53 protein-coding genes, 2 tRNA genes and 3 pseudogenes (2 of these 58 only partly in view) are annotated in these 55,149 nt (G+C 55.8%); 27 read left to right on the top strand and 31 right to left on the bottom strand.

What is annotated here, in order from left to right; translation table 11 throughout:
- On the top strand, positions 1 to 557 hold the 3' portion of the coding sequence (locus tag AC0QKW_RS12195) for a L,D-transpeptidase (protein WP_473151349.1). The gene continues 19 nt to the left of window position 1, outside the view; only the last 557 of its 576 coding nucleotides appear in the window; its start codon lies beyond the left edge, outside the window; its stop codon occupies positions 555 to 557.
- 75 nt (positions 558 to 632) lie between these two features.
- Here AC0QKW_RS12195 and AC0QKW_RS12200 read toward each other — a convergent pair whose 3' ends face one another.
- The 3 genes from AC0QKW_RS12200 to AC0QKW_RS12210 form a co-directional block, all read right to left on the bottom strand.
- Positions 633 to 1,676 (bottom strand): Gfo/Idh/MocA family oxidoreductase, encoded by a 1,044-nt coding sequence (locus AC0QKW_RS12200; RefSeq protein WP_473151402.1) that lies wholly within the window; start codon positions 1,674 to 1,676, stop codon positions 633 to 635.
- 551 nt (positions 1,677 to 2,227) lie between these two features.
- Positions 2,228 to 3,673: a hemolysin family protein gene (locus tag AC0QKW_RS12205; protein WP_473151350.1), complete on the bottom strand. Its 1,446-nt coding sequence runs from the start codon at positions 3,671 to 3,673 to the stop codon at positions 2,228 to 2,230.
- 232 nt (positions 3,674 to 3,905) lie between these two features.
- Positions 3,906 to 4,154 (bottom strand): hypothetical protein, encoded by a 249-nt coding sequence (locus tag AC0QKW_RS12210; protein WP_473151351.1) that lies wholly within the window; start codon positions 4,152 to 4,154, stop codon positions 3,906 to 3,908.
- A 78-nt stretch (positions 4,155 to 4,232) separates the two neighbouring features.
- Here AC0QKW_RS12210 and AC0QKW_RS12215 point away from each other — a divergent pair.
- Positions 4,233 to 4,305, top strand: a tRNA-Ile gene (locus tag AC0QKW_RS12215).
- Positions 4,306 to 4,370: 65 nt separating this feature from the next.
- On the opposite strand, the gene AC0QKW_RS12220 is transcribed toward AC0QKW_RS12215, so the two are convergent.
- Positions 4,371 to 4,766 carry a hypothetical protein gene (locus AC0QKW_RS12220; protein WP_473151352.1) on the bottom strand — a complete coding sequence of 132 codons (396 nt, stop codon included), beginning with the start codon at positions 4,764 to 4,766 and terminating at the stop codon, positions 4,371 to 4,373.
- A 195-nt stretch (positions 4,767 to 4,961) separates the two neighbouring features.
- Between AC0QKW_RS12220 and pyrE the strand changes: the two genes are divergently transcribed.
- Positions 4,962 to 5,579, top strand: coding sequence for an orotate phosphoribosyltransferase (pyrE, locus tag AC0QKW_RS12225; protein WP_473151353.1), 618 nt, complete (start codon positions 4,962 to 4,964; stop codon positions 5,577 to 5,579).
- Positions 5,579 to 6,058, top strand: coding sequence for an SAM-dependent methyltransferase (locus tag AC0QKW_RS12230; RefSeq protein ID WP_473151354.1), 480 nt, complete (start codon positions 5,579 to 5,581; stop codon positions 6,056 to 6,058). The genes pyrE and AC0QKW_RS12230 overlap by 1 nt, the downstream gene beginning before the upstream one ends.
- Here AC0QKW_RS12230 and AC0QKW_RS12235 read toward each other — a convergent pair.
- From AC0QKW_RS12235 to pedR, 3 genes are all read right to left on the bottom strand, one after another.
- Complete coding sequence (locus AC0QKW_RS12235) at positions 6,055 to 6,951, bottom strand: ferritin-like domain-containing protein (RefSeq protein WP_473151355.1); 897 nt, start codon at positions 6,949 to 6,951, stop codon at positions 6,055 to 6,057. The two genes, AC0QKW_RS12230 and AC0QKW_RS12235, sit on opposite strands and share 4 nt — an antisense overlap.
- A gap of 220 nt (positions 6,952 to 7,171) precedes the next feature.
- On the bottom strand, positions 7,172 to 8,479 hold the full coding sequence (hisS, locus tag AC0QKW_RS12240) for a histidine--tRNA ligase (protein ID WP_473151356.1): 1,308 nt from the start codon (positions 8,477 to 8,479) through the stop codon (positions 7,172 to 7,174).
- 72 nt (positions 8,480 to 8,551) lie between these two features.
- Positions 8,552 to 8,839, bottom strand: a complete 288-nt coding sequence (gene pedR / locus AC0QKW_RS12245) for a photosynthetic electron transport-dependent transcriptional regulator PedR (protein ID WP_473151357.1) — start codon at positions 8,837 to 8,839, stop codon at positions 8,552 to 8,554.
- Positions 8,840 to 8,947: 108 nt separating this feature from the next.
- On the opposite strand from pedR, the gene AC0QKW_RS12250 reads away from it, so the two are divergent.
- Positions 8,948 to 9,430 carry a DUF4168 domain-containing protein gene (locus tag AC0QKW_RS12250; RefSeq protein WP_473151358.1) on the top strand — a complete coding sequence of 161 codons (483 nt, stop codon included), beginning with the start codon at positions 8,948 to 8,950 and terminating at the stop codon, positions 9,428 to 9,430.
- A gap of 134 nt (positions 9,431 to 9,564) precedes the next feature.
- On the opposite strand, the gene AC0QKW_RS12255 is transcribed toward AC0QKW_RS12250, so the two are convergent.
- Positions 9,565 to 11,484, bottom strand: coding sequence for a transglycosylase domain-containing protein (locus tag AC0QKW_RS12255; RefSeq protein ID WP_473151359.1), 1,920 nt, complete (start codon positions 11,482 to 11,484; stop codon positions 9,565 to 9,567).
- Between the two features lie 361 nt (positions 11,485 to 11,845).
- Between AC0QKW_RS12255 and tyrS the strand changes: the two genes are divergently transcribed.
- On the top strand, positions 11,846 to 13,090 hold the full coding sequence (gene tyrS / locus AC0QKW_RS12260; RefSeq protein WP_473151360.1) for a tyrosine--tRNA ligase: 1,245 nt from the start codon (positions 11,846 to 11,848) through the stop codon (positions 13,088 to 13,090).
- Between the two features lie 372 nt (positions 13,091 to 13,462).
- On the opposite strand, the gene AC0QKW_RS12265 is transcribed toward tyrS, so the two are convergent.
- The gene (locus AC0QKW_RS12265; protein WP_473151361.1) at positions 13,463 to 14,227 is read right to left on the bottom strand and encodes a phycobilisome rod-core linker polypeptide; all 765 of its coding nucleotides are present in this window, start codon (positions 14,225 to 14,227) and stop codon (positions 13,463 to 13,465) included.
- Between the two features lie 436 nt (positions 14,228 to 14,663).
- Positions 14,664 to 15,380, bottom strand: a complete 717-nt coding sequence (gene rph / locus AC0QKW_RS12270; protein ID WP_473151362.1) for a ribonuclease PH — start codon at positions 15,378 to 15,380, stop codon at positions 14,664 to 14,666.
- A gap of 293 nt (positions 15,381 to 15,673) precedes the next feature.
- Between rph and AC0QKW_RS12275 the strand changes: the two genes are divergently transcribed.
- Together AC0QKW_RS12275 and dcd are read left to right on the top strand one after the other, a co-directional pair.
- Entirely contained in the window at positions 15,674 to 16,228 is a 555-nt protein-coding gene (locus AC0QKW_RS12275) for a P-loop NTPase family protein (RefSeq protein WP_473151363.1), read from the top strand.
- 225 nt (positions 16,229 to 16,453) lie between these two features.
- A complete protein-coding gene (gene dcd / locus AC0QKW_RS12280) occupies positions 16,454 to 17,035 on the top strand; it encodes a dCTP deaminase (protein WP_473151403.1) in 582 nt (193 codons plus the stop codon).
- Positions 17,036 to 17,069: 34 nt separating this feature from the next.
- Here the strand turns inward: dcd and AC0QKW_RS12285 are convergent, their stop codons facing one another.
- Positions 17,070 to 17,813: a dCTP deaminase domain-containing protein gene (locus AC0QKW_RS12285; RefSeq protein WP_473151364.1), complete on the bottom strand. Its 744-nt coding sequence runs from the start codon at positions 17,811 to 17,813 to the stop codon at positions 17,070 to 17,072.
- Positions 17,814 to 18,448: 635 nt separating this feature from the next.
- Between AC0QKW_RS12285 and AC0QKW_RS12290 the strand changes: the two are divergent.
- A pseudogene (locus AC0QKW_RS12290) lies at positions 18,449 to 18,625 on the top strand (deoxycytidine triphosphate deaminase); the annotation flags it as partial.
- Between the two features lie 275 nt (positions 18,626 to 18,900).
- Here the strand turns inward: AC0QKW_RS12290 and AC0QKW_RS12295 are convergent.
- The 4 genes from AC0QKW_RS12295 to AC0QKW_RS12310 all read right to left on the bottom strand — a co-directional run bounded on the left by AC0QKW_RS12295 (position 18,901) and on the right by AC0QKW_RS12310 (position 22,636).
- A complete protein-coding gene (locus AC0QKW_RS12295) occupies positions 18,901 to 19,464 on the bottom strand; it encodes a dihydrofolate reductase family protein (protein ID WP_473151365.1) in 564 nt (187 codons plus the stop codon).
- 108 nt (positions 19,465 to 19,572) lie between these two features.
- Complete coding sequence (gene kaiC, locus AC0QKW_RS12300) at positions 19,573 to 21,129, bottom strand: circadian clock protein KaiC (RefSeq protein WP_473151366.1); 1,557 nt, start codon at positions 21,127 to 21,129, stop codon at positions 19,573 to 19,575.
- Between the two features lie 171 nt (positions 21,130 to 21,300).
- Positions 21,301 to 21,615, bottom strand: a complete 315-nt coding sequence (gene kaiB / locus AC0QKW_RS12305; protein WP_017301921.1) for a circadian clock protein KaiB — start codon at positions 21,613 to 21,615, stop codon at positions 21,301 to 21,303.
- Positions 21,616 to 21,772: 157 nt separating this feature from the next.
- The gene (locus tag AC0QKW_RS12310) at positions 21,773 to 22,636 is read right to left on the bottom strand and encodes a circadian clock protein KaiA (RefSeq protein ID WP_473151367.1); all 864 of its coding nucleotides are present in this window, start codon (positions 22,634 to 22,636) and stop codon (positions 21,773 to 21,775) included.
- A gap of 199 nt (positions 22,637 to 22,835) precedes the next feature.
- Here AC0QKW_RS12310 and AC0QKW_RS12315 point away from each other — a divergent pair, with 199 nt between their 5' ends.
- Positions 22,836 to 24,752: a sensor histidine kinase gene (locus AC0QKW_RS12315; protein ID WP_473151368.1), complete on the top strand. Its 1,917-nt coding sequence runs from the start codon at positions 22,836 to 22,838 to the stop codon at positions 24,750 to 24,752.
- Positions 24,753 to 25,167: 415 nt separating this feature from the next.
- Positions 25,168 to 28,548: an EAL domain-containing protein gene (locus tag AC0QKW_RS12320; protein WP_473151369.1), complete on the top strand. Its 3,381-nt coding sequence runs from the start codon at positions 25,168 to 25,170 to the stop codon at positions 28,546 to 28,548.
- Here the strand turns inward: AC0QKW_RS12320 and trpA are convergent.
- From trpA to AC0QKW_RS12365, 9 genes are all read right to left on the bottom strand, one after another.
- Positions 28,545 to 29,339, bottom strand: a complete 795-nt coding sequence (gene trpA / locus AC0QKW_RS12325; RefSeq protein WP_473151370.1) for a tryptophan synthase subunit alpha — start codon at positions 29,337 to 29,339, stop codon at positions 28,545 to 28,547. The two genes, AC0QKW_RS12320 and trpA, sit on opposite strands and share 4 nt — an antisense overlap.
- Before the next feature lie 114 nt (positions 29,340 to 29,453).
- Positions 29,454 to 29,771 carry a DUF3007 family protein gene (locus AC0QKW_RS12330; protein WP_473151371.1) on the bottom strand — a complete coding sequence of 106 codons (318 nt, stop codon included), beginning with the start codon at positions 29,769 to 29,771 and terminating at the stop codon, positions 29,454 to 29,456.
- A 6-nt stretch (positions 29,772 to 29,777) separates the two neighbouring features.
- Positions 29,778 to 30,017, bottom strand: coding sequence for an NAD(P)H-quinone oxidoreductase subunit L (ndhL, locus tag AC0QKW_RS12335; protein ID WP_473151372.1), 240 nt, complete (start codon positions 30,015 to 30,017; stop codon positions 29,778 to 29,780).
- Positions 30,018 to 30,130: 113 nt separating this feature from the next.
- Positions 30,131 to 30,619, bottom strand: coding sequence for an MOSC domain-containing protein (locus AC0QKW_RS12340; RefSeq protein WP_473151373.1), 489 nt, complete (start codon positions 30,617 to 30,619; stop codon positions 30,131 to 30,133).
- Between the two features lie 4 nt (positions 30,620 to 30,623).
- A complete protein-coding gene (locus AC0QKW_RS12345; protein ID WP_473151374.1) occupies positions 30,624 to 31,337 on the bottom strand; it encodes a pyroglutamyl-peptidase I family protein in 714 nt (237 codons plus the stop codon).
- A complete protein-coding gene (locus AC0QKW_RS12350) occupies positions 31,301 to 32,644 on the bottom strand; it encodes a TldD/PmbA family protein (RefSeq protein WP_473151375.1) in 1,344 nt (447 codons plus the stop codon). The genes AC0QKW_RS12345 and AC0QKW_RS12350 overlap by 37 nt, the downstream gene beginning before the upstream one ends.
- A gap of 36 nt (positions 32,645 to 32,680) precedes the next feature.
- Positions 32,681 to 32,941: a ParE family toxin-like protein gene (locus AC0QKW_RS12355; protein ID WP_473151376.1), complete on the bottom strand. Its 261-nt coding sequence runs from the start codon at positions 32,939 to 32,941 to the stop codon at positions 32,681 to 32,683.
- Entirely contained in the window at positions 32,941 to 33,141 is a 201-nt protein-coding gene (locus AC0QKW_RS12360; protein ID WP_473151404.1) for a hypothetical protein, read from the bottom strand. The genes AC0QKW_RS12355 and AC0QKW_RS12360 overlap by 1 nt, the downstream gene beginning before the upstream one ends.
- Positions 33,142 to 33,257: 116 nt before the next feature.
- Positions 33,258 to 34,742 (bottom strand): TldD/PmbA family protein, encoded by a 1,485-nt coding sequence (locus AC0QKW_RS12365; protein ID WP_473151377.1) that lies wholly within the window; start codon positions 34,740 to 34,742, stop codon positions 33,258 to 33,260.
- Positions 34,743 to 35,206: 464 nt separating this feature from the next.
- Between AC0QKW_RS12365 and AC0QKW_RS12370 the strand changes: the two genes are divergently transcribed.
- Positions 35,207 to 35,644: a response regulator gene (locus AC0QKW_RS12370; RefSeq protein WP_473151378.1), complete on the top strand. Its 438-nt coding sequence runs from the start codon at positions 35,207 to 35,209 to the stop codon at positions 35,642 to 35,644.
- Here AC0QKW_RS12370 and AC0QKW_RS12375 read toward each other — a convergent pair.
- Together AC0QKW_RS12375 and AC0QKW_RS12380 are read right to left on the bottom strand one after the other, a co-directional pair.
- Positions 35,631 to 36,029 carry a Na-translocating system protein MpsC family protein gene (locus AC0QKW_RS12375; protein ID WP_473151379.1) on the bottom strand — a complete coding sequence of 133 codons (399 nt, stop codon included), beginning with the start codon at positions 36,027 to 36,029 and terminating at the stop codon, positions 35,631 to 35,633. The two genes, AC0QKW_RS12370 and AC0QKW_RS12375, sit on opposite strands and share 14 nt — an antisense overlap.
- Positions 36,030 to 36,276: 247 nt before the next feature.
- Positions 36,277 to 36,993: a response regulator gene (locus AC0QKW_RS12380; RefSeq protein WP_473151380.1), complete on the bottom strand. Its 717-nt coding sequence runs from the start codon at positions 36,991 to 36,993 to the stop codon at positions 36,277 to 36,279.
- 341 nt (positions 36,994 to 37,334) lie between these two features.
- Here AC0QKW_RS12380 and AC0QKW_RS12385 point away from each other — a divergent pair, with 341 nt between their 5' ends.
- The 4 genes from AC0QKW_RS12385 to AC0QKW_RS12400 all read left to right on the top strand — a co-directional run bounded on the left by AC0QKW_RS12385 (position 37,335) and on the right by AC0QKW_RS12400 (position 42,102).
- Entirely contained in the window at positions 37,335 to 39,482 is a 2,148-nt protein-coding gene (locus AC0QKW_RS12385) for a sensor histidine kinase (RefSeq protein WP_473151381.1), read from the top strand.
- Between the two features lie 331 nt (positions 39,483 to 39,813).
- Complete coding sequence (locus tag AC0QKW_RS12390; protein ID WP_473151382.1) at positions 39,814 to 40,011, top strand: hypothetical protein; 198 nt, start codon at positions 39,814 to 39,816, stop codon at positions 40,009 to 40,011.
- Positions 39,995 to 40,339 carry a type II toxin-antitoxin system PemK/MazF family toxin gene (locus AC0QKW_RS12395; protein ID WP_473151383.1) on the top strand — a complete coding sequence of 115 codons (345 nt, stop codon included), beginning with the start codon at positions 39,995 to 39,997 and terminating at the stop codon, positions 40,337 to 40,339. The genes AC0QKW_RS12390 and AC0QKW_RS12395 overlap by 17 nt, the downstream gene beginning before the upstream one ends.
- A 134-nt stretch (positions 40,340 to 40,473) precedes the next feature.
- On the top strand, positions 40,474 to 42,102 hold the full coding sequence (locus AC0QKW_RS12400; RefSeq protein WP_473151384.1) for a pentapeptide repeat-containing protein: 1,629 nt from the start codon (positions 40,474 to 40,476) through the stop codon (positions 42,100 to 42,102).
- 124 nt (positions 42,103 to 42,226) lie between these two features.
- On the opposite strand, the gene AC0QKW_RS12405 is transcribed toward AC0QKW_RS12400, so the two are convergent.
- Together AC0QKW_RS12405 and AC0QKW_RS12410 are read right to left on the bottom strand one after the other, a co-directional pair.
- Entirely contained in the window at positions 42,227 to 42,916 is a 690-nt protein-coding gene (locus AC0QKW_RS12405; protein WP_473151385.1) for a response regulator transcription factor, read from the bottom strand.
- Entirely contained in the window at positions 42,913 to 44,385 is a 1,473-nt protein-coding gene (locus AC0QKW_RS12410) for a sensor histidine kinase (protein ID WP_473151386.1), read from the bottom strand. Before AC0QKW_RS12410 ends, AC0QKW_RS12405 begins: the two co-directional genes overlap by 4 nt.
- 402 nt (positions 44,386 to 44,787) lie before the next feature.
- Here AC0QKW_RS12410 and AC0QKW_RS12415 point away from each other — a divergent pair, with 402 nt between their 5' ends.
- The 6 genes and pseudogenes from AC0QKW_RS12415 (at position 44,788) to AC0QKW_RS12440 (ending at position 49,812) form a co-directional block, all read left to right on the top strand.
- The gene (locus tag AC0QKW_RS12415; RefSeq protein WP_473151387.1) at positions 44,788 to 46,419 is read left to right on the top strand and encodes an alpha-D-glucose phosphate-specific phosphoglucomutase; all 1,632 of its coding nucleotides are present in this window, start codon (positions 44,788 to 44,790) and stop codon (positions 46,417 to 46,419) included.
- Positions 46,420 to 46,741: 322 nt separating this feature from the next.
- A tRNA-Thr gene (locus AC0QKW_RS12420) sits at positions 46,742 to 46,813 on the top strand.
- 210 nt (positions 46,814 to 47,023) lie between these two features.
- A pseudogene (locus AC0QKW_RS12425) lies at positions 47,024 to 47,191 on the top strand (Arm DNA-binding domain-containing protein); the annotation flags it as partial.
- A gap of 210 nt (positions 47,192 to 47,401) precedes the next feature.
- Positions 47,402 to 48,121, top strand: a complete 720-nt coding sequence (locus AC0QKW_RS12430; protein WP_473151405.1) for a site-specific integrase — start codon at positions 47,402 to 47,404, stop codon at positions 48,119 to 48,121.
- A 798-nt stretch (positions 48,122 to 48,919) separates the two neighbouring features.
- A complete protein-coding gene (locus tag AC0QKW_RS12435) occupies positions 48,920 to 49,144 on the top strand; it encodes a hypothetical protein (protein WP_473151388.1) in 225 nt (74 codons plus the stop codon).
- Positions 49,141 to 49,812: a hypothetical protein gene (locus tag AC0QKW_RS12440; protein WP_473151389.1), complete on the top strand. Its 672-nt coding sequence runs from the start codon at positions 49,141 to 49,143 to the stop codon at positions 49,810 to 49,812. Before AC0QKW_RS12435 ends, AC0QKW_RS12440 begins: the two co-directional genes overlap by 4 nt.
- Positions 49,813 to 49,842: 30 nt before the next feature.
- Here AC0QKW_RS12440 and AC0QKW_RS12445 read toward each other — a convergent pair whose 3' ends face one another.
- Positions 49,843 to 51,030 (bottom strand): transposase, encoded by a 1,188-nt coding sequence (locus AC0QKW_RS12445; RefSeq protein ID WP_473151390.1) that lies wholly within the window; start codon positions 51,028 to 51,030, stop codon positions 49,843 to 49,845.
- 36 nt (positions 51,031 to 51,066) lie between these two features.
- Between AC0QKW_RS12445 and AC0QKW_RS12450 the strand changes: the two genes are divergently transcribed.
- Together AC0QKW_RS12450 and AC0QKW_RS12455 are read left to right on the top strand one after the other, a co-directional pair.
- On the top strand, positions 51,067 to 51,432 hold the full coding sequence (locus AC0QKW_RS12450) for a hypothetical protein (protein ID WP_473151391.1): 366 nt from the start codon (positions 51,067 to 51,069) through the stop codon (positions 51,430 to 51,432).
- Positions 51,433 to 51,483: 51 nt separating this feature from the next.
- Positions 51,484 to 51,795, top strand: a complete 312-nt coding sequence (locus AC0QKW_RS12455; RefSeq protein WP_473151392.1) for a hypothetical protein — start codon at positions 51,484 to 51,486, stop codon at positions 51,793 to 51,795.
- A 108-nt stretch (positions 51,796 to 51,903) separates the two neighbouring features.
- Here AC0QKW_RS12455 and AC0QKW_RS12460 read toward each other — a convergent pair whose 3' ends face one another.
- The gene (locus AC0QKW_RS12460) at positions 51,904 to 52,155 is read right to left on the bottom strand and encodes a hypothetical protein (protein ID WP_473151393.1); all 252 of its coding nucleotides are present in this window, start codon (positions 52,153 to 52,155) and stop codon (positions 51,904 to 51,906) included.
- A gap of 239 nt (positions 52,156 to 52,394) precedes the next feature.
- Here AC0QKW_RS12460 and AC0QKW_RS12465 point away from each other — a divergent pair, with 239 nt between their 5' ends.
- From AC0QKW_RS12465 to AC0QKW_RS12475, 3 genes and pseudogenes are all read left to right on the top strand, one after another.
- Positions 52,395 to 53,231: an alpha/beta fold hydrolase gene (locus AC0QKW_RS12465; RefSeq protein ID WP_473151394.1), complete on the top strand. Its 837-nt coding sequence runs from the start codon at positions 52,395 to 52,397 to the stop codon at positions 53,229 to 53,231.
- Between the two features lie 148 nt (positions 53,232 to 53,379).
- A pseudogene (locus AC0QKW_RS12470) lies at positions 53,380 to 53,684 on the top strand (SDR family oxidoreductase); the annotation flags it as partial.
- A gap of 49 nt (positions 53,685 to 53,733) precedes the next feature.
- On the top strand, positions 53,734 to 54,492 hold the full coding sequence (locus tag AC0QKW_RS12475) for a flavodoxin family protein (RefSeq protein WP_473151395.1): 759 nt from the start codon (positions 53,734 to 53,736) through the stop codon (positions 54,490 to 54,492).
- 108 nt (positions 54,493 to 54,600) lie between these two features.
- Here AC0QKW_RS12475 and AC0QKW_RS12480 read toward each other — a convergent pair whose 3' ends face one another.
- On the bottom strand, positions 54,601 to 55,149 hold the 3' portion of the coding sequence (locus tag AC0QKW_RS12480) for a DUF5996 family protein (RefSeq protein ID WP_473151396.1). Its footprint extends 471 nt past the window's final position; only the last 549 of its 1,020 coding nucleotides appear in the window; the start codon falls outside the window, past its right edge — the gene reads right to left on this strand; it ends in the stop codon at positions 54,601 to 54,603.

Consider the following 55,149-nt stretch of genomic DNA (forward strand, 5'->3'; position numbering starts at 1 on the left):
TAAAACGGTGCCTCATAGTGCTGTGCTACAGTGCCGCTGGCCTGTTGGCCGCTGGTGCTTGGCGCGATCAGGTGAGCGCTCGCTGGCAGTTCGAAACCCCCTTTGAGCGCATCCGCCTAACCCGGCTGGCCCCCAGGCTAACCCAGGCTCCCGAGACCCTGATGACCGCCAACACTCGCGTGGTGATCAGCCTCAGCCGTCGGCAGCTGACCCTATACCAAAATGACGCTGTTTGGAGCGAATTTCCGGTTGCTATCGGTCAAGATGAGTGGCAAACTCCAACGGGCGATTTCACCGTGCGAGACATGCGCACCGACCCCAAGTGGCAACACCCCATCACTAAAGAAGCCATCGGCCCTGGCCCCAGCAACCCCCTCGGCTCCCGCTGGATTGGCTTTTTGGTCATGGGTGACTACCACATCGGCATCCACGGCACCAACCAAGAGACCCTGATCGGCGAAGCCGTGTCCCACGGCTGTGTGCGCATGTTTGACCGAGATATTCAAACCCTATACAGCCACCTAAAGATTGGCACACCTGTCAAGGTAGTGCCTTGAGCAGCGTACCAACCTTTAGTAATCAACTTGAGTTGAGAGATTGCCAAAAAGCTGAAGATAACCAGACAAGGCAGCCTAAACAGCTACCGCCACCTCTGGCTCTACAGGAGTCAAGTCAAACCCATGCCAGGGTTTGCCGTCTAGGGCCATCTGCTCAATCAAGCTGGCCAGGCGCAGCGCTTTGAGCGCCTGCTCACCGCCGACGGAGGGCTCTTCACCGCCGCGCACACAGTTGATAAAGTGCTCTAGCTCGGCATGGAGGGGCTCAATATTGCTGGTGTAGACCTTCTCAATCAACCCATCTTGGCGGTAGAGCACCTGACCATAGTCGGTCGAGCAATCGGCGGTGGTCTGTCGGTGAATCAAGATTTCATTGTTGAGAAAGTCGGCATCGGTGAGGGAGTTTTTGCAGTGGGCCGTAATGCTGCGAATCTTCCGGTGGGTCACCTTGCTAGCGGTCAGGGTCGCCACAATACCGTTGCTAAAACCTAAAGTAGCGGTGACATAGTCGAGATAGCCCGAGTTGGCCGCACGACTGCCGCTGGCGGTGAGGGTCGCCACCGTAGACCCGGCCAGCTCTAGCAGCAGGTCGATGTCGTGAATCATCAGATCGAGCACCACCGACACATCGTTAGCCCGCTGAGAGTAGGGGCTCATACGCCGAGCCTCAAGGGCCAAGAGTTCTTCGGTTTTGAGCACCTTGTGCAGTTCTTGAAAGGCGGGGTTGAACCGCTCGATATGACCTACCTGAAGAATGCAGTTAGTGGCGGCTGCGGCATTGACCAGCGACTCAGCCTCAGCGATGCTGGCGGCAATGGGCTTTTCGATCAGCACATGCACCCCAGCTTGAAAACAGGCCATGCCTACCGTGTGGTGAAGCCGGGTTGGCACGGCCACACAGACCGCATCGACGTGCTTGAGCAGCTCGTGATAGTCCTCAAAGAACCGGACTCTGTACTTGCCAGCAGTATCTAGCCCCCGTTCTACGTTGACGTCTGACACGCCCACTAGCTCAACATCTTTGAAGCGGCTCAGAACACGCGTGTGGTGCTGGCCCATATTGCCGACACCAATAACGCCAACACGGATAGGTTCGGGCAAATTGCGGGATAGGTGCATATCTGAGGCAGATGACGAAATGTAGTTGTGCACGTCCGTTCTTTCCTTGGGGATATGAAAATGCGTCAGCAGCTAACACTTTTGAACTTTCAAAGCCAGTGGAGAAGCGAAACGGCCGGGTAAAATTACTCAGATAGTATCACAATGCTTCACACTGTAAAGAAACGCAAAATTTTCTAAGGGTGAGCAGCGCCAGAATTATAGTGCGACTTTGCCCAATTTAGGCGTTATGCCAAATTAGGCTTGAAATTTGGAGTTTTCCCACAGACAAGATTCTACGGCTGGCCTTGGGTTTGGTTTAATTAGGCGCTAAATTCACGCTGTTTTAGATACATGCAGGTGTTTTAGCGGGAGTGAGCCTGAGGGTGTAGCTGTAACAGTCACTGGCGTAGAGCCTCGGTTGTGGGCTATTCGCTGGCAGAAATGTGCCCCGGTCTGCTCTGTGAAGCCTGAGACTGGGGTTAGTACTCTATTGAATGTATCGATCGTAAGGGGCATCAAGGCGCAAGCTGTGGCAGTTTTAGAGGTGGCCGTGGGGTGAGCGCTCACGCTCAGCTCAAAAACGAACCGTCAGAGTCAGCTAAATCGTTGAGGGAGTGGACAGAGCCCTCAGGGGTCAGTGGTCGCTCGTCAACAGATCGCACCAAAATCTCCTTGAGGCGGGGGCCATCGGTGGAGAGCACAACCCACTCTCGCTCGGCAAAAACCAGGCGATCGCCCGCGTGGGGAATCTTTTGCATCTGATAGATCAAAAAGCCGCCGAGGGTTTGGTAGTCGTCGGCGTAGGGCAATTCTAGACTGAGGAGGCTGTTGACCTCTTCGAGATAAGTATGGGCTTTGATGCGGTACGACTGGTCGCTGAGTAACTGAATAAGCGGCTCTTCTTCGTCATCGGGCTCGTGAATATCGCCGATGATTTCTGTGATTAAATCTCGCAGGGTGACCAAGCCCGCCGTACCGCCAAACTCATCGACCACTATGACCAGCTCTTGTCCTGTTCGCTGCATAGTGGCCAGCAACTCGTGCAGCGGCGTGTATTCGGGTACAAAGCGGGCGGGCTTTACCCAAGGGTGAATGGGGGTTTCAGTGGCAATCTGCTGGCAAGCCAGGGGCTGCAAAAACTGCTTAATGTCTACCATGCCTTGAATGTCGTCAAGGGAGTCGCCCATAATTGGATATCGAGAATGATCGGTATCGGCAACTACCTCAATCAGTTCGGCAAAGGTTGCTGAGAGCGAAATAGCACTAATCTGGGTGCGCGGGATCATGATTTCGCCAGCGGTGACATCGCGAAACTCAAACACGTTGTTGAGCAATTCACGCTCTTCGGCGTCTAGGCCAGGGGTTTCAGTTGTGGTGCGAATGATCAGCTGGAGCTCTTCGGGGGTAAGGCGGCTGTAGCTGTACTGGTCGCTATAGCGAATATTGACAAGGCGCAGCAGCAGTCGCGTGGACTGATTTAAAACCCAGATAAAGGGGTTAAACAGCCGGGCTATGGTGAGGCTGGGGGGGCCAAGAAATCGAGCGACCTGCTCGGGGTAGAGAATGGCTACCGATTTGGGGCACAGTTCGCCTAGCACGATTTGTAGGTAGGCAACCAGACAAAACGCGAGGGGAATCGATACGGCGTGGGCCAGTGCCTGTCCCTGGGTCACCGATAGAGGGGTTTTTGTGATCCAAAAGGCGAGGATGACGGCCATGGTGCTCTCGCCAATCCAGCCCAGGGCTAGGCTGGAGAGGGTGATGCCAAACTGGGTGGTCGACAGCAGGCGATCGAGGCTGCGCTGGAGCTGCTGAACGGTTTTTGCCTGCACGTCGCCTTCAGAAACGAGCTGGCTAATGCGCGATCGCCGTACCGACACCATTGAAAATTCGGCGGCGACAAAAAAGGCGTTGATGCCGATCAGTAGCAGCACGGCCAGTAGCCGAGATGCGATCGCAGTGGCAGGCAGCGTCTCGGGGATAACGACGGTCAACAGATAATTGAAAATGCCCATAGCCCAGTGACTAAAAAACGCAGCCCCCCAACCGGTGCAAAAATGGCTGTGCAGCGTTGTTTTGCCGGTGCCGATACTCTACCAGGACAAGGGCTAGGGCCGCTACCGGCTCAACCGGCAGCAGCGCCCCCCAGCGCGACCGATACAATCATGGGCGTGATTATAAACGGCAGCAACAGTCAGGGTAGATTTGCCCAAAAATTCAGCGATCGCAGCTCGACCCCACCATCAGCTACTGGCCGCCACTGGTGCGGGCTTTAACCTGCTGCAATATCTCGGCTTCATTCACTAAAAGGAGAGTATTGTGACCTGTGCCGCCAGCATCTCGGCTGACCGGAGTGCCGCTGGTAGGCCGGGTTTCAGGCTGGCGCACACCAGTCAGAGCCTGGCGTCCCAGAGTAAACCCCCAAGAGGCGCTCACCACCCCAGAGCCAATCATCAGAGAAAGCAAAATCAGGGTAAAGGCGACAGCAGGATTCATGGCCAGCTCGTAAAAATAATTTTAGAGTCAAATCTAGGCTCAGGCCATAGAATAGTAAACATTCCAACAGGAATGATCCCAGGGTTGGCCGAGCGGATTAGGCAGCGAACTCATAATTCGCCCCAGGCAGGTTCAACTCCTGCACCCTGGATTCTAAATATCGAAACCCAGTTGTGAAGCTGTATCGACCTGAGGCTAAAACCTAAGCTGATGCAGCTAAAACGATTCGAAGATAAACTCTGAACCCACGGAGGGAACTCGACTAGAGGGCATGGTCAGCAGGGTGGTCGCATAGGGGCTAGCTAGGTCGGGCACCCGCAGGTTAGGGTCAGCGGCGTTTTGCAGCAACCAGAGGTCTTTCACCGCAGCTGTAGTGGCGTCAGAGTCCCAGTCTAGCTCTCGCTCAGGGAAGCTAAAGCCCACGATGCGCAATGCGCTACGGCTAATGCCCCGATTGCGAAAGTAGTCACCGGAGTAGGTGGTCACCAGCTCATCAAAGGCGTCAGGCACGGTCTGGGGTGCCTCTTGGGCGCGTCCAACCGGGGCAGCGATCGCAGCAGCAGCAACCAGTGCCAGCGTCAAGCCAGAAATATGATTTAATTGAATGCCCATGGCTAAGCCTCCTCAACTCGGTGAATTGGTGCGGTTTTAGCATTGCCCTGGCCTCTGAAGTGAGTCCACAGCCCTTGGCAAGGCCCAGCCTGCGCTCAGCTTTTTGCGCCATGCTTCGCTAAACCGATCACCCGGTGCATGTCCTTTATAGCGCGTTCACTAGAAAACGGAACATTTTTAAGGAATCCCCCCTCCATGGCCCAGCTTTTGCTCGATCTGCCCACCGCTGATCTCCTCCACCGCGAAACTGCTGATCTGCGATCGCCCCTGCTCGATCTGTTTTGCCAAGCGGCCTACCAGGAAGGCGACTTTGTGCTGACATCGGGGCAGCACAGCAGCTACTACATCAACGGCAAACTAGTCACCCTGCACCCCCAGGGGGCGCTGATGGTGGGTCGCCTGCTGCTCGATCTATTGCCCGCCGACACCGTCGCCGTCGCGGGGTTAACCCTAGGGGCTGACCCGTTAGTCACCGCCGTCAGCCTGGTGGGGGTTTACCAAAGCCGCGAGCTGTTTCCTCTGATCATTCGCAAAGAGGCCAAGGGCCACGGCACCCGCGCCTATATCGAAGGGCTGACCCTGCCGCCGGGTAGCCCGATCACCGTACTCGAAGACGTCGTTACCACCGGCCAGTCGGCTCTCAATGCCGTAGACCGACTTCAGCAGGCGGGCTACCACGTCAACCAAGTTCTCGCCCTCGTCGATCGCCAGCAGGGGGGAGCCGAGCTTTACCAAAGCCACCATCTGTCCTTTAAAACGCTGTTCACGATTGACGATATCCAAGCCCACTGGGCCACTCTCAACCCGGCCTAATGAGTCTTTTACCTCGCCCCGCCATTGGCTTTGTGCCTACCCCCGCCGATGCCATAGCCGCCATGACAGCGCTGGCCCAGCTAACTCCAGCTGACCTGGTCTACGACCTCGGCTGCGGCGATGGTCGCCTGCTAATTCAGGCCGCTGGTGACTACGGCGTGCAGGGCGTTGGCATTGATGTCGATGGGGCACTGCTCGATCGCGCCCGGCAAATGGCAGATCAGGCCGGAGTGGGCGATCGCCTGAGCTTCATCCAGGCCGACCTGTTTGAAACCGATCTTCGTGTCGCCACCGTCGTGTTTATCTACCTGCTGCCCCATTTAAATCTGCGGCTTCGACCCCGGCTACAACAGCAGTTGCAGCCGGGGAGCCGGGTGATCACCCACATGTTTGACATGGGCGATTGGCCTGCCGATCAAACCCTGCTTCTAGAGGGCTCAGAAGAAGACTCCATCCTCTATCTCTGGCGAATTGCCTAAGCCTCTTGGGGCTCGGCCACAGTCCGCTTCTGGATGCCCTGCAAAAACATGGGCACAAAGGTCTTCACAAAAGCCTCAGGATCGCGCTGCCAGGCCTTTTGGGCAGCGGTGACTCGGGTCTTTTGCACCTCGGGGGCCAGCAAGGTGGCGGGCAATCGCTCCATGAGATAGGCGGGGCGCTCCCATAGGGGCAGGGTGTTGGCAATATCGAGCAAACTGCTCAACCGGCGCAGTTCGGCCCCCAGGGTAATGTCCATGCCTGACTCAAAGGCGGTTTGCTCGATCGCCGCGTATTTACGCTTGGCCAGTTCTACCTTCTCACGGTGTGCCGGGCTCTGGCGGGCAATTTCTGCTAGGCGACGGGTGCCCCAGCGCACATGTCCGGCTTCTTCGGGCAAAATGCGCTCGATGGTTTCGCGAATCTGGATATTTTCTGGGGTTTGAGGCGCAGCCTTGAGGGCATGGATGTGGGCGGCAAAATATTCACAGCCCCGCTTCTCGGTGACGTTGATAGAGGCTAAGGCAGCGATAATACGATCTTCTAAATGCCCCTCGGTGCTAAAGCTGTCGCGATCGAGCAGGCGCTCAAACTCATCGATGTAGGAGAGGCCGGGGGGAGTGTCGATGGGGGCACCGATATCCACCAGCAGATCGGTCAACCACACCGCGTGACGAGCCTCGTCAGAGACGTGATGAGACAGATCTCGCACCAGGTCGGCAGGGCGACCGTTGAGGGTTTCGATCAGCTCAGTCAGATCTTTGCAGCTGCGCTGCTCGTTGTAGCGGTAGCGGTTGAGGGTGACGTAGTGAATTTCCTCATCTTTTACCACCTGCTGCATGACATCGCGAGCGCTGAGGGCATTGAGAAATTTGCGGGGATAGGTGACGGCCATCGTTTTGTTAAGGTTTTATAAGGCAATATACAGATCTTAACGCACCTTTTTTGCCAGGGGGTTGGGCACCCCAAAAATCTGCCAACAGAAAATTCTGCCGATCGCATCTGCTCTGGTCACCCCGACCTTGGCTCGGAGCGATGAGGACTATTGCGGCAAAGTTACCCTCCAGGGCGCAGGCCCTAACCCTGGGGGTCTCTTCTTCAGGAGTCTGCTTGCTTTAAACTGCCCTGATTTGCTCAAACAGCCCATTGACATCGCTCAGCAGGTCGGCCTGGGAGAGACTGGTTTGCTCGCCCGAGGCCAGCCACTTGAGCTGTACCGTGCCATGGGTGGCTTCGTCTTCGCCCAAAATCAGACAGGCGGCAGCACCGCTGCGGTCGGCCCGTTTAAACTGCTTGCCAAAGGCCGAGCCGCTGAGGTCTAGCTCAACCCCTAGACCTTTGTGGCGCAGCTTTTGGGCCAGCTGCAGGGCATTGGCCTCGGCCAGCTCGCCTCGGGACACCAGGTAAATATCGGGAGCCGCTGCGATCGCCGGTTGTACCGCTGCCAGTAGCAAGGTGAGCCGCTCTAGCCCGATAGCCCAGCCCACCGCCGGGGTGGCTGGGCCACCCAGTTCTTCTACCAGGCCGTCGTAGCGACCGCCGCCGCACACCGTCGCCTGGGCTCCCAGATCGCCCGACTGAATCTCGAAGGCGGTGTGGGTGTAGTAGTCAAGCCCCCTAACCAGTCGGGGGTTGAGTTCAAAGGCAATGCCCAGGGCGCTGAGCTGGGCCAGCACCTGATCAAAATGACGCTTTGAGTCAGGCCCCAGGTAATCCAAAATGCTGGGGGCATCGGCGGTAATGGCCTGGGTTTTTTCGTCTTTGCTATCGAGAATGCGCAGGGGATTGCGGCTGAGGCGATCGCGCGAATCGGCATCTAGATCTGCCGCGTAGGGGGTGAGATAGGCGACCAGGGCCTCGCGGTAGCGGATGCGATCGCCCCTGTCGCCCACGGAGTTGAGATTAAAGGTCAGATTTTTTAAACCCAGTGCCTGCAAAACATCGGTCGCCAGGGCAATCACCTCGACGTCGGCGCGGGGATCGGCACTGCCCAACACCTCTACGCCCACCTGGTGAAACTGGCGCTGACGACCTTTTTGGGGCCGCTCGTAGCGAAACATGGGGCCGGTGTACCACAGCCGCTGCACACCGCCCTGGGCGTAGAGGCTGTGCTGAACGTAGGCCCGCACCACCCCAGCGGTGCCCTCGGGGCGCAGAGTGCAGCTGCGATCGCCCCGATCGGTAAAGCTGTACATCTCCTTGCCCACCACATCAGTGGCCTCGCCAATGCCTCGCTCAAACAGCGCGGTTGACTCAAAGGTGGGCGTGCGAATTTCTCGGTAGGCTGCCCGGCCAAAGATATCTCGTGCGATCGCCTCTACCCGCTGCCAGATGTGAATATCAGCCACCTTGAGGTCTTGGCTCACATACTGCGCCACGGGCAGTATATCCTCGGTTCCGGGCAGAGACTGAATCGACTCCATAGCTGGGCTGTAGCTCTAGATGGGCAAAGCAGAATACCCATAATAGCTCGATCGGTGACGCTGCCCAGACGTCTAAACCTCCTGTTCCTTGGGTTTGACCTCGGGCAGTACACAACAGTTGACCTCGTCAATACAGACCTTGCCCGACTGCAGCGCCCAGCGAAACAAAGCGACCCGATTGCCGGTCGCCGTCTTCGTCAAAATATTGCTGATGTGGTTGTCAACGGTGCGCTTGCTAATCTCCAGTTTTTCAGAGATTTCCTGGTTGGTTAGCCCTGAGGCCACGAGCTCAACGATCTGGAGTTCTCGGTCGGAGAGGCTTCCTTGGCCAGGCACCGGAGCCGTTTCATCGCTTGCCATGGCGGTCTGTGTCCTTAGTCATTACGTATATATGCCTATGTCTACTATCACTATAGGCCATCTAGTTTCGGGTAGGCTGAGGGAAAGTACGTTCTGAGCGGTACGGTTATGGCCCATAGCTGGATAGTTGCAACCGTCAAGGCTGTACAGACGGGTCTACAGTGTCTCAGCCTGCGCCTGCGCCACCGGCTGCCGGGCGATCGCCTGGCCCTGCTGGCCCTGGTGGGCCTGATGATCATGGGTTTCCCCGGCCCAGCCCTCGCAGCCGCTGCTTCAGCAGAAAATCCTATTCCCGCAGCGGCCCCAGCCCAGCCCGACGCAAACGACATCCCCTCAGAAACGGTCAGCCGGTTTGTCAAAGCCTACATCGCCGTAGTCAAACTGATCGAGTCGCGGGAGCTCAGCCTTCAGCGGGCTGAGACTGACACCGAGTCACGCCAGATGCAGCAAGAGATCCAGGCTGCTGCCCTAGATTTGATCCAGGCTAACAACCTCACCCTATCGGCCTACTGGGAGCTACTAGGGTTGGCCAACAGCGACCCAGAGTTTCGCGATCGCGTGCTGGCCCAAATTGACGAAGCCAGCCCCTAGAGACTCTGAGGCGCTCTAGGGGCTGGCTTCAATTAGTCGCGTAGTCCCAAAAATCAAACGTTACAGCCTGTTGTCTGGGGTGGGCGGGGCAGGGCTTATCCCACAAGGGTTTTGGTTGTAATTGATGACCCGCCCTAGGGCTGCACAAAGTCCGAGGGGCGACGGAAATTTTCCACAGGTACGTTCACCAATGCCTGCTGCATGAAGTCTTTCCACACCGGAGCGGCGTAGGTGCCGCCGGTAGCCCCCGCTCGCATCGGCGTGTAGTTGTCGTTGCCGATCCATACAGCGGTCGACAGCTGGGGCACATAGCCCACAAACCACACATCCCGCTGAGAGTCAGTAGTGCCCGTTTTGCCCGCCGCCGGCCGCCCGATCTGAGCGGCTGTCCCCGTGCCCCGGGCAATTACCCCCTGCAGCACATCGGTGAGCGAGGCTGCGGCCCAAGGGTCGAGCACCAGCTGCGGTTTAGGAGTATTGTCGAGCAGCACGTTGCCGCTGCTGTCAGTCACCTGCACAATAAAGGTCGGCTCCGAGTGCCAGCCGTTGCTGGCAAAGGTGGCGTAGGCTCCAGCCATTTCCATCGGTGTCAGGTCTACAGCCCCCAGGGGCAAAGACGTCACCGGCTGCATGGGGCTGTTGATGCCCAGGGTGCGGCACAGCTCGATGATCTGGTTAACTCCCACCGCCTGGCCCAGCTTCACGGCGGGCACATTGCGCGACGTCTCCAGCGCCGTGCGAATGGGAATATTGCCCATAAAGCCGCCGTCATAGTTTCTGGGGCTGTAGTAGCGGTAGCCGTCGGGATAGCTGACGGGGGTATCGGCAATGGAGCTAGCCGGGGTGTAGCGCCCGGTGGCAAAGGCCGCGTAGTACACAAAGGGCTTAAAGGCTGACCCCGGCTGCCGATAGGCCTGAATTGCCCGGTTAAACTGGCTCTGCTGGTAATCCACGCCGCCCACCATGGCCTTGACAAAGTGAGTACGGGGGTCGATCGCCACCAGCGCCATCTGGTCGGCGATGTTGCGAATGCGAGCATTGTGCCGCTGGACAGTTTCCTGGGCCATATTCTGTATGGCCAGGTCAACGGTGGTCTGTACTCGCATGCCGCCCTTGACCACCGCCTCGTTGCCAAAGCGCTGCTTTAGCTCCTGCACGGCGGCCTCGGTCACATAGGGTGAAATACTGCTACGAAATGATTTGATCTCACCGACCAACAGCGGGGCATCACGAGCGACCACCTCTTCTTCAGGGGTGATCCAGCCCAGCTGGCGCATGCGATTTAGCACCACCGCCTGCCGCTGTTTGGTGAACTGATAGTTGTGGAAGGGGCTGTAGTTCTCGGGCGCTTGAATTAACCCGGCCATCATCGCCGCCTCAGGCAGGTTGAGGTCTTTGGCTGACTTATTAAAGTAGCTCTGGGCCGCCGTCTCTACCCCGTAGTTGTTGTGCCCCCAGTACACCTGGTTGAGATACATCTCCAGAATTTCGTCTTTGCTGAAGATTTGCTCTAGGCGCAGGGCCAGCACCGCCTCCGCTACCTTGCGGCTGATGGCTCGTTCTGGAGTCAAAAATAAATTTTTCACCAGCTGCATGGTGATGGTTGAGCCGCCCTCCACGGTTGACCCAGCCTCGGCGTTGGCCAGCAGAGCCCGACCTACGCTGCTGGGGTTAATGCCGTTGTGGGAATAAAAATAGCTGTCTTCTACCGCCAGCACAGCCCGCTTCAGGTGGGGAGAGATTTCGGTGGTGTCGACGACCTCTCGGTTGGCCTCGTCGTGCAGGCTGAAGAGCAGGGTGCCGTTGATATCGTAGATGTAGCTGGTCTCGCTGGGCACGTAGTTGCGCAGTACCCGCACATCGGGCAGGTTGCGAAAGCTAATGGCTAGACCCACCAGCCCCCCCGCCATCACCGAGCTAACAATCATCGTGGTGCCCAGCAGCGTCGCGGCAGTCACCTGGCCCACGTCCTGAACATATTTCAAGACATTGGGGCCTCGGCGTAGGGGCCGAGGCCGAGAGCGGCTAGTGTGGCGAAAGGTGTTAGTTGACACGTTGGCTACTACAGACTGCTAGAAACGACTTTGTAATGAGAATATGTAGAGCCGCTGAGAACGGCACTCTTTACAGACCGGCTCCCACAATTGAGAGGCAGTTAGGCCATTATAATGACCGTCTAGATAAGTGAGCCCAGTGATCGTGCCTCATCTGCCGCAAAACTAGACGACCCGTGGCCCAGGGAGAGCTTTACGAGCTGAGATCATTGCCTTCAAACTCACCGTAGATGACCCGCAAAGCGATCGCATATGGGCTAATCCTAGCCTTGCAGAGAGTTGTAAGGAGAAGCTAAGAGCCCCTGACGGCAAAGTTTTACACTGACGTCTTGTTTTCCACAGTCCCTAGTCCATACCCGCTATGACCCAGGCCAATTCATCCACTTCCGCCCGCCAATTTGAGGGTCAGTTTGACCGCATCTACCGGGGCACTAGCGAGGTCTTCCCTCACCAGCCTGAGTCTAGCGACCCGTCCCAAAATCTGGCACAGCGGCTGTTGCACAGCGATCGCCCCCTGCGCATCAAGCTCGGCATCGACCCCACCGGCAGCGAAATTCACCTGGGCCACAGCATTCCGGTGCGCAAGCTGCGGGCCTTTCAAGATGCGGGCCACACCGCCGTGCTGATCATTGGCGACTTTACCGCCCGCATTGGCGACCCCACCGGCAAGTCAGAGGTGCGCCGCCAGCTCACCGAGGCCGACGTCAAAGCCAACGCCGAAACTTACCTCGATCAGGTGCGTCCTATTCTCGACTTTGACACCCCAGGGCGACTGGAGGTGCGCTACAACTCGGAATGGCTGTCGAGCCTTGACCTGGGTAAAACCCTCGAGCTGCTCAGCACCATGACCGTGGGGCAGATGCTGGCCAAGGAAGGCTTTTCTGAGCGCTACGGCAAGGGCGACCCGGTCTTTCTCCACGAGTTTCTCTACCCCCTGATGCAGGGCTATGACTCGGTGGCCGTGCAGTCAGACGTAGAGCTGGGCGGTACCGACCAAAAGTTTAATATCGCCGTAGGCCGCGATCTACAGCGCCATTTTGGTCTCACCCCGCAGTTTGGCCTGCTGCTGCCGCTGCTGCTGGGCACCGATGGCAGCCAAAAAATGTCGAAATCCCTCAACAACTACGTAGGGCTGCAAGAAGACCCCTTGAGCATGTACTCCAAGCTCGAAAAAGTGCCCGATGCACTCATCGGTGACTACTTTGAGCTGCTCACCGCGATCGACCTAGACAGCCTGCCCGACAACCCGCGCGATCGCCAAAAACTTCTAGCCCTAGAGGTTACCCGCCAGTTTCACGGTGAAGCCGCCGCCCTTCAGGCGCAGCAGGCCGCCATCAGCCTAGTGCAGGGTACCGGCGACCCGGCCGATGGCGTACCAGAGTTTTCCCTGACCGGAGTTAACTTTCCCGCCAAGCTGTTTTACCTGGTGGGGGCCACCAATCTCTGCGCCAGCAGCAGCGAAGCCCGCCGCCAAATTCAGGGAGGCGCGGTCAAACTCGACGGCGAAAAGGTCATCGACCCCAACCAAGAGTTCACTAGCCCCGCAGAACTAATTGGCAATATAGTCCAGGTGGGCAAGAAGAAGTTTGTGCGCCTGGTGCCTTAAACTACGAGCGTCAGACGACTTTGGCAAAGCTCACAATTTTCGATCTGGGCGGTCGCTTGCCTCACCCTGAGTTGGGGTTAAGACAGGTTTCGAGTTAAGACAGTTTCTGCAAAAGCAAGCTAGCTGTCCCCGACCGGGAGGGGTAGGGGTGGGTTAGTCTGTGCCCGATAGGTAGCTGACCGCATCACGAGACTCGTACTTTGCCATAGACTTGACCCACCCCGCCCTTCGGGCACCCCTCCGCAGGAGGGGACGGCATTATCCCGAACTGAGGTTGCCTCAGATGAACTTCATCCAAGTCCAGAAATGGAGTCCTGCTTGGGGCCAAGCTATAGCCCCCGAGCTGGCTTTGATTCCAAGTTATCGGTATGGCTAGTGGGTGGGCTGCATCAGCAGGTGGCGCAGTTTGTCGCGCTCAGAGGCCGACAGGGTGGCAGCAAATTTTTCTAAATCTTGGGGTCCCATGGTGCTCAAGACCTGATGCAGCGCCTCTAACCCAGAGTTAGACGTCGTTTCCGACCGGGATGGCTCGGCCTGAGGCGAGGCTGAGGCAACCCCAGGCAGACTGCAACTGCCCCCGTCACAGTTCATTTGCAGGTCGTGCCAAATCATCGTAGGTACAATCCAGCCCCGTCGCCCATGCAGCTCGTGTAGCAGTACGTCAGTTTCCCAAAAGGTTCTAGGTGAGGGATAGCTATCTTCGGCCCAGGCATGGGGCACTGTGAAGCAACCAAAGTGCTTGATGTATTCTTCCGAATCTAGCAGAGCTGTGATCATGGCCTTCACCCCATTGCGCATCAAAATGTCGCAGTAGACGTGCATTTCCGCTTGATCCATCGGGGCACGACCCATGAAGTGCTTAAAGCACAGCTCAATAAATTTTGGGTTAGAAGAATTGTAGTAAAACTCATTTAAATACACTTCCGAGTGGCCTAACTCACGCAAAAAGCGCTTGACGCCAATTTTATTCCGTAGAAACTCGGTTTCAATTTTGGCTAACTGCTTACGCTCAAATCCGTAGGGCTGACGCTCTAAAACCTGGGCATAGATTTGATATAGGGCCGCCTGTCTTTCTTCTCCCGGAGACTGCCGGCTAACCGTGATTTCTTTCACCGAAAACTCACTTATAGGTGTCATGACAAACCTTCCTGAAAGAGAAAACACATCTCGGCCTAGGGCTTAGTTTCAGGCTGCCCAAAGGTCAATTTCAGTCGACGGTTTCGATGTTTTTCTTAATAAAGATCAGAGCGTTGTCGCTACAGGCTGTAACAATCAGCCTTCCTGGCGTTAGTCAGACTCAATCCTGCTCACCTACCCCCGATGCGGCAGGGCGCACCGCTGTGCGCCCTACAGGCTTGCCGGTTGGGGATCGGAGGTCTGGAATTCAGATTCGGGGTCAGACTCAGGCCCGGTTAGAGCATTCCTCCTAAATACCTATTCAGAATCTTGCTACAAGCGGTCTAGCGAGCCGCGCTCTGGCTAGGGATGGTTTTTTAAGTTGGGATACTCTCAAGTCTGTCAAGGGCTGAGCATTTCAGCCTTTGACACCAGTGCCTGGCTCTGAGCCCCTGCCCTACAGGAAAGCCTCTTGCTGAATCGCGAGCAGCTGTTTTACGCCTAACTCCCCCATGTCTAGAATGTCGTTCATTTGCTGACGGCTAAAGCTGCCTTCTTCAGCGGTACCCTGCACCTCGATGATCTTGAGGCTCTCGTTGAGCACAACGTTAAAGTCTACGCTGGCTGCTACATCTTCTTCGTACTGCAAATCTAAAAATGTATCGTTGTCGATCAACCCAACAGAGACTGCGGCAACACTGCTCACCAGGGGCGATCGCGCTAGCAACCCGCGATCGATTAAATCGCTGACCGCATCCTTAAGCGCCACATACCCACCGGTAATGGCAGCGGTGCGAGTGCCCGCATCTGCCTGCAAGACGTCGGCATCTACCTGTAGCGTGCGCTCACCTAAAAGCTCAAAGTCTAAGGTCGCTCGCAGGCTCCGCCCAATCAAACGCTGAATCTCCTGGGTGCGACCCGATAGCTTCATAAGTTCCCTCGGCTGGCGCTGGGGAGTTGCCCCCGGCAGCATTCGGTATTCTGCTGTCAGCCAGCCACGGCCAGTGCCCTGCAAAAACCGAGGCACCCCTTCTTCAATAGAGACCGTACATAGCACCTGCGTATGGCCACAGCGGGTCAGCACCGACCCCGCCGCAAATTTTGTAAACCGGCGCTCAAAGGTGACAGGCCGTAGTTGATCAGGTTGTCGACCGTCTGGACGTTGCCAAACCATAAAAGCTGCCCAAAATGTCTTCCTAAGAATACAGTAGGCCACGGGCATCGCCCAGGGTTTTCGCCTTGTCTGTAGATTGTGCGATCGCACCCTAAACCATAGATGAGTCCAATCGCCATAATGCAGGCGTACTATAGGCACATCTAGAGTGATGCTTCAGGAATCAAGAAAAATTTACGCTATATTTAGCCCAGCTATCGAGTTTGCCCTAGGCTATGGAGTTGCTATATGCTGCTCTTGACCTTGCTGCTGTCGAAGGCGATCGCTGCCAACTGCCCCTTTCGTGTCTCTCCATGGTCTCTCAGCTAAAGCCCGTTGTTCTTGCGCCACCGGCCTCCATTGTTCGCCACCCACTCCTGCAGACCGTAGAGGGTACGGTACAGGTTTTCACTGCGGTACACCGAGGTTTTTTTACCAATGTTATGGTTCAGGCACTGCGGATCGCCGATCAGGGCAAAGCGGTGCTGGTGGTGCAGTTTCTCAAGGGAGGCATCCATCAGGGGCCAGAGCAGCCTATGCAGCTAGGCCAAAACCTAGATTGGGTGCGCTGCGCCATGCCTCACTGTATCCATGGCCCCGAGGCCATTAGCCCTGACGAACAGCAGGCAGTTAAAGACCTTTGGGTACACACCAAAGCAGTAATTTCTCGGGGCCGCTACGGGCTAGTGGTGCTTGACGAGCTCAGTCTAGCTGTCAGCTATGGGTTGATTCCTACTCAAGATGTAGTCGATTTCCTCAACCAGCGTCCGCCCCAGGTCGATGTTATTCTCACTGGCCCCGACATGCCCGATGCCCTGCTAATGGCGGCAGATCAGGTGACCGAGTTTCGCCGTAATTTTTTGCCCTAGCTGCAAACCTCATGTGACTTGGCCAGCGAGAAAGATAAAGGCCACCTAAAGCCTATTTACACCATCAGATGTTTGGAAAAACTATCCTGACGCTTGTACAGGTGTTATTTACGACGATAGTGACTCTCTTTCGATAGGGAGACGTCCATAGATGAGGAGACATCGATAGACTTGGTGTTGTATTCTTAAAGCTTCAATACTCTTCTGGAGATTAGGAGCTAGATGATGCTCAAAAATGATAAGTGGATTCTTGAACAAGCTCAAAAGGGAATGATTGAGCCTTTCGAGCCAGAGTTGGTTCGTCATGTTGAGCAAAGAAAGGTTATTAGCTATGGCTTATCTAGCTATGGATATGATTTAAGGCTAGCACCAGAAGACTTTAGAGTTTTTAGGCACATACCTGGAACAGTTGTAAATCCCAAAAGATTTAATCCTGACAATTTAGAATCAGTTCCGCTACAGGCAGACGAGGATGGTTCTTTCTTTATTATTCCTGCCAACTCTTATGCCCTTGGTGTGTCATTTGAGCGCCTCAGAATACCATCTAATATTACAGTTATTTGTATTGGAAAATCCACGATGGCTCGTTGTGGAATTATTGCCAATATTACTCCGGCTGAAGCATCTTGGGAAGGCTACTTAACTCTTGAATTTAGCAACGCGTCAAGTGCTGACTGTCGCATCTATGCAAATGAAGGAGTTCTCCAATTACTATTTTTGGAGGGTGAACCTTGTCAGACAACTTACGCAGATCGTTTTGGAAAGTATCAAAATCAACCTCAATCTGTTACTCTTGCCAAGGTTTAAGCTTCTTCGACTCTGACCCAGATAAATAACAATCTCAGAGAGATTCTGACTGCCTTGGGGGGAGTTCATCCTTGTCGTTTAAATTTTTCATAGCTTCCGCCTGATTAAATTGTTCAACAAGAAGCATCACTGTTACTAAAGTCAAAATAATGGTTGCAAGGATATTCAGGCTTGAAAGCGTAGAATTATTGGCTTCCACAAAATCTGCCAATTTCCTGAAAAAGCCTCCCCCTCTAGAGCCTGGCATTCTTGGCCTATCTTTCCCTCTAGGTATAACACCTTCTTTTTTGATGTCTAGTATATAAAGTGTACAAAACGGATCCTTCTTTTTTAGGGAAATTTTTTTGGTCCCCAAGTTAAAAACCGTTATGAGGAGTCGCCCATCAAAACCAGGATCTACCTTAGAAGACGTATTAGAAATACCTTCCATTAGCAACTTGACTTTAGGTACAATATGGCCAAATCGAGATCGAGGAAACTGGACTTCCTCATACGTCTCTATTATTACCGCTGCTCCCGGAGAAAGGTATAAAATACCATCGTCAAGTAGATCAGTTTTCCCAAGCTCTCTATGATCTCTATATTCACCACCAACTCTTAAGTCATAGCTAGCGTTACTGGATTTTTTTTCAATAACCTTATCTGCCTCAACTTGACTTCTATCCAAGTTTTTAATAAGTATGACATCTCCTTCAAGTCCCCCTGAGGACTCGAACTCTTCTCGGGTTTCTACTATTGTTTTATTGGCACAATCTATTAAAAATGGGATAACTGTCATGAGTAAATACAATATAGCGAGACTCACTCGCATGAAGTACAGGTCAGTTGCTCAAGCCTATTCATTTCAATAGCTTCCCAAATTGAGGTACACCTCACCCGTCCAGGAGCCGCTATAGAAAATGAACCATGCTCTTGTAACTTTCCGTTTAGGCAATTATATGGAACTTTCTCTTGGCATAGTGTAATATTCCCTGGCTTTTCTGGAATATTAAGTTCTTTATTAGCCTTGACGGGTTGGGTTGTCTGTGAGGGTTGGTGCCAGTATTAGTACAAATAAACATTCTATTACTGGATCCAGGAAATTCATTTGTACAATAGTAGTTGTCCAGTTATCGTTCTGGCGTTATCGGTGAGTAGATAGCCTAAATTAATCAACATTCCGATCGCGGTGTAACAAGGCTTCTAGAGGCTCAGGGTTACGTTTAATTAGGTTCCTCCACTAATCGGCCCTTAGCTGAAGCCGGGTAGCACGGCCCTGGTTGACTAACAAAAGCTTGTCTGAATATTGTTCAAAGCACTTTACAGCAAGGGTTTAAGGCGCTCAAATAAGGGTTGTGGCTCTGTTTTGCCTCAAACCTTTGGCTGGCAAGCATTTCAGAGGTTAGCAATCCAAGTTTTGTCCGTCAACCAGAGCGCGGCCACCTGACGCTTGAGTTTTCTAATTCGTCCAGTGCCGACTGCCGTATGTATGCCAATGAGGGCGTAGTGCAACTCATCTTCTTTGAAGGCGAGCCCTGTGAGGTCAGCTACGATACTCGACGGGGAAAATATCAAGATCAGTCTGAGCAAGTCACCTTAGCGCGGGTTTAATACCAATTCCTCTTTGTATGCCCCCGATTCAGAAGGGCAAACAACCGTTTGCCCCTACGATTTGGTCTTTTGGGAATCGGGGTTATGTGACTCGGATTTGGTATCAGGCTTTCCGCTAGGAGGCTAGCGCAGGCGGCAACACCTTGTAGTGCAGCTCTACAAAATCTTGGCCGTAGGTCTTGGCTGCCAGCAAAGGGCAAACAACCGTTTGCCCCTACGATTTGGTCTTTTGGGAATCGGGGTTATGTGACTCGGATTTGGTATCAGGCTTTCCGCTAGGAGACTGGCGCAGGCGGCAATACCTTGTAGTGCAGCTCTACAAAATCTTGGCCATAGGTCTTGGCTGCCAGCAGTTGCAGGGGCGGGTCTATGCGGCGAGGAAACAGCGAGGCACCGCCCCCCAGGGTGACCGAGGCCACCTGCAACACCATTTCGTCTAGCAATCCAGCGTCGTAAAACTGACCGGCCAGGTCGCCGCCACCCACCACCCAGAGATGTTTGGTGCCTGCGGCGATCGCCATTTCCCGGTGCGCTGGCCGCACATCTCCGCTGACAAAGCGCACATCGGCATCGACAATCAGGGGAAGCTGGCGCGAGGTAAACACCCAGGCGGGCACTTGGTATGGCCAAGGCTGAGGATCGCCCGACGCTGGGGCAATCTGGTGGTCGTAGATCCACTGGTAGGTGGTAGAGCCCATGGCGATCGCCCCCACGCCGGCCAAAAAATCGTCGAAGGTATTGGGCTCTAGCTCGCCAAACTGAAACAGCCAGTCGAGAGCATTGTTCTGGTCAGCAATGTAGCCATCCAGACTGGTAGCGGTGTAAAAAATTGTGGCCATACAGCTAGGTTTACTCACCCATGGTCATAGCAGTCAGAATACCAAAGTCTCTAGGCTACGCCTGGCATAGCTGAGAGCTAGGCTATGGCTACGTTGAGGGCGATCGCCCTACAGCTCTGAGTCACCCTGTACCCCTTGAATAATGCGCGATAGCTCGCTCTTTTCATCCACCGAGATGCGGGTGGGCGAGCCGCTAATGATCCGCTCCAGGTTGCGAAACGAGTCTTTAATATCGGGCCCGTTGCTGTTGATGGTGTACTCGCGAATGCCCTTGTCGTGCCACGAGCCGCGCATCTTAAACACGTTGATGGCGCGCGACAGCTCGCCCCGCACTTCCACGTATTGCAGCATCAAAATCGTGTCGGTAATGGTCGAAATATGCGACTCGGTAATGGAGTGCAACCCCATAAACTGCTCGGTGGTGTTGGTGAAAAAGCCGGTGATCTCTTCCTGCTTAGCAAAGCCCGTCACCCCAATCACAAACTGCCGGAAGGAGTTGTTGCTGACGCCGCGATCGAGGGCTGACAGCGAGTCGATCGCCACCCGCGAGGGCTTAAACTGCGAGATCTCGGTTTTAATGATTTGCAGGTGATCCTCCAGGCCTGCCGATTCGGGGTAGGCGCAGATAATCTTCAGCAGCCCCTGCTCCTCCATGGCCTCAAAATCGACCCCCCAAGAGTAGGCGTTGCGGGAAAGCTGCGCCCGCGACTCTTCATAGGCGAATAAGATCGCCCGCTCGCCGCTCTTGCAGCCGTCTACCAAAAACTTGCTGACCAGCAGGGTTTTGCCCGTGCCCGTCGCCCCGGTAGCGAGAATGATCGAATCTTTGAAGAAGCCGCCGCCGCACATTTCGTCAAGGGTGGGCACTCCAGACGACACCCGCGCATTGGACGATCGCTGGGTGAGCTGCATCGCCCCCAGCGGGAAGATATTGATGCCGTCGTTGGTGATGGTGAACGGGTACTCGCCCTTCATGTGGGTGGTGCCCCGCAGCTTGAGAATTTCGATGGTGCGGCGGCGGCGCTCCCCCTCCAGGGCGTTGCGGACGATGATCACGTTGTCGGAGACAAATTCTTCGACCCCAAAGCGGGCCACAGGGCCATACTCATCCAGACGCTCGGTGGTCATGATGGTGGTGACCCCCATCAACTTTAGCCGGGCCGTCAGGCGAAAGATCTCGCGGCGCACTACCGAGGCCGCGTCGTACTGCTGGAACACCGCCGTCACCGAGTCGATCGACACCCGCCGCGCCTTGTACTTGCGGATGGCGTACTGAATGCGCTCGATTAGGGCCGACAGGTCAAAATTGCCCACCACGTCCTGCCCTTCGGGATCGGGGGAGGCGTCGAGAATGAATAGCTTGCCCTCGTCTACCAGGCTCTGCAAATCCCAGCCAAAGCTGTAGGCGTTTTGGATGATGTCCTCGGGCGATTCCTCAAAGGTGACAAACACGCCGGGTTCGTCGAACTCGGTGATGCCGTTGTAGATAAACTGCACGGCGAACAGCGTTTTGCCGGTGCCAGAGGTGCCGCTGACCAGGGTCGATCGCCCCGCCGGAATACCACCGTGGCTGATGTCGTCGAGGCCCTCGATCATAGTGCGAATCTTTCGCACGCCCACAGGGTGGTGAGAGAGCTGCAAATCGGTTTGATCAGAGTCTGTCATGGGAAATGATTATGGTGATCGGGCAGAGCCGCCGCCATTGATAAATTACAAAACATTCTGAGGATCAAGCATACCCCGAACCGGTTAACCTACCAGACTTTGGCTGGGCCAACTCTATTCTGATAAGGGGTGGCGGCGCAGGCGGCTCTAGGAGTTAAAGAGCACAGGCTTTTAGCCGTAGATGTCGTCTTCCCGCAGCTCGTCGTAGAGCAGATCAAGGCCAATCAGCACCCGCTCCCGGTCAGACAGATCGCCAATGATTTTCCGCACCGGCGGCGGCAAAATTTTGGCCAGGGTGGGGGTAGCTAAGATCTTGTCCTCCTCCGCCAGCTGCGGATTTTTGAGCACGTCGATCACCTTGAGGGCGTACACTCCCTGAAACTCTTCTTCCAAAATATTGTTGAGGGTCTTTAGGGCTCGAATGGAGTTGGGAGTGTTGCCCGCGACATAGAGTTTAAGGATATAGGTCTTTTTGACGGAGCTCATAGAACCCTCTCGGTGACAGGGACAAAGTTGATTGTATCGGGAAGTTTTTCGTTTTATTTGCGTTTTATAGCAAGTCCAGCACAGGATCTGTAGTCTTCCTGGGCAAAACTCTACTGCTGGACTGGGATGAGGTAGATGAAATGCTGCAAAAGCTTTCCTAGAGCTCGCGGGGAACCGATCGCCGATACATTTCGCACAGGTGGGCAATTACGTCGATTAGCGTCAGGCGGTAGTCGAGTAAAATCTCTTCGCTCCGGCCTTCGATCTTGAGTTGTTTTGCGAAACTATCCATCAACTCCATGTGAATTTCGACAATCTGAGCCACCGAGATATCGGCCATAAAAGCCTGATCGACCAAGTCATCAATAAGCTGGTTTAGGTTAATTTTAGAATTTTTGGCAAAATACCCCAAAACAATCAGACGGTAGTTGGCCTTGAGCTGGTCGAGAAAAGTATCTCGGTCATGGGCGCTCATGTGGCGTAAAAAGGCGTTGGCATTGCGTTTGTAATAAACCCCCAGGTAGCCGAGACGGGCCTTGAGTCTTTCGGTAAGGCGGTGCTGCTGGGTCGTCAGACTGTCGCCGCAGGGTGTGCCTGGGCCAGACGACGGTGCCACTGGGCTAGGCAGCCGCAAAAACTCTTGAATGGCGCTCTGAATCACCCGATCAATCTGGGGTAAGGCCTCGGTGCTGCGGTGCACCACGGCCCCAGGGTAGGCCTCGGCGTCACCCATAGACAGGGCATTGGGTGACGCCGCATCAGCCTCTGCCGGGCCAATCAGCACCACCACTGGCAGCACTAAACTCAGCTGGACCAGCGCCGATCGCAGAGACTGCCGCCACACCCGATCACTTACGACCAAGCAGTCGGGTGGGTCGGGCCGGTTTTGCAGCCAGCTGAGGGCGTCATCAAACCCATCAACCCGATGAACAATATAGCGAATTGGATCCAAATCCAACTCGGGAATTTGCTGGATCTGATCACCATGGGTCAAGACATAGATCTGAAGAGGGGCAACCAAGGGGAGATAGAAATGATCAGGACATTGATCGACACTGAGATCGGCACTAAATTAGCACCCAGATAGGGGTAGAAACTCACCTGAGGCGGCGAGTTTCTACCCCTATGGGAGTTCTCAAGATATTGTCAATTGTAAAGGGTGGGTGTCATAGTACCGCCGATCCCTCGAATCTGTAACCAAAACCCTGGGGAAATAGCCCATGGCGCTGCCGCCCCTCGATTATGTGCTGACGACTGTACCGGCCTATGGGTTGACCACATCGCTGGGTGAGATGACCCAAGCTCTAGGTCAGCCGGGAGCGGTGGCGTCGAGCCACATTGTGGTGATCGATGACGAGCGTCGGCCCCTTGGGGCGATCGCCCTGGGGCGACTGTGGGCCACCCACTCGGCCTGGAGCCTGGCGGCGGTTTTCCCGGAGCCCCTGGTGAAGGATTGTCAGGCTGGGCTAGAGCCGGTGGTGGCGGTGGCGGTCAGCCAGCTGTTAGAGCCGTCGGTGATGGCTGAGCTGGGAGCGATCGCCCAGTCGATGACGGCCCCTACCCTGGTGGCGATCGATGCCGACGGTCAGTATCTGGGGGTGATCAGCCCGACTCGGTTGCTGGGCTGGCTGTCCATCTCATCTGCCACAGACCCCGCTGCCGAAAGGCCGCCCAGTGACCAACAGGCTTGGGTTGCAGAGCTCAGTCACGCCCTCAAGACCCCCATCACTACCCTGCTAGGCCTCTCGACGCTGCTGCTCGACAGTCGGGTGGGGTCGTTGAGCGATCGCCAGTTTCGCTACGTCAGCCTGATGCGCCAGGCAATTCGCAAGCTCACCGGTCTGGTCAATCTGCTGCTCGACTGGATGCGCTTAGAGTCTGGCCAGATCGACCTCACCCTGGAGCAAGTCAGTCTGCAACCGCTGGCCGACAGTCTGCTAGCCAATTTTCTGGCCGCCCAGCCCGAGGTCAAAGCCAGTGCCGACTGGGTTGACCAGTTTGCCCTGCACCTGGCCGCACCTAACCCCTCGGTGATGGCCGACCCCCTACGTCTGCGCCAGAGCCTGAACTATGGTTTGGGCTACCTGGTGGCTCAGGGGGCTAGCCCTGGCGGTCTGGTGGTCGAGCCCTGGGGGCCATGGCTGGGCCTCACCCTTTGGAGTGCTCAACCCTTAGGCTCAACCCCGGTCACTCCCTCGCTCCCTGGCCCTCCCCAGATGCCCCAGTCCCTGGACGGTCTAGGGTTAGCCCTGGCCCGGCGCTTGAGCCAGATCCATGGCGGTGAATTGAGCTGTCTGAGTGCGCTGACCTGGGGCAGTCATCTGACGCTGCTGCTGCCGCTGTCGCCAGATCTACCGGGCACCGAACCCATGCTGAGCACGGTGCTGGTGCTGGTGGCCAGCGCCAGTGAAGCCGTCATCGATCGCATCTACGGCAGCCTGCGCAGCAGTCCCTACCGCCTGGTGGTAGCCCCCTCATGTCATCACCTACTGGAAATGCAGCTGCGGCTCAACCCCCGATGTACCCTCATCCATTGGCCATCGCTGCCCGATGTGCCCAAGGCGGAGGCCGCTCGGCTAGCGCTGGTAGAACGTCAGAACCAAGCGGTAATTTTAACCGCTACGGAGGAGGGAGATCTCAGCCCCACAGCGATGGCCACCTATCTCGCCCTGCCTACCCTCGCCCAGAACCTGCGGCCAACCCTAGATCGGCTCTGCGCCGGAGGCCAAGCACCGATGCCGCCAGTGTTGCCCCCCGAGGGGTTGACCATGCTGCTGCTGCGATCGCCCGAGGCCGCAGCTAGTGCCCTCCCCCAGCCACTGCAAGACTGGCTCCAGCGCCATCGCTGTCGGTTGCTCCAGGTCGACGACTTGACCCAGGCCAATCTATTGAGTCGGGTATGGCAGCCCCAGGCCATCATTTTAGACAGGGTAGAGCCCGTGTCGGTGGCCTATCTCCAAGCCTTAACCACCTACTCAGACCTGGCCCAGCTGCCCCTGGTGACCTTAGTAGAACCGGCAGATAGCGGGGCAGCGATCGCCCTGGGTTTAGCCCTGAGGGTCTGCCCCGCACTGCTGAGCCAGCCGGCCCCCCAGGCAGTGACTCAACTGCTGACGGCGATCGCCGCGCCGCGCTGACCATAACTCCCTTATACCAAGTCCTCCTTGGCGACCCCCGATTCAGCAGGGCAAACAACCGTTTGCCCCTATGGTTTGGCCTTTTGGGAATTGGGGTTATGGGACTCGGATGCGGTATTAGATGTACCTCAGTCGCCTGAGAAGACGGGCGCTCAAACTTATACCCTAATCCTGGCATTGCTGGATACAGGTATGAATCAAAAATGCCGACGGCGCTCGTCGGGGCAAACGGCCGTTTGCCCCGACCCAAATTCATGCGTCGGTTCAGCAACGTCCTAATCCTAGACTTTTTGGCCTGAAATCCATGAGATTGTGTTTCTCAAACAGCATCTCTAGGCTTGCCAATGCACAATATTGGGCATATTTGGTAGAGACTGCCGTGGGGCACTTTCGACGCTATGCCATGCAGATACCTATGCAAGACCCTGAGATCCTTTATTCTGGCTCCCTGATTGCTGATCTTCCGGCCTCGCCCCCTTCTGCTAGTGCCTCTCTGCTGTATTGGTTGACCCTGGCTCTACTCGACCGCCACGGACAATCTAGGTCGGTTTCGACGGTAGATTTGCCCCCAGAGGCCTTTCCACCCGACAGGCCTTGCACAGCGCCCCAGCGGTTGATCGACGTCATGCCGGGCATTGTCTTTCAGGCCGAGGGCGATGCAGGTTGGTCGATGCGCTACCTCAGTGCGGGCTGCTATGCCCTGACTGGCTACCGCCCGGAAGAGTTGCTAGGCCCTGAGTCGCCTCTTTCCTACAATGCCATTACCCATGCTGAGGACTTAGATCGGGTGCTGACGACAATTCAGCAGGCGATCGATCGCGGTCAGCCCTACGAGGTGGAGTATCGCATTCAAACCCGCGACGGCACCCTGAAATGGGTGTGGGAGAAAGGATCGACTTTTCTCACACCGACGGGTGCGATCGATAGCATTGAGGGCTTTATCACCGACATTACGCCCCTCAAACAGTCGGAGGCTACCCTGCGCCTGGTGCAGCAAACCCTCAAACAGCGAGAGCAAACCCTAGCTACCCTGGCCGAAATCCAGCGCCAGCTTTTGACCTGGCGGTGGGAATGGCAGGAGGTCGCCATCACCCGGGTGTTTGCCGCCCTAGGGGAGATCTCCAGAGCCAGTCGGGTCTATTACTACGAGGTTCAGGGCTACGAGATTCAGGGCCACGAAATTCAAACTGGCAGCGGCAGCCCTCTGGCATTTAGCCAGTGCATCGAATGGTCGGCACCGGGGATAGTAGCTTTGGCTAACCATGCCCAGTTTCAGACCCTGCCTATTCACCCCCTGTTCACCGACTGGTATGCCCAGCTCAGCCAGCAGCAAACCATCAACCTGGTTGAAGCCGAGTTTTCGGCTTCTCAGCACCAGTTGTTGGCCAGTGATCCCTGTAGCGTTAAGGCGCTGTTACTGCTACCCGTGGTCGTCAAGGGGGTGTTTTTGGGGGTGATGGGGTTTAGCAACTGCACCGCCCCAACCCCCTGGAGCGATGCCGAAATTGACCTGCTGCGAGTGGTAGCTGCCGACATGGCCCTGGCCCTAGAGCGCCGTCAGAGTGAGCTGTCTCTGAAGCAGGCTGAGGCCAAATACCGCAGCATCTTTGAGAACTCAGTCGAGGGCATGTTTCAGACTACCCCTGCCGGGCAATACCTGACGGTAAACCCTATGCTGGCCAAGATCTACGGCTACGACTCCCCGGAGGAGCTGATTGAAACCCTCACCGATATCAACCAACAGCTCTACGTACAGCCAGGGCGACGGCAGGAATTCATTCGTCTCATGCAGGTGAATGGGGCTGTGCTGGGGTTTGAGTCTGAGGTTTACCGCAAAGACGGCAGTGCAATCTGGATCTCGGAGTCAGCTCGGGCCATCTATGGCGATCGCCAGGTGCTGATGGGCTATGAGGGCACTGTCGAAAATATTACCGATCGCAAGCAGGGCGAGGCGGCAATTTTGCGGCGCGATCGCCTGTTGCAAGGGGTGGCCGAAGCCAGCCAGTGCCTGCTGACCACCCTTGATATCAACCAGGCTCTACCCCAGGTGCTGAGCCGCCTAGGCGAGGCCGCCACCGCCGATCGCGCCTACGTCTACGCCCACCACCCCCATGCCACCGCCGGCACCCCGGCCATGACCATGCGCTATGAATGGACGGCTCCCGGCATTGCCCCCTCCATCGATCAGCCCCATTGGCAGGGGCAATCGTACAGTGACCTGGGCCTAGAGCGCTGGCATACCACCTTTCAACAGGGCGGATCGATCTGCGCTCTGACCCGCCATTTGCCTCTGGCAGAACGGGCGCTGCTAGAGAAAGACCACATCCAGGCGATTTTGATGGTGCCGATTTTTATTGGCACCACCATGTGGGGCTTTATTGGTTTTGACGCCTGCCAGCGGGAGTGGGAGTGGAACGCCAGCGATGAGTCAATCTTGGTGGCGGTGGCGGCCAGTCTCGGGGGTGCCCTCCAGCGGCAGCTAACCGAGGCCCAGATGTGCTATCAGGTCTACCACGACACCCTCACCGGGCTGCCCAACCGCGCCTTTTTTGACCAGCATTTGCCCGAGGCGATCGCCCGCACCCAGCACACCCAGCAGCGGCTGGCGGTCATCTTTCTCGATCTCGACAACTTTAAAACCATCAACGACACCCTCAGTCACGCCGTGGGCGATCTGCTGCTGCAACAGGTGACCCAGCGCATGAGCGCCGCTCTGCGCAGCGAAGATATTGTGGCCCGCTGGGGGGGCGATGAGTTTACCCTGATCTTGCCCAACCTGGGCAGCGCCGACGATGCCGCCAACATTGCCCAGCGCATTGCTGACCAGCTGACCCCGCCCTTTTTGCTGCAAAACCATGAGCTGCACGTCACGGCCAGCATTGGCATCGCCCTCTTCCCCGAAGATGGCCAAGATATGACCACCCTGCTGCAAAACGCAGATGCCGCCATGTACCGCGCCAAGCAGCAGGGGCGCAACACCATTCAGTTTTACACCCAAAGCCTCAGCACCGAAGCCGCCCAGCGGCTAAAGCTAGAGACCTACCTGCACCACGCCCTCGGTCGCGACGAATTTATTTTGTACTACCAGCCCCAGGTCGATGTGACCAGCGGCACCGTGGTGCAAATGGAAGCCCTGCTGCGGTGGCAGCACCCCAGCTTGGGCCTGGTAGCCCCGGCTCAGTTTATTCCTCTAGCAGAAGAAAATGGGCTGATCGTGCCCATTGGGGAATGGGTACTGCACCAGTCCTGTAGTCAGGTGATGGCTTGGCACCGGGCGGGGTTGCCTCTGGTGAAGCTGGCGGTCAACCTGTCGGCCCGGCAGCTCCAGCACCCCAACCTGGTGGCCATGGTTGAGCAGGTGCTGGCCGACACGGGGCTGCCCGTCACCTGCCTAGAGCTAGAAATCACTGAAACGGCAGCCATGGCTGACATGGCCGCCTCGATCGCCCGGCTTCGAGAACTGCGCCAGCTGGGCGTCAAAATCTCTATGGATGACTTTGGCACCGGCTACTCTTGCCTCAGCCACCTGAAGCAGTTTCCCCTCGACGCCATCAAGATCGATCGGGCCTTTGTCAAAGACTTGCCCCACAGCCCCGTCGATCAGGCCATGGTCAACGCCATCATTGCCATGGCCCAGGGGCTATCGCTGAGCGCAGTGGCCGAAGGGGTCGAGACCATTGAGCAGCAGCAGTGCCTGAGAGATCTGGGCTGCACCAAAATGCAGGGCTATTTGTTTGGCTACCCCCAACCAGCGGCGGCGGCAGCGGCGCACCTGGCTGCTGGGTCAGGGCTCTAGCCCAGAGCCGCCTTCAGGCTTTGGCAAAATATACCAATAGCCTGGAGAGCTTCTGGAGAATTTTCGCCCGCTAGGCGTTTGACAAAGGCGCTGCCAACAATGACGCCGTCGGCTCCCCAAGCCTTGAGCTGCTCGGCCTGGTCGGGGTCAGAGACGCCAAAACCTACCCCGATGGGTTTGTCGGTGGTCTGCTTGAGACTGTCGATCAGGTCTTTGACCCGGCTTTGCAGCTCACTGCGCATGCCGGTCACCCCGGTGACGCTGACCAGGTACACAAACCCCTGGGCCTGGGCGGCGATCGCCGCAATGCGATCGGGGGGTGACGTGGGGGCAACCAGCAGAGTGACATCGATCGCCGCCGCCGCCGCCGCCGTCAGCAAGGCCTCGACCTCTTCGAGGGGCAGGTCGGGCACCACCAGGCCAGCTACCCCCACCGCTGCCAGGTCGGCCATAAAGGTAGCAATGCCCCGATTGAGAATGGGGTTGTAGTAGGTGAACAAGATCAGCGGCGCTTGCAGCTCGGGCTGCACCTCCTTGACCATCGCCAGTACGTCGTCGAGGGTGACGCCCTGGGCTAGGGCGCGGGTGGCCGCCGCCTGGATCACCGGCCCGTCGGCTAGAGGATCAGAGTAGGGCACTCCGAGCTCGATGAAATCAGCGCCGTTTTGGTCGAGTACGCGCAGGGCCGCTGCCGTGGTGGCCAGATCGGGGTCGCCAGCGGTGATAAACGGAATCAGGGCGCACTGCCCCTGGGCCCGCAGGGCACGAAATCGATCGGAAACTAAGGCCATGACACAACACCGAAAACTCAGGGGAAGAGAGCCAGGCGATCGCCCAGCCCAATAGAGCACTCTAGGGCAAGCCGGTCTCTACGTCTATGGTCGCAGTTCCAATCCAGGCATTCACTAGTCGGTGACCGGCGGCTCGTCGGAGGGTGCCAGGTTTTCTTGTAGAGCTGCCAATTGGTCGGGGCTAAGCTCGTCGAGCCGCTTTTGCAGCACGGCTGACTCGTAGTCGGTCATTTGCTGGTTGAGGGTCATGTTGCGAGTCACCACCCGCAGCAGATAGCTGGCCAGCCAAGCGACCACCCCACCCACCATCACTGCCTGGCTCCAGATACCGGCAGAAATGCCGTCTAGGCCAAAGAGACGAAAGCCGATAAACAGACCGCCCCCGGCCAAAAAAATACCCAGCCCGATGGCGATCACGTCAATCCGTCGCATGGGTACCTATGACTTGAGATCGCGAGGCTGGGGCCGGAAGTTTAAAAATGGGCTGAACAGCAGTAGGCCGGGAAAGAACGCAAACACCAGGCCGTAGAGTAAGGTGCGCTCTACAGAACCGGCCACGTACCACCGCTGGCGCACATAGAAAATCAGCGCCAGGGGCACTACCACCAGGTAGGTACCGCCCAGCACAGCGTATGCGCCCAGGGCAAGCAAGAGATCATTGGAAAGTTCGATGGGCATAGCTGTAAAAGGGTTACGGCAGGAATGACTCTAAGGTAACGGGGATAACGGGGGCGCTTCACAACGCCTGCCATTCTGAAGGCAGGCCTAGTCTACTCCACATAATAGTAGGTCTAGGGCGCTTGTAAAGCAGCTGGCAGCACCACCGCCGGATCGCCGGTTTGCAGCAGCCCCCCTTGCAGCACTCGGGCGTAGAGTCGGCTGCTGCCGGGGTAGTGCTTTTGACCCATGCGGCTAAAGCGGCGATCGCTAAACCAGCGCATATTTTTGCGGCAGGGGGCAGCGTAGTCGGCAACCGCTATCTGCACCGCATTTCCCAGATAGATCAGCACCCCTGGGGCCAGGGCCGCCCAGTCGAGGCCAGCCAGGGTGAGGTTTTCGCCAGCGCAGCCGGGGGCAATGGGGTGTCCTTCCTGCTGAAGGGTCTCAATCACCTCTAGGGACCACAGACAGAGGGCGCGATCGGGGCCACCGTGATACTTGAGGTTTTGCTGGCGATCGCCCACCAGACCTAGCGCTGTCACCTCGGCGGTGGCAACGGGTAGCTTGGGAACGCCACCGTCGGAGAGATTAATTTGCACGATACGTCCAGGGTGATGCATAGCTTTATCTTCGTTGGCTGGCGAGCCGGGGGGCGCAGCTATCCTGAACCCTCAACGGCTGGGAAGACTTTTGGAAAATAGTTTCCTCGCTGGTGGGCCGTGCCCACCCTACGGTGGCTACAGTTTTCTCTAGGGTGGCTCCAGTCGCTGAATTTAACCTGGTATCTTCTCTTCCAGAAATCTCTTTGAGTCGCTGGAGCATCAAAGCCAGATCGGCAGCCAGCAGGAGCTGGGTGGCAGGGGTAAGGGGGGGAATATGCACAAACAACGCCTGCACGGGCCAGCGATGGCAGTCGATCGCCCCCAGCAGGCGGAAGTAGAGGTGGTTGCACACGTAGGTGCCAGCGTCTTCGCTAATGCCGCTGAGGTGGGTGTCGGCCACCAGTGCCTCTAAGGGTAGCCCTGTGGCCAAGACTTGACCCTGCTGGCGACCGTAGCGCTCTAGATGCAGCTGCGATCGCCCCTCGGCCATACCACAACACACCACCACCGCAGGCCGCAGCTCTACGACCTTGGCCAACACTCGAATCGGTGCCAGCTCGAAACTGACCGGAATCTGGCGCATCACCGTGGTACCTGCCGGAATGCGGCGAGCCTTTTGGAGATGGGCCACCAGGTCATCGGCGGCGTTGGAGCGCTGGTGGGCGCGCCAGGGGGCAAAGGTGGTGAGCAGCACCGGCTCTACCCCTCGCCGGTGATCGACAGAGCATCGACCCACACGCGGGGGCAGATGCCGCCGGGGGTAACTTCAACCTCGGGCTCGACGTGGACGATCGCCTTCAGCAGATCGCGAAAATCGCCCGCCACCGTAGCCGACTCGATGCTGGTGCGGCTACCCCCATTCACCAGCCAGCCGTCAAAGGGCAGCGAAAATGACCCCTGCAATGAGTTCACCCCGGCGTGGAGGGCTTGCAGATCGTCGATGAAAATCACATTCTCAGCATTCTCCAGGTTGAACTCTGAGGAGGCTGCGGCCCCCGGCAGCACGTGGTAGTAGCTGGGGCTGACCGACACCTTTGCGCCAATGCTGGCGTGGCCCGTGGGGCTAGCCCCCATGCGCTTGGCCGTACCGGCACTGTGGAGAAAGTGGGTGAGCACCCCCTGCTCAATAATTGGCACCCGGCGGGTGGGGGTGCCTTCATCATCAAAGGTCTCAGCGCTGACGTTTTCGGGGTGGAGGGCATCGTCGTACACCGACAGCAGCGGCGACGCGACGACCGTACCCAGGGAATCCGCCGTAGAGAGACTGCGGTTATCCAAAATGCTCTGGGCGTTGTACATATTCGAGAACGCCCCCAACAGGCTCAAAAACGCCTCACCCGAGAACACCACCCGATACTTGCCCGTGGCCACTTTGTCGTAGTCGAGGTGGCTGATGGTTTTTTCAGCGGCTTCCTTCAGACAGCCCTCCAGATCTAGCAGGGGCAGGCCCCGGTTGACCCGCATGGCCCCCGCCGATCGCGGCTTGCGGCCTTCCTGCTCGGTCTTGCTATAGAGATACACTGACGTGTAAGAGCGAGCTTCGTGACGCAGAGCCCCAGCGCTGTTGAGGTAAAAGCGATCAATAGCGCGCTGGGCCAGCCCGTTGTAAGGCACACTCGCGATCGCCGGATGGGCCTCCAGCAGCTGCTCCTCTAGGCCAACCAGGGTCGAAATCAGATCGCCCACCGGGGCAGGCGGCACCGTTTCTACCTGCACATCGGCGGTAGGGGCTACGGCCTCAGGGCTAAAGTCAGGAATATTGTCATCGACCCCAAAGGCACTGGCCTCCTGAGCCGTTTGCAGCGCCAGATCCATCCCCACCGGGTCGACATCGCTGGTAGAGGTCACCCCTACCTTGCCGTCGCCGTTCCACACCCGCACGATCACGCTGGAGCGGTTCGAGGCCTTGACCTGTTTGGGGTCGCCCTTATCGACCTGCACGCTGGTCTCATCTACGGAAGATCCGTACACGTCATATTTGCTAATGCCGAGTTTCTTGGCGCTAGTTTCGGCGTAGGTAGCGATGTCTTGAATGGAGGGCATAGAGGTAAAGGGGTGGAGGAATAAAAGGTGGAATCGCTATAGGCGATTAATTAACTTGTCGTACTCAGCGTGGGTTCCAATCCAGAACCAGGAAATACCGTTCTCAACTTCTACACCTAAAGCTCGATGGCTTAAGCCTGCGCGAACAGACCAGTAATTTTTGCCCAATTTCTTAAAGTGCAAAGAGGGATGGGACGGGTCGGATTTGAGTAACTTGTAACATTCATCCGCAGTGCGCTGTACGCTTTCGGGGAGGGCGCTGTAGCACTGCCAAAAGCGTCGGGAGGCGTAGTGCATCAAAGCTCTTGGCAGTGGCCTGCTGCAAATTCAGCGATCGCCTCTTGAGCCAAGGCGTCTAGCTTACCGCCTGCAACATCCTGCTCTAACTGCTGATCCCAACGCTCGTAGTCCAGGTCAAAAAACCAGTTTCTTAGCATTTCAAACTCACTAGATGGCAGCGAAACGATCGCCGCCTCAATTTGTTCAAGATTCGATATCAACACGTTAGAAATCCCTGGCTGTCAATACTGCAACAAACAGGCTTAGCACGAAGTAGGGTGATGGCTACTCCTCATTATGTTTCCTTAGCGGCCCAATTAGTATTAGTCATTGCCTATCGTCCGCCGACAGTAATCGAGTCCACCTTGAGGTGGGGCTGGCCGACGGTAACGTAGATGCTGCCGCTGATCGAGCCGCAGAAACCAGCGGCCAGATCCAAGTCGTTGGAGCACATAGAGATTTTGTCCATGATTTCGGTGGCTTCGCCGATTAGGGTGGCGCCTTTGAGGGGCTTGGTGATCTGGCCGTTTTCGATCAGGTAGGCTTCGGAGACAGCGAAGTTGAACTGGCCGGTAGCCCCGACGCTGCCGCCGCCCATCTGCTTGCAGTAGATGCCTTTTTCTACCGAGGCAAATAGCTCATTCACCGAGTAGTCGCCGGGGGCAATGTAGGTGTTGCGCATGCGGCTGGCGGCGGCGTAGGTAAAGCCCTGGCGACGACCGCTGCCGGTGCGGGGGTGGCCGGTGCGCATGGAGCCAGCGCGATCGCTAATAAAGTTCTTGAGAATGCCATTCTCGATCAGCAGGGTGCGCTGGGCGGGCATACCTTCATCATCCATGTCGATGGTGCCAAAGGCGTCGGGCGACAGGCCCTCATCCCAGGCGGTAAGGTTCTCATGGGCGATCTTCTGGCCTTTTTTGTCGATGAAGGGGGTGGTGCCGCGTTCAATTTGGGTGGTTTCGAGCAGGTGACCACAGGCCTCGTGGAAGATCACTCCGCCAAACTTGTTGGCCATGATGATCGGGTAGGTACCCGACTCGACGTAGTCGGCATAGAGCATTTTGCCCGCCGACTCGGCCACATCGGCGGCGGCGGTTTGGTAGTCCCACCCACGGAGAAAGGCAGGGTCGCTGGTGTCGCCCGCCCGCTGCCCGATCGAGGAACGGTGCTCGCCGTCGGCGCACAGCAGGTTGTAGCCCACCGACTGGGTGAGGCGAATGTCGCGGGCAAAGGTACCGTCGCTGGCGGCCACCAGCACCTCTTGCCAATCGCGGAAGTAGACGGCCCGGCGCGACTGCACGTGGGTAGCCTCTTTGGCGAGGGCATCGTTAGCGGCCAGCAGCACGTCGCCCATCTCTTGCATAGAGCTGCACTGGGCCAGCCAGGCATCTTTACCCTTGAGGGTGGCGTAGTCGCGCAGCAGCTCCAGGTTAATTTCGGCCAGGTTGGCGTGGGGGCCGGGCAGGGTCAGACCCATGATGCCCAGGGCCTTGTCGAGGGCAGACTTGAGACCGTCAAAGGTGAGGTCGTTGGTGCTGACGTAGCAGTCAGCTTTGCCGAGAAACACCCGCACCCCGGCCCCTGTGACCAGGCGAGGCGACAGGCTGGTGATGGCGTCGTCTTCGGCCTGGCAGCTGATGTAGTTATTTTTTTCTAAGAAAAATTCTACAAAGTCGGCCCCAGCAGCACGACCCAGGCCCAGCAGGGTTGACAGCATGCCCTCCCAGGCGGAACCGAAGCGATCGCGCGGCGCTGAGTAATCTTTTTGCAGCAGATCATGGGTTTTGAGCAGCGGGGTCGGCAGGGGTGCAACCGTCATACCAGAGAATCCTTGATGGGGTGGGAGGAATGGTGATTGAATTTCTCACAGTCTAACAAACTCGCCCCAATAAGCTCGTGCCGCCCCAGTCGGGGCGGTCGAGACGCTAGACCAGGGTGGAGAGTGAGCCGCCTGCCCCAGTCCCAAGGGTTTACTCCTAACATCGTCATCTGAAAATATTGCCGCCTGTAATAGTTCAGAAAGCAATATTGCAGATGGCTAGCCCAGTGGCCCATGGTTCCAAAAGCCTGTGCTAAGATGGCCGCAAAGCAAAGATTAAGCAAATCTAAAGCTCGTATCTCTAAAGCTCTGCCATAGTCCTTGCCTGTTTTTTGGGCCTAGGGGCGATCGCAGACCTCAGCCACCCTAAAGTCAGTCCTACACGTGCTCTTTGACCACGGGCGGAATGCCTCCTCAGCAGGTGCTAGCTAGTCCCTGCCGTTCCTAGCCCCAACAAGGAGTCTATGTTTCCTTCAGTTGTGCAAAATTCCCCTCCTGAGTCCTACACGATTTGCCCCCAGCCGCCTCTGATTTTGGTGGTTGATGACGACGATGACAGCCTCACGCTAATGGCCTATATTTTGGAACAGTTCTCGTTTCAGGCCTGTTTTGTAGCCGATGGTCTGGCCGCCCTAAGGGCGGCTCAGCAGCTGAGACCGCAGCTCATTTTGTCAGATATCTACTTGCCCCAGGTGGATGGCTATAGCCTGATTCAGCAGCTGCGAGCCAATAGTACGACTCAAAATATTCCGGTGGTGGCCGTGACGGCCTTGGCCAGCTCAGACGATCGCGATAAAATTCTCACGGCTGGGTTTGATGGCTATTTGAGTAAGCCTTTTCTCATTCAGTCTCTAGAGCAGCTAATTCATCGGTTCATCGGCCTGCCGGTCAGCAGTCTTTAGCGCTGGGGCGCAGGTCGGGCGGGCTCGAGAGAATGATAACGATACTGGTACGGCCAGTGGCCAGAGTGGCGTCGGTCAAAATATCGATTACTTGACGATCTAGCGCCTCTTCTATGAGGTCAACAATCTGAGGTCGCAGGGCGGTGGCGAGATCGTCTCGCACCTGTTCGGCTAAGTCAGACTCACCATGTTTGACCAGGAGCTGTTCGGGCTTAGTGACTGAGTCTTCGATTACCAGCATGACTTTTTCGTCAGCAATTTGGCAGGTAATTTTGCCGGGGGTATGATTTAGCTGCTGACGGTATAGCCGCTGAAACTGCTGGGATAACTGTCGCTGAAGCTGGCCCTGGGTGGGCACTAGAGTAGTAGATGAGGGTATATCCATCGCCGTAGATAATAGATTTTGACAACCGACCCCAAGCCGTAAACCAGGGTTACGGACGGTCGTGAAACATATAGAGCTGACTTCACAAAAACTGCGATCTTCTACCCCAAAAACACTCTCAACCGCTAGATCTCTGGTCGGCAAGCAGGCTAGTAGAGTAGGCCGATACGAGGACAAGCCCCGATCAAGATCTGTAGAGTTTCCTCAGAAAGGCTCCAGTTATGCACTTGAATGAGGCTCTAGCGGGCTAGGTCACTAGGCCCGATCGCAGGGCGCGGACGGCGGCCTTGGTGCGATCGTCTACCCCAAGTTTGTTGAGAATGCTGCGCACGTGGGTTTTAACCGTGCCGACGGTAATGTAAGAGCGCTCGGCGATCTCAGCGTTGCTGCAGCCGCCAACGATGAGTTCTAAAATCTCTAGCTCGCGCTCAGTCAGGGGGTATGACTCTAAAATTTGCTCAAACTCAGGCTCTACCGCTTCGATCGAGACGGTGCGGTTGCCCACCGCCACGGCTCCAGCAGGGGTTTTGCGCACCTGACGCAGTACGACACTGGCTACGGCAGGGTCAATCCAAGAGTTGCCTTCGTTAGTTTCGCGCACCGCTACGATCAGCTCGTCAAGCTCAGTCTGCTTCATGCAGTAAGAGTCGGCACCGGCAGCAAAGGCGGCCATCACCGCAGCCTCACTGTCGTGCATGGTGAGCATGAGCACGCGGGTGGGGGTGCCCTCTTGACCACTCTGAGACTGGCGCAGGCGTTCTACCACCTCAATGCCGTCCATGTCAGGCAGGCCAATGTCGACGATAGCGATATCGGGGTGCTCGGTTTCGAGCAGGCTGAGGCCTCGGCTGCCATTGGCCGCCTCACCTACCACGGTCATGCCGGGGGTGCGCTGGAGGGCCGCCTTGAGCCCCAAGCGGGTGAGGTCATGGTCTTCGATGAGTACGATGCGAATATCTGTCATAGGTAGTCCTCATAACGAGGCATAAAAAGTGGTGCGGGCTATCAATCAGTCCGAAGTGACTAGATTATCGGGCAACTGATAGGGGCTGACACGTATCCCTAGGCAGACCTGTGCCCATGCCGGGCTCTATCCCAAGATAGACTGTTCTTATATGGGCTGTATATGAATGGACTGTAGACTCGCTCGGACAGGTGCGATCGGCCATAGCCAACCTAGCTAGAACAGTTCAAACAGGCTGGGCTTGATGGCCCGCCATGGCGCTCCCCCAGTGCTTGCTGGTGCCAGGGGCAGAGACCCTAAGCACCATGGCCATCGTTATAACGTTTGCTGAGGATAGTGCCATGGTTGAGAATTGGCAGACTCTGTGGTCGGGGCCGTATATTCCCCACGGGCACTGTTATCTATGGCAGCCGGGGCTGGTGTGGCTGCACCTGCTGTCAGACGCGCTGATTGCGCTGGCCTACTTTTTGATTGCCGGGTCGCTGGTGTACTTTGTGCAGCGGCGAGCCGATGCCCCCTTTAGGTCGCTGTTTTGGCTGTTTGCCGCGTTTATCGCGGCCTGCGGCACAACCCATCTGCTGGCGGTGTGGACGCTGTGGTTTCCGACCTATTGGGTGTCGGGCACGGTGAAGGCTTTCACTGCGCTGTTGTCTCTCTATACGGCGCTAGAGCTGATACCCCGCCTGCCCCTGGCCCTGGCCCTGCCAAGTCCTCAGCAGCTGATGGAGCTAAATCAGACTTTGCACAAGGAGATTGGCGATCGCAAGCAGGCAGAAGCCAGCCTCCGCACCGCCGAAACAGAAGTTCGCCAGCTCAACCAAACCCTCGAAGACCGGGTACAGCGCCGCACCGCCCAGCTAGAGTCGGCCAACCAGCAGATTGAAGCGCTGCTCGATCAAGAGCGACAAGCTCGCACCAATTTACAGGTGGCCAAAGATGAGTTGCAGGACACCGCCGAGCGGTTAAACCTGGCGCTCAGTGCCGCCCAAATGGGGTCTTGGGATTGGCATCTAGATACTGACAGTCAAATTTGGTCAGCCCAGACCGAGCGCATTCTGGGGTTTGAGCCGGGCACCGCCAGCCACACCGCCGAGGTCTGGGCCACCCAAGTGCACCCCGACGATCTACCCGCCATGGAGAAGTTGGTTCAACAGGCGATCGCCACCTACTCAGAGTTTGTCGGGCAGTACCGGGTACAGTGGCCCGACCGCACCTGGCACTGGGTCAGCACCTATGGTCGGGTGGTGGCCGTCAAAGACCAATCTAGCCAGCGCATGGTGGGCGTGATTCAAGACATTACTGCGGCTAAGCAGGCTGAGCTATCGCTGCGGGCCAGCGAGGCTCGTTTTCGGGCTGTGTTTGAGCAGGCGGCGGTGGGCATGGCTCGACTCAATCTCCAGGGGCAATGGATTCAGGTCAACCAAAAGCTTTGCGAGATCTTGGGCTATCAGCCCGCTGACCTGCTCTATCAGCACTTTGAAGCCATCACCTACGACGCTGATAAAGCTCAGGATGAAGCCTATTTTCAGCAGCTAATCACCGGTGCCCAGACCTCTCTCCAGTTTGAAAAACGCTACCTGCGCCACGATGGCACCCCAATCTGGGCACTAGTGACGGTTTCGACTGAGAGCGACGCCGCCGATGGCCCCACCGCCCTAATCGCCATCATCGAAGCGATCGAAGACCGCAAGGCCGCCAGCGAAGAGCTGCTGCGCCGGGCTGACGAACTGTCTCACACCAATCTGGTGCTGGCCCACACCACGGCGATGCTCGAACAGCGCAATGCCGAACTTGACCAGTTTGCCTACGTCACCTCCCACGACCTCAAGGCTCCCCTGCGGGCGATCTCGAACCTGGCCGACTGGATTGGTGAAGACCTAGAGGGCCAAATACCGCCAGAAAACCGTCACCAGCTTGAGCTACTGCGCAACCGGGTGCAGCGCATGGAATCGTTGATCAACGGCCTGCTGGAATATTCGCGGGTGGGGCGTCGCCAGCGCAGCATTGTGGCCGTCGATCTAAACCTGCTGTTGGCCAATGTGGTTGATTCGTTGGCCCCTCCCAAGGGCTTTGTAGTCGATATTCCGGCTGATATGCCCACCCTCTACAGCCACAAAACGGCCCTGGGTCAAGTGTTTGCCAACCTGATCAACAACGCGATCAAGCACCACCATCGGCTGGCCGCAGCCGACCCAGAGGGCATTTGCGGCACCGTGAGCCTGACCTGGCAGGCTAAAAATGGGTGGCTAGAGTTTGCGATCGCCGACGATGGCCCCGGCATTGCCCCCCAGTATCACGACAAGATCTTTACCATCTTTCAAACCCTCAAAGCCCGCGACGACTTTGAGAGCACCGGCGTTGGCCTAGCAGTGGTGAAAAAAATTGTTGAAGCCGAACATGGTCGCGTTTGGCTGACGTCTAATGTTGGCAAAGGCACTGTCTTTTATTTCACCTGGCCGTATCACAAAACCCCGCCAGCTGAGGCCTAAGCAGCGGCTCGACGGCGTTGTGTAATTCTCTCGGCAGTGCTCATTGGTAGTCAGTGGGTTATCGTACAGCCTCCTGTAGTTAGGCCAGTCACCCGATCATCATCTACCCGTTCTTAACCGCCTGTCAGGCCGATGAAGTAGCCGTAGAAATCAGCTTTTGCACCTGGCTCAGCAGCCAAATCAACAATCCCTCATCCATAAAATAGCTTGAGCGATCGTGGGCACGAGTCGTTTGACCAACAGAACGAACTAACGTAGGTCAAGATTTAGCTGAGCCGCAGACATCACAGCTAGCGCATAGAATTGAGGGACAACGATAGTCGCAATTACAATGCTAAGAACGCTTTGGGCTACAGTTCATCACGGAAAAATTGAGCTGCTAGAATCCACGGAACTGCCAGAAGGGACAAAGCTTCTGGTGACGCTGCTACCAGATGATGAGGCTGAGCTTTGGGCACAGGCCAGCCAGCCCTCTCTAGATGCCGTGTGGGATAACGTCGAGGATGATGTCTATGCCGACTTACTATAGGCATACAGTTGTTCTGGTGCGCTATCCATTCTCAGATTTATCAAGCTCAAAGGTGAGACCGGCAGTTGTCGTCAGTGCGCTCCACCCGTCGCGAGACCTACTGATTACACCCTTGACCAGCAAGACAGGTTCCTTACTGCCTGGAGAATTTGTGCTGACTCAATGGGCCACTGCGGGCTTAAACGTAACCACAGCCGTCAAGCGCGGCTTATATACAGTGCATGACAGCCTGGTAATCAAAACCCTAGGGCAATTAGATCAAGTTGACATAGAGCAGCTAGACAAGTCTTTGCAAGGCTGGTTAGGGTTGTCAACCAGTTCTCCCTGAAAATGCTGCGGAAGTGACTGCTAGAAGCACGGCGGTTGGCACCAACAGCTTGGCCGCAGACCACAAAAACGATACGGAACGGATGAATAACGGCGCGTAGTCTAGGGTGAGGTGACGATGCAGGCCCAACAGCGATGGCAAATGAAGAACAGGTAGCTCTGCTAAAGCTCAACGATTGGTTCTCCGACAAATGGAGAAAATGGAGAAAACAGAATCCTGGCATTCAAATCGATCTTAGTGGTGCCAATCTTAGTTCCACTTACCTCAGCCATATCGACCTCACTGGTGCCAATCTCGACTCTGCCAACCTTGCGGATGCCGATCTTAGCAATGCTCAAGTCAATTCTGTAAACTTTGAAAATGCCAATCTCAAAGGTGCTAACCTTAGCGGTGCTAATCTTAGCGGCACTAATTTCGAAAATGCCAATCTCCAAGGTGCTAACTTCCACTCAGCCAATCTCAGTTACGGTCAGCTTAGGAATTCTAATCTTAGCTTTACAAAACTGCGGAATGCTAATCTAAGAAATGCTGATCTCAGTGGGGCTAATCTTAGTAGTGTTAACCTCAAAAAAGTCGATCTTAGTGGTGCAAACCTTACGGGAAGTAACTTAAGAGTTGCTAATCTCAGCTCTGCCAAACTTGTTGGCGCCAATCTTAGTTATGCCGACCTTAGCTATGCTGACCTCAGCTATGCTGACCTTAGAGATGCTAACCTCAGAGCTGCCAATCTTAGGCATGTCAAATTTATAGCGGCTGACCTTACCGCCGCGAACTTAAATACATCTCAAGTCTTATACACCAATTTCTCGCGAGCAACACTTACAGGAGTTTGTATTGCCGACTGGCAAATCGGCAACTCAACTATCCTCACAGAGGTCAAATGCAACTATATTTTTCGCATATATGACTACAGACAGGAGAAATTTTCAGGTCGCCTTCCCGCCGATCCTGAAAGCGTCTTCGCCCCAAGTGAATTTGCCCAAAGATTTCAAATCATTGCTAGTGCTCTAGAAAGCATCGACATCACCTTCACCGAGGGTATTGACTGGCAAGCCTTTTTTCAAGCTTTCCAAGACTTGCGAGCCAGTCGCCCAAATGAAGACATTTCCATTCAAGGCATGGAGCGCAAAGGTCAAGCCTTTATCGTGAGGTTGGAGGTTGAAGCCGAGGCTAATAAAGCCGCCATTGAGACAGAGGTAAAGCAGCGCTACGCCCACCAACTTGCCGCCCTCGAAGCACAGTATGAGGAAAGGCTACGATTGCAGGGGGCACATCTAGAAGACGCACGGCGCACAATTGAATTAGAACGTCAGAGAAATACAGAAATTTTAGGAGTAATTGGCATCGTGGCTCAAAACCAAGGTTCAAAGTACGATATGCGCGGCGCTCAGTTTGCGGGAGGTTTTGCTGAGACCGTCCAAGGTAATCAGAGCGGTGGAATTATCAATAACTATGGTCAAAATGCCGATGATATTGTTCGTCTGCTAACGTCTCTTCGACAATTATCTCAAGCGTTTCCAGAAGATCAAAGAGCAGATATTCTGATGGAGCTAGACGACCTAGAAGGCGATCTGAACAAGCCTGAAAAGCAAGAGCCCAAGCGCATTGGCAAACGTCTACAACGGCTGATTGCAGCAGGGACGGCAGCCGTAACCCTGGCAGGGGGAGCCGCAACCTTTACAGGCAACGTCAACGACTTCACCGCAAACGTGCTTGAGCTAGGAGAAAAAATTGGTTTATCCCGAGACGCGATCCAACCTTAAATGGGCGTTGTAGGGTGCATTCGCAAAGCAATGCACCATTAAGGAACATGGCCCAATCGGTGCATTGCGGCCTCAAAGCAGATCCTGGGGTGGTTTGCTGAGGTTGATGTGCTGCGAATGCACCCTACGCCACGGTGACTGATTCGGGCAGCACCAGACGGTAGCCCATGCCCCGCACGGTCTCGATCGTCCCACTGCCCAGCTTTTTACGCAGATAGCCTACGTAGACATCGACAATGTTAGAGCCGGGGTCATAGTCATAGCCCCAGGCCTGATCAAGCAGCTGCTCACGGCTGAGCACCTGCCCTGGGTGGCGCATAAAGGTCTCGGTGAGAATAAATTCTCGGGCTGAGAGTTCTATGGCTTGCCCGGCCACCTGCACCTGGCGGGTGATCAAATCGAGCACTACGGGGCCGACGGTGAGGGTAGTTTTGGCTGAGTCAGCGGGCGTCTGGGTCGATCGCAGGCGGGCGCGAATGCGGGCCAGCAGCTCTTCAAAGCGAAAGGGTTTGGTGACGTAGTCATCGGCCCCGGCCTCGAGACCAGTGACCTTGTCGTGCAGATCGTCGCGGGCGGTGAGCAAAATGATCGGTTTGCCAAACCCCTGACCGCGCAGCGCCTCTAGCACCGTCATGCCGTCGCGATCGGGCAGGCCCAGATCGAGAATCATCAGGTCAAACTCGCCATCTAGGGCAATGGCGATCGCCATTTCGCCATCCGCCGCGTGGGTGGTGGTAAACCCGTGGGAGCGCAGGCCCTTCTCTAAAAAAGAGACGATGCGAGGCTCATCTTCAACGATTAAGATGCGGCTCATGGATGACTCTCCGGTCGGGGCTTGAGGGGCAAAACCAAGGTAAATGTCGCCCCCTGGTTGGGCTGGCTGGCGAGCTGAATGGTGCCGCCGTGGGCCTGGGCGATCGCCTGCACGATGGCCAAACCCAGTCCAGATCCTTCCGAACGGGCATAGCGGCTCTTGCCCCGCACAAAGCGCTGAAAGATGCGCTCTTGGTCAGCCACATCAACGCCTTCGCCGGTATCGCGCACCCAGATTTTGACCTGGTCGTAGCGGCGGCTAGAACCCAAGGCAATCGTTTCACCCGCGCGGGTGTGCTGGGTGGCGTTTTGTGCCAGATTGACAACTGCCTCGGTCAGGCGCTGGCGATCGCCCACGATCTGGCCATCGCCGACGCTCTCTAGCTGCCAGCGGCGATCGCCCAGGGCGGTGATCTTGGCAAATAGCTCCTCGGTGAACCCCGCCAGATCGATCGGTTCAGGAAACAAGAAGTCGGGCCGCTCGGCCTTGGCCAGCAGCATCAGCTCATCGATAAAGCGGCTCATGCGATCGAGCTCGTCGATCACAATATCCAGGGTTTCCTGCTGCTCTTCGGGGGTGGTGCCCATCAGCTCCAGATGGCCGCGAATGATGGTGATCGGGGTGCGCAGCTCGTGGCCGACGTCGTTGAGCAGCTGCCGCTGGCTGTTGAAGGTGCCCTCAATGCGATCGAGCATGTCGTTGAAGGTGCGGGTCAGCTCGGCAATATCTCCCGCCGACCCATCGAGAGGAATGCGCTCGGTCAGGTTTGACTCGGTAATCGAACGGGCGGTTTGGCTCAGCAGCCGCAGGGGGGCCAGCACCCGGCCCGCCGCAAACCAGGCCAGGGCCGAGGCGATCGCTAGCACCACCAGCGACACCTGAGCAATGATCAGCACCGACTCGGTCACCTCAGCGCGATCGCGGCTGATCATATGGGCCACCACAAACACGCCGGTGCTTTGGCCCGAGGCGGCGATCGGCTCAGCTAAATAGAGCACCGTGCCCGAGAGGGTATTCTCACTGTCTTGGTGGGGTTGGGTTAGGGTGCCCCACTGGCCCATTAACGCGCCTTCGGGTTGCAGCGGCAGGGGCAGAGCGAGGGAGCTGGCCTTATAAAATTCGCCGTCGACAATGGCCAGTAGATACTCGTTATCTTCAGGAATGTTGCGCGACAAAAACACGTCAACAATCGCTTCAATGTCATCGCCAAAGGGCTGCCCCGTATCCGGATTTCTGCCATTGCGCAGCTGCCGAAACTCTTCGACTTCTTGGTAGAGCGACTGCTCCACGCGCTCTTCTAGTCGAGTAAATAAGATCTGCCGCACCGCCAGCACCGAAGCCACGCTCGAAATGGCCATCAGCAGCAGATACCAGATCAAAATGCGGGTGCGGGCCTCCCCCAGCATCTTGGGCCAGCCGTGAACTAACAGTGGGGCGAGATGAGGTTTGAGCCTGGCAAAGTGTTTCAAGGATGGTCGCTCAACACCAGAAACGAATCCCTAGGGACAGATGCGAACCAGGGAAATGGGTTCCTTAAGTATTCCCGATTGTGAAGATTTTTGGGGGGCTTTGTTGCCTTGATAGGTCAAGCGACACCCGTTCCCCGGCTTGCCTCTCCCAAGGAAAGAGGGCTAGGGTGATGGCTTTCGGGCGTCATGTCGCTCCAGCCCCGCTGGTAGAGCTGCGCTCTTGCAGCCTAGCATCGAGAAACCAAGGGGCGAGCCTCGCCCCTTAACTCCTTCTTAGGGTTTACCCTCTACGGTGCCCCCTATAGTGATGGAAAAAGTTGGCGAAGGATTTATCCTTCAAGGTGAGCCAGGGATTTATCCTGGGGTTGCACCTGGTTGACCTTGGAGCGAGCTTTTCATTCTATGACTATTCAAACGGTTTCCACCCAGCCCTTTAGTGACCAAAAGCCCGGCACCTCGGGTCTGCGGAAAAAAGTTAAGGTTTTTCAGCAAGCTAACTATCTAGAAAACTTCGTTCAGTCCATTTTTGACAGCTTGGAGGGCTATCAAAATCAAACCCTGGTGGTGGGTGGCGACGGGCGCTACTACAACCGCAAAGCCATTCAAGTCATTCTTAAGATGGCGGCGGCCAGTGGCTTTGGTCGAGTGCTGGTGGGCCAAGGGGGCATTCTCTCGACCCCGGCGGCCTCCTGCGTGATTCGTAAGCACAACGCCTTTGGCGGCATCATTCTCTCGGCTAGCCACAACCCCGGTGGCCCAGATGAAGATTTTGGCATTAAGTACAACATTGGCAACGGTGGCCCTGCCCCCGAGAGCATCACCGACGCCATCTACGATCGCACCACCACCATCACCGAGTACCGCATTCTCGATGCGGCAGATATTGACCTCGATCGCATCGCTACCCACAGCCTCGGCCCCACTACGGTCGAAGTGATCGACTCGGTCAGCGACTACGGCGCGCTGATGGAAACCCTGTTTGACTTTGGCCAGATCCAGCAGTTGCTCTCTGGTGACTTCCGCTTTTGTATGGATTCGCTGCACGCCGTCACCGGCCCCTACGCCAAGGCCCTGTTTGAGCGCCGACTCAATGCTCCGGCAGGCACCGTAGTCAACGGCGAACCCTTAGAAGACTTTGGCGGTGGCCACCCCGACCCCAACCTCGTCTACGCCCACGACCTAGTGGCGGTAATGTTTGGCGACAATGCGCCGGATTTTGGCGCGGCATCGGATGGAGACGGCGATCGCAACATGGTGCTGGGCAACAATTTCTTTGTCACCCCCAGCGATAGCCTGGCAGTGCTGGCCGCCAACGCCACCCTCGTGCCCGGCTACCGCGACGGCCTGGCCGGAATCGCCCGCTCCATGCCCACCAGCCAAGCCCCCGATCGCGTCGCCGCCAAGCTCGGCATCGACTGCTACGAAACCCCCACCGGCTGGAAGTTTTTTGGCAATTTGCTGGATGCGGGCAAGGCCACCCTCTGCGGCGAAGAGAGCTTCGGCACCGGCTCCAACCACATCCGCGAGAAGGACGGGCTGTGGGCAGTGCTGTTTTGGCTAAATATTCTGGCGGTGAAGGGCCAGTCGGTAGAAGAGATTGTCAAAGAGCACTGGAGCACCTACGGGCGCAACTACTACTCCCGTCACGACTACGAGGGGGTAGAGAGCGATCGCGCCAACACCCTGATCGACAACCTGCGCAGTGCCTTGAGCACCATGCCCGGCCAAAGCTTCGGCCCCTACACCGTTGACTACGCCGACGACTTTGCCTACACCGACCCGGTAGACGGCAGCATTGCCCAAAAGCAGGGGGTGCGGATTGGCTTTACCGATGGCTCGCGCATTGTCTTTCGCCTATCGGGCACGGGCACCTCTGGAGCCACCCTGCGGCTGTACGTGGAGCGCTACGAGGCAGACCCGGCCAAACACAACCAAGATACCCAAGAGGCTCTGGCCGACTTGATTGATCTGGCCGACGAGATTGCCCAGATCAAGACGCTGACAGGCCGCGATCAACCCACAGTGATCACCTAGAACACCAACATAAAACCCAGAGTTCTCCGTACGAATGGAGATTAAGTCAGATCCAACGAGCCGGAGAACCCTGGGATTCACAAATCTGCTTCACTGTCTCAGCAGCCGTAACTCATCATCAGGCTTTGATGATGAGTACTCCTAACGCCTACCGCAACATTTCAGTACAAGGGGTTTTGCCCCACAAGGCAATCCCAATTGCACCTAACCATATCGAATCTGCTCTGTATACCTCGCCCAATAAGCTTCTCAGCTTTTTTGGGGAAGCATTACTTGGCCGTCATCTTAGGCTGGTATAATGCTTAATTGTGCTAAAACAAACGCCGATGTGGCTCAGTGGTAGAGCACTCGATTCGTAATCGAGCGGTCGCGGGTTCAAATCCCGCCATCGGCTTAAGAGCTAGAATGATTGACTGACAAGGGTTACAGGGCGAATTAACACCCTAAAGATAACCTGAGCTTCACCATTTTTGGGTGTAAACATATCCTTCACTTGGGCGTTTTTAGGCAACTTTGGGTGTAAATTGGGTTTAAGAGCAGGTGTACTGTTAGGCATTCACCCGAAACGCCGAAAACGCCTTCTGGCAAGGCTTCTAAAGGAACTGTGAAGGTCATTGCTTCCCATGGCCGTTTGCAATTGCGATTTCGCTATGGCAGTGAGCGTCATTATATTTCAGTGGGGCTCCCCGATACTCCCACAGGCCGGATGGTAGCCCAGCAGAGGGCTAGCCAAATTCAACTAGACATCCTCTCTGGCAACTTTGATACTACCCTGGCAAAGTATAAGACTGCGCCCGCGGAACCGGTGAAGAGCAAACCGACAGCCCCATCTATTCCTGAGCTTTGGGAGAAATTCTGTGAGGTCAAAGAGCCCGTGGTTGCTCCTGGCACTTGGCGGAATGGGTACTGCGTCAACACCTCTCACCTAAAGCGATGTCCCCATAAGCAACTCAAGGATGCTCAAAAGATTTTTGATTGGGCTATGACCCATCTCAACCCCGATCCTGCAAAACGGTTCATTCAGGCGTTGTCATCCTGCTGCCGCTGGGCCAAGCGCAATGACTTGATCGATCAAAACCCCTTTGAAGGGCTTTCAGGAGACATCAAGATTCCCAAGACTTCGGAAGACAGGACGGATATCGATCCGTTTACCCGTGAAGAACGTCAAGCCATTATCAGTGGCTTTGAAAACAATCGGTACTACGCCTACTACTCGCCTGTGGTTCGGTTCTTGTTCTGCACCGGGTGCCGCCCCTCAGAAGCAGCGGGTCTGCAATGGAAGCACATCACCACCGATGACATCATTTTTGACCAAGCCGTGGTGGATTCTGTGCAGGGGCGAGTGCTGAAGGATGGGCTCAAAACGCAACTGAAGCGGAAGTTTCCCATTAATAAGCAACTCCGACAGCTATTGACCGATCATCGACCGCCCCAAGCGAAGCGGAGCAACTTAGTCTTTCCGTCATTCGAGGGGCAGTTTCTAAACTTTCATAATTTTCGCAATCGCGGGTGGTCAGCCGTTCTGGAGGAGCTCGACATTCGCTACCGAAAGCCTTACCAGGCTAGACACACGTTCATCACCCATTGCCTGGAGGAGGGGATCAGTGTGTCGCAGGTTGCCAAATGGGTCGGCAACTCGCCAGAGATCATCATGAAGCACTGCGCGGGTACCCTGGCACGGTTCCAGGTGCCCGAGATTTGACGAGAGTACCTTGCGATGGACAGCTAGGATCTGGCTAACCGACCAAGCTGTTGGTTTGGGTGTAATTAGCCAAGCCATTACACCCAAACCAGCGCCAGATAAACCCCCTTATTCTTGAATACAGGTAGAGGAACTGCTTACGAATCGGGCGGTCATATTTTTGAAAGCCTTACAAAGAAGCAGTCTTAATACCCAGGCCAATTCAAAAATCAATTTTTATCTCAACCTTTATCTCAATGATGTGCCAAAACCTCAGCTTTTAGGCATGTTTGGGCATTTTTGGACACCTTTAGAGAGGTAGACAGTTCGTCCGCAAGTCGAGCTATCGATCGCATATTTTCTGTCTCATTCTGGTGAGCAGAGGCTTAGATGATGGCCTTAGGGCCGGTCTTTGACCATCGCAACCTCTAGCAGCGATAACTTATGTGTCTCCCGATAGCTTCAGCAGTGGATCAGCCCTACCTATAGGTGTTTTGGTGGGGCCTCTGAAATGCCAGCATTGTTTCCGCCGCATCAGGCTACAATTCACTCAAAAGTGCTTCAGTCGAGACGGTTAGTACAGTGAGTAGGACGTCCACCATGCCTAGAAGGCCTTCTGCGTCATCCTCCGACGGCTCTTCCAAAAATAAGCCCAGAGTGCGCTTCATCTTCGAGCCCGATCGCACCTCACCCAACGGCATCACCTACTCCTAGCTGATCCACGACACCTACAACGGCAAGGAGAAAGCGGCCACCGCGACTCGTGCTTTCTGGCTGCCCTTCGCCTACCGGCACTCCGGCAATTACTCCGAGGCCGAGTTGCGCGACCTGGCGCAGCAATCGATTTGGCAGATGGAAGCTCAGATTCAACACCTGCGCGAGGAATTTGAGTTGGGCCTGGCTCGGCCTGATACGACTGAACTGGTGGGAGGCCCAGAGACAGAGAATCTACAGGCTGAGTCCATTAGTGGATTCGCTCTGGCGCAGCCGGTGACGGTGGCCGCTCCAGCTGACCTACTCGACGAGTTCACCGATGCCCTATGAGTGAACCTCTATTGTCGAAGGAGCCCGAAACTGAGAAAGGGCAATTGATGCGCCAGCAGTACCTGGCGTTGGCTAAGGCTTCGCTCAAGGACGCGAAGGACTACGACAGCCTCTACACCCGCTACAGCGACAACCCTACGTCTGCCCAGGGGTTGGATCAGGAGGTGGCTAGAGCCGCGCTACAGACTGGGAAGACTCGCCGACAGGTGATTCAACTACTGGCCCAGGGGCCGTTTACCCAACAGCAGATTTTGGGATTGTCTGAGGAGGAGAAGAAAGAGGCTTTGCCCAAGCTGCTCCAGTACGCTCAGAAGACTGTGGATAGCCTTCAGCAGCAGCGATATCTGGAGTATGCCTGCTCAGTGACAGGGAAAATTCAGAGCTACCCCGATCTCTACCGGGACTATGTGAGCAGCGACCTGGCGGCGATTCAACTTGATCAGAAGGTGACGGCAGCGGCACTGGGCGCTGGGGAATCGGGAGAGGCCGTGGCGGCACTGCTGCACCAAGGGCCGTATGCCCGGTTTCAGCAAGATTTGCAGGGGGTGGCCCCGCCCACGATTGAGCAGTATGCCCGAGGGACGGTGGCTCAGGTGCAGGCAATCCAGGCGCTTCAAGTAGGGCAGCCGCAACGGGGCATACCGCGCTCTAGAGGAATAGACCGTTAGTACCTTGATCCCTGACTGCCTGACACATCTTTATGCCGCCTCCCAGGGTGGTAGTTGGCAGGACAAGGACTGGATTCTAGAGAACCAGATGCGGTCATAAAACTGGGCTTCAGCTTTTTTAGAAGCAAAACAAGGCTCTGGGTCAACGGTGAACAGGGCGATGGGGTAGAGCACCGGACGCCCTTTGTTGACAGCCCCCTTGAGCCAGCGGAGGCCGATTTTGAGATAGCTGATGCCTCGTGTCCAATGGGGGTCAACCAGGGAGAGCAGGCCATCGAGTTGAACCGCCATGCCCTGGGTGGTGCCATAAAGGATGGCGATGGCCGCGACGAGATAGAGGCGTTCGAGGGCATGAGCTGAGCGGATACCCGAGTCTTCTAGTTCAAAGACCCCGGATTTTGAATCGAGGAAAAGCTCTTCAACTCGGAACCGAAGGGCATATTGCCACAGGGTATTGAGGGAGGGTGGCTCATCGGTGATGACAGCCCAGGGTTCCTTGACGCCTTTGACATTGGCCAGCACGAGATTGCAGCGCCAGCGACCGTCAATCCAAAGCCCAACGGTCTCATAGAATCGAGCTTCGCCCTTGGGGGGCCACAGATAGCCCACTTCAATGGGATGACGGCGGGGGCCATGCACCACCACAGCACTGGGTAAGCGCAAACAATAGTACCAGGTGCTCTGGTTCAGCCACGCCAGCAGGTCATGGTTGGCAAACCCTCGGTCGGCTAGCAACATCACATCGGGGTAGGCCTGCAATAGCCGATGGGCCAGCCGCAGCATGGGCAAATACCGTTGGGCACTGACGGTGGCACTGGGATGCTCCAACACCCGCCACAGCAGCGGCACCGCTCGTCCGCAACAGGTCACCGACAGGTGAATCATGCAGTAGCGATTCCACAAAACCGTAGTATCGAGAGCGAGATAGAGCCGCCGTCCTTTCCACTGGTGGATGGCCGCGAGCACCAAGGGCACGTACAGACTTTTGATCCGTACCCGATGATTGCCCATAAAGCGCTGCCACCGTCGTTCGGTGCTTTGCGCCTGACGAGCGCGACTCGGTACATAGGCTTCCCACTCCGGCAGGCTGAGCCGACCACTGCACACCAGCGCTGTCACCATCCACGCCAGCGCTTTGAGGTGCCGCAGGTCGCGGCAATGGCTGTATTGACGCAGCAACGGCATCACTTGATCATAGAGGCAGGTGGTCGCTGACATGGTAAAGACCCTGAGATACGCAATTTTCAGCGTCTCATGTCAGCTCACCTTTTCCCCCTCGCTTCACGAGGTTTCAAGCCTTTCACCCACTTCTGTCAGGCAGTCAGCCTTGATCCTGTTGGAGTATTACTCGTCGAGTTCGCTATTGATGTACTGATCAGCGAAGGCTTCAGCGGCTTCTGGATTCATAACTTTAAGAACACGGACGATTTCCAGAATGGTATCGCCTGTGGGGTCGATCTTGCCGCTGCACCAGCGGTGGACACTGGTGCGGTCAATCCCCAGATTCGCCGCGAACCGATACTGCGTAATGCCGTACTGCTCCAGCACTTGCTTGAGAACGTAGCCTGCTTTGCCCATATCCTCATCATTTCAGAGGATGAGGTGCAAGACGTTGTCTAAAATGCTAACGTTGGCATGTTAGACAACGACTCGATGTACTGGAGGTTACCGATGTTGCTTCCCCAAGGATTTGTTGAATCGGAGGTTGGCGGTGCAGAGCACGACCTTTTGGTCAGTGTTGAGGTTAGGCAAAAGCTGAGCAACTATCCCCGTCCCGACCGAGAGTCGGTGAAGCTTTTGGCGATCGGGTCTCGGGAAGCGATTCAAGCCATGCTTCAGCAGATGCACTTGTGTGGGTTTGCTGAGATCTTCGAGTGGACTGATTTCATGCCAGCGCCTACCCCTGAAAGGCCTCTGCGATGTCAGCCTGGAGAGTTGATGAAAATGCTGGTGAAATATTTTCATCGAACTGATGCTCGATAAAGGGACTATGCCTCAACCAGCTTTTTTGCGTCAGGGGTATCCACTGCCTGGTTAGCTGGTGACGTAGTCCAGTAACCTGGCAGTGACCTTGAGAAACGGACAGCTCCGCTAAGCCAGCCCCAATTGAGAGCGGAGGGTCGAAAGCTGGTGTTTAACCCCTGACTCCATTTGCTGAATGTCGGCGTAGACCTTATCGACATTGGTTTTGGCGGCGGTGCAGTTGGTTTTCATTGCCTGGGTACTGTTTAGGCAAGCCGATAGCTGATCAATGGTTTGCTGGATGGCATTGAGATCAAGCTGTTCTGAGCCGGGCCTTGCCAAGATCTTCATCGAAATCACCTGCGTCGTCGCTACAACCATTGTGGAGCTTCTGCAAACTCCTACCCTTAACCGGTTGATCTGGAGCTGACCGGTGGAAGCATGGCGATCAGCGAATGGATTGGTGCGTTGGCCATTGATTCGGCTGCGGCGGCTGAGAAACTTATTGCGCGAGAGTCTGACAAAACACCCTAAGAATCTGAAAGAAACCGAGCATTAGAACTTACTACACTCAGGTTGAGTCAGACGAGAATTTAATGCGTTATCCATAGGAGATTGCAATGCCTTACGTTACTGTCGGCCAAGAAAATTCTGCAACTATCGATCTCTACTACGAAGATCTTGGGACAGGTCAACCGATTGTACTGATTCATGGATTTCCATTGAACGGACACTCCTGGGAGAAGCAGATTTTGGTGCTGCTGGATGCGGGATACCGAGTAATTACCTACGATCGCCGAGGATTTGGTGCTTCTAGCCAACCCTCACTTGGCTATGACTACGATACCTTTGCGGCAGATTTGAATGTGCTGATGACCAAACTTGACTTGCAGGATGCTGTGCTGGTCGGCTTCTCGATGGGAACAGGTGAAGTCACGCGCTATCTTGGTAAATATGGCTCAGAGCGGGTGCAGAAAGCCGTGCTGATGGCTCCAGTGCCGCCCTTTTTGCTGAAGACCGCTGATAATCCCGAAGGCGTTGATCAAAGCGTTTTCGATGGCATTATGAAAGCGATCGTTGAAGACCGTCCAGCCTACTTTTCTGCATTTTTCAGAGAATTCTTTAATGTGGATGTGCTGCTGGGCGACCGCATCAGTAATGAAGCTATTCAGGCAAGTTGGAATGTGGCAACAGGGGCTTCTGCTAAAGGGACTTTGGATTGTGTACCGTCCTGGCTCACCGATTTCCGTGATGATCTGCCCCGCATTGACGTGCCAACTCTGATTATCCATGGCGATGCTGATCGCATTTTGCCACTTGAGTCCACCGCAGCAAGACTGCCAAAGCTAATTAAAAACAGTGAACTTGTTGTCATTCCTGGCGGGCCGCACGCCATCAACTGGACTCACGCCGACCAAGTCAATCCCGTATTACTGAACTTTCTTCAGCAGGAATAATTAGTGAACCGCTACATTTCTGGCTTATGAAAAAACTCTGTGATTTATTCGTTGAGTTAGGTTCATACGCTAGTTTAGGCAGGGTTTTTCGAATCAGTGGATTAAGTTCTGAGGACAAAGCTGATGGCAAGTACCCAGCAGTGATTTTACCCCTGTTGTCGGCCTCTCGGTCTATGCGTTGACTAAGGGGGCGATCGCCAGTTTTACCCATGGCCTCGCCCGCGATCTGGGGGCTCGCGGCATCACGGTCAACACCATCCAGCCTGGCCCAATCGACACCGACATGAATCCTGTGCAGCTGGAGAGTTTGCCGTAGAGGTGACTAAGATGACTGCCCTCGGTCGCTACGGGCAGGACGACGAGGTGGCTGGCATGGTCTCTTATCTCGCCAGCCCTGAAGCCGCTTTTGTTACGGGCGCGAGCCTCAGAATGGATGGCGGCTTGAGTGCTTGAGCGAGGCGTAGTCGAAAGTAAAATATTGTTTTATATGAGAGTCGAAGCCATGTCACAACAGCTCAAAACAATCACGGATCGTCAGTGCCAAAATGCCCCTGCGCAGTATAGTGATTTAAAGGCTCTTTTTTTAAACTGCACACTCAATAGAACGCCAGTGTTATCCCATACACAAGGAGTTATCGATATTGCCAAAGCTATTTTCGAGGCCAATGGGGTAACCACTCAAGTCATTCGACCTATAGATTATGAGATAGCGGCTGGGCTAGGGTTAGATATGTCACAAACCGATGAGTGGCAGACAGATGAATGGCCCCAGATCCAGAAAGAAATTGATGCCACTGATATCTTAGTGCTGTGTACTTCAGTATGGCTGGGTGAAAAAAGCTCTGTTTGTAACCGAGTTTTAGAGCGAATGTATGGATATACTCACCTTTTGAATGAGAAAGGTCAGTACAGAGATTATGGCAAGGTTGGAGCAACGCTGATCACCGGGAATGAGGATGGTGTTAAACATTGCGCTATGAACATTTTGTTTTCCCTATCGCATATTGGTTATACGATTCCTCCTCAAGCGGATGCAGGCTGGCTAGGCGAAGTAGGCCCTGGTCCTTCCTATTTAGATTCAGGGTCTGGAGGGCCGGAAAACGAATTTACCAATCGCAATACCACCTTTTTAGCTTGGAACTGCATGCATATGGCCAGACTACTCAAAGATAATGGAGGTATTCCTCCTCACGGAAATCAACCTGACGTTTGGGATGCAGGTTGTAAGACAGACTTCAAGAATCCTGAGCATAAACGCTAGCAGGAATAGTTTTCTAGGCATTGCTAAATCGATAGATAATTTGCCCTCATCCCCAATTTAGAACTCTGTTTCTAGGGTGAGGGCAACTTTAGGGCTTCATACTTGTATTCAGGAATGGTTTATTTTGAACGTCAATTGCTTGAGTTCCTCTTGATTCCAGTTGCCTAATCTGGCACCAGCTTCGTAGGTGCTTTGCAGAAACTCTAACAACGTCTGATCGGGTGATTCTGCCTCGCGGACAGCGTCATAGGGCAAGATAAACTCGCCCAATTCTTTACTGTAAAATGCAGCATCGGGACGAATCTTAGCCTCCTTAAACCCATCGGGTTCTGGGTAAGTGTAGGAAAAAAATGCTGGGTATGATAATCCGACTCCGGGCCAGAATCCGGCACTACTGACTTCCTGAGAGTAGGCTTCCTTTGCCACTACGTCCGGTAAATTCGGCACCCCTCCTGGATGCTCCGGAGCCGATCGCCCCGAGAAGCGAGTTACGGCTAAATCAAAACTTCCCCAAAAGAAATGAACGGGGCTGACCTTGCCGGAGAAATGGGAGCGAAATTCTCGAAAGACGCGATCGGACTGTAGCAGCACTCGCCAGAATCGATTGGCATAGTCTGCATCATAGGCAGCATGGGTTTCATCCTGCTCAAATCGAAT

The sequence above is a fragment of the Pseudanabaena sp. PCC 9330 genome, from assembly GCF_055795045.1.

What these genes read in the sequence shown, in the direction of transcription:
- pyrE (WP_473151353.1), top strand. Translation starts at nt 4,962, where the DNA reads ATGGCCCAGCTTTTGCTCGATCTGCCCACCGCTGATCTCCTCCACCGC.
- hisS (WP_473151356.1), bottom strand. Translation starts at nt 8,479, where the DNA reads ATGGAGTCGATTCAGTCTCTGCCCGGAACCGAGGATATACTGCCCGTG.
- tyrS (WP_473151360.1), top strand. Translation starts at nt 11,846, where the DNA reads ATGACCCAGGCCAATTCATCCACTTCCGCCCGCCAATTTGAGGGTCAG.
- AC0QKW_RS12430 (WP_473151405.1), top strand. Translation starts at nt 47,402, where the DNA reads ATGACCCATCTCAACCCCGATCCTGCAAAACGGTTCATTCAGGCGTTG.
- AC0QKW_RS12340 (WP_473151373.1), bottom strand. Translation starts at nt 30,619, where the DNA reads ATGCATCACCCTGGACGTATCGTGCAAATTAATCTCTCCGACGGTGGC.
- AC0QKW_RS12440 (WP_473151389.1), top strand. Translation starts at nt 49,141, where the DNA reads ATGAGTGAACCTCTATTGTCGAAGGAGCCCGAAACTGAGAAAGGGCAA.
- AC0QKW_RS12395 (WP_473151383.1), top strand. Translation starts at nt 39,995, where the DNA reads ATGCCGACTTACTATAGGCATACAGTTGTTCTGGTGCGCTATCCATTC.
- dcd (WP_473151403.1), top strand. Translation starts at nt 16,454, where the DNA reads ATGCTCAAAAATGATAAGTGGATTCTTGAACAAGCTCAAAAGGGAATG.
- AC0QKW_RS12235 (WP_473151355.1), bottom strand. Translation starts at nt 6,951, where the DNA reads ATGGCCGTCACCTATCCCCGCAAATTTCTCAATGCCCTCAGCGCTCGC.
- AC0QKW_RS12205 (WP_473151350.1), bottom strand. Translation starts at nt 3,673, where the DNA reads ATGGGCATTTTCAATTATCTGTTGACCGTCGTTATCCCCGAGACGCTG.
- AC0QKW_RS12370 (WP_473151378.1), top strand. Translation starts at nt 35,207, where the DNA reads ATGTTTCCTTCAGTTGTGCAAAATTCCCCTCCTGAGTCCTACACGATT.
- AC0QKW_RS12375 (WP_473151379.1), bottom strand. Translation starts at nt 36,029, where the DNA reads ATGGATATACCCTCATCTACTACTCTAGTGCCCACCCAGGGCCAGCTT.
- kaiC (WP_473151366.1), bottom strand. Translation starts at nt 21,129, where the DNA reads ATGACAGACTCTGATCAAACCGATTTGCAGCTCTCTCACCACCCTGTG.
- AC0QKW_RS12385 (WP_473151381.1), top strand. Translation starts at nt 37,335, where the DNA reads ATGGTTGAGAATTGGCAGACTCTGTGGTCGGGGCCGTATATTCCCCAC.
- AC0QKW_RS12210 (WP_473151351.1), bottom strand. Translation starts at nt 4,154, where the DNA reads ATGAATCCTGCTGTCGCCTTTACCCTGATTTTGCTTTCTCTGATGATT.
- AC0QKW_RS12355 (WP_473151376.1), bottom strand. Translation starts at nt 32,941, where the DNA reads ATGCACTACGCCTCCCGACGCTTTTGGCAGTGCTACAGCGCCCTCCCC.
- AC0QKW_RS12350 (WP_473151375.1), bottom strand. Translation starts at nt 32,644, where the DNA reads ATGCCCTCCATTCAAGACATCGCTACCTACGCCGAAACTAGCGCCAAG.
- AC0QKW_RS12475 (WP_473151395.1), top strand. Translation starts at nt 53,734, where the DNA reads ATGTCACAACAGCTCAAAACAATCACGGATCGTCAGTGCCAAAATGCC.
- AC0QKW_RS12460 (WP_473151393.1), bottom strand. Translation starts at nt 52,155, where the DNA reads ATGGTTGTAGCGACGACGCAGGTGATTTCGATGAAGATCTTGGCAAGG.
- AC0QKW_RS12220 (WP_473151352.1), bottom strand. Translation starts at nt 4,766, where the DNA reads ATGGGCATTCAATTAAATCATATTTCTGGCTTGACGCTGGCACTGGTT.
- AC0QKW_RS12380 (WP_473151380.1), bottom strand. Translation starts at nt 36,993, where the DNA reads ATGACAGATATTCGCATCGTACTCATCGAAGACCATGACCTCACCCGC.
- AC0QKW_RS12455 (WP_473151392.1), top strand. Translation starts at nt 51,484, where the DNA reads ATGTTGCTTCCCCAAGGATTTGTTGAATCGGAGGTTGGCGGTGCAGAG.
- AC0QKW_RS12405 (WP_473151385.1), bottom strand. Translation starts at nt 42,916, where the DNA reads ATGAGCCGCATCTTAATCGTTGAAGATGAGCCTCGCATCGTCTCTTTT.
- AC0QKW_RS12465 (WP_473151394.1), top strand. Translation starts at nt 52,395, where the DNA reads ATGCCTTACGTTACTGTCGGCCAAGAAAATTCTGCAACTATCGATCTC.
- AC0QKW_RS12390 (WP_473151382.1), top strand. Translation starts at nt 39,814, where the DNA reads ATGCTAAGAACGCTTTGGGCTACAGTTCATCACGGAAAAATTGAGCTG.
- AC0QKW_RS12450 (WP_473151391.1), top strand. Translation starts at nt 51,067, where the DNA reads ATGTCAGCTCACCTTTTCCCCCTCGCTTCACGAGGTTTCAAGCCTTTC.
- rph (WP_473151362.1), bottom strand. Translation starts at nt 15,380, where the DNA reads ATGGTTTGGCAACGTCCAGACGGTCGACAACCTGATCAACTACGGCCT.
- AC0QKW_RS12250 (WP_473151358.1), top strand. Translation starts at nt 8,948, where the DNA reads ATGGCCCATAGCTGGATAGTTGCAACCGTCAAGGCTGTACAGACGGGT.
- pedR (WP_473151357.1), bottom strand. Translation starts at nt 8,839, where the DNA reads ATGGCAAGCGATGAAACGGCTCCGGTGCCTGGCCAAGGAAGCCTCTCC.
- AC0QKW_RS12200 (WP_473151402.1), bottom strand. Translation starts at nt 1,676, where the DNA reads ATGCACCTATCCCGCAATTTGCCCGAACCTATCCGTGTTGGCGTTATT.
- AC0QKW_RS12320 (WP_473151369.1), top strand. Translation starts at nt 25,168, where the DNA reads ATGCAAGACCCTGAGATCCTTTATTCTGGCTCCCTGATTGCTGATCTT.
- AC0QKW_RS12400 (WP_473151384.1), top strand. Translation starts at nt 40,474, where the DNA reads ATGGCAAATGAAGAACAGGTAGCTCTGCTAAAGCTCAACGATTGGTTC.
- AC0QKW_RS12330 (WP_473151371.1), bottom strand. Translation starts at nt 29,771, where the DNA reads ATGCGACGGATTGACGTGATCGCCATCGGGCTGGGTATTTTTTTGGCC.
- trpA (WP_473151370.1), bottom strand. Translation starts at nt 29,339, where the DNA reads ATGGCCTTAGTTTCCGATCGATTTCGTGCCCTGCGGGCCCAGGGGCAG.
- ndhL (WP_473151372.1), bottom strand. Translation starts at nt 30,017, where the DNA reads ATGCCCATCGAACTTTCCAATGATCTCTTGCTTGCCCTGGGCGCATAC.
- AC0QKW_RS12265 (WP_473151361.1), bottom strand. Translation starts at nt 14,227, where the DNA reads ATGACACCTATAAGTGAGTTTTCGGTGAAAGAAATCACGGTTAGCCGG.
- AC0QKW_RS12365 (WP_473151377.1), bottom strand. Translation starts at nt 34,742, where the DNA reads ATGACGGTTGCACCCCTGCCGACCCCGCTGCTCAAAACCCATGATCTG.
- kaiB (WP_017301921.1), bottom strand. Translation starts at nt 21,615, where the DNA reads ATGAGCTCCGTCAAAAAGACCTATATCCTTAAACTCTATGTCGCGGGC.
- AC0QKW_RS12295 (WP_473151365.1), bottom strand. Translation starts at nt 19,464, where the DNA reads ATGGCCACAATTTTTTACACCGCTACCAGTCTGGATGGCTACATTGCT.
- AC0QKW_RS12445 (WP_473151390.1), bottom strand. Translation starts at nt 51,030, where the DNA reads ATGTCAGCGACCACCTGCCTCTATGATCAAGTGATGCCGTTGCTGCGT.
- AC0QKW_RS12275 (WP_473151363.1), top strand. Translation starts at nt 15,674, where the DNA reads ATGGTCTCTCAGCTAAAGCCCGTTGTTCTTGCGCCACCGGCCTCCATT.
- AC0QKW_RS12315 (WP_473151368.1), top strand. Translation starts at nt 22,836, where the DNA reads ATGGCGCTGCCGCCCCTCGATTATGTGCTGACGACTGTACCGGCCTAT.
- AC0QKW_RS12285 (WP_473151364.1), bottom strand. Translation starts at nt 17,813, where the DNA reads ATGACAGTTATCCCATTTTTAATAGATTGTGCCAATAAAACAATAGTA.
- AC0QKW_RS12415 (WP_473151387.1), top strand. Translation starts at nt 44,788, where the DNA reads ATGACTATTCAAACGGTTTCCACCCAGCCCTTTAGTGACCAAAAGCCC.
- AC0QKW_RS12230 (WP_473151354.1), top strand. Translation starts at nt 5,579, where the DNA reads ATGAGTCTTTTACCTCGCCCCGCCATTGGCTTTGTGCCTACCCCCGCC.